The sequence below is a fragment of the Methylobacter svalbardensis genome (assembly GCF_037671525.1).
Classification (GTDB): Bacteria; Pseudomonadota; Gammaproteobacteria; order Methylococcales; family Methylomonadaceae; genus Methylobacter_A; species Methylobacter_A svalbardensis.
Window position 1 is genome coordinate 57672 of sequence record NZ_JAWPOH010000003.1, and the last position, 41943, is coordinate 99614.

Consider the following 41943-nt stretch of genomic DNA (forward strand, 5'->3'; position numbering starts at 1 on the left):
TTGTTCCGTAAATATCGCATCGTCCTGATTGATGGCAAACCCTTTGTTTGCCATGCCGGCATATCCGAACACTGGATGATCCATTACCTGAATGCAGGCATGGCCGAAAGCAGCGACAAACGCGCCGAAGAAGCGCGTTTTATGATCGACTTCGACAGCACCTTTGCCTGCAAACACGCCGATGCCTTCCGCACCATCAACGAACGGGTTGGACTGGACTATCTGGGTATTGATTGCGGCGAGACCGCTGACGGCAAATTGCTGATTTTCGAGATTGACAGCTGCATGATTGTTCATGCCATCGATCCGGTCGAGGTCTTTCCCTACAAACAACCGCAGATGAACAAAATATTCAGCGCCTTTCGCCGGATGCTGCTGGGCGCAATGCAACGCGGTGTACTTTAAATATGTCCATCTCATCGTTAAGTAGCTGCATTGCGCTTAGAAAAAGCAATAAACACATTACACCGGGAGTGCAAACTTTGCTTGCTATGCGGGACGGGGTTTGCAACCCCGTTCCTAACGTTTTTGCGATGTCTGAGCAAAACAGTTACCTATAACCATCTCAAAGTGTTTCGGACGGGGCAACATAACATGCCCCGTCCGGCTCAGGAACGATGACATACCCTTAAATATTGTGCAAAACCCACCCCAAACAACAGACGGCCTGCCATCCACCGAACAGCTCCTGATTGCAGGCGGCGATGCCCGCCTCGCAGTCGATCCACTCAGTGGGCAGAACAAATACGGCTGTCAGCCGTTTCCCGACCCCCAACTACTGGCACTCGGCTCCTCTACGGCCTCAGTCATTTCCACGGAAGGATTCTCCGTCGCAAACCGGCTGCGCCAGAAATTGCTGACAGCAGTCGGCACAGCGTCGCACTCAGCCGTCTATGCTCTAGAAATGCAGCGGATTCGCCTGGAGTGGCTGCAGTTATGCGAACTATCCGACCTCACCGGGCTAGAGCTTGTATTCGCCCCATCGGGTACCGACATCCATGCCATTACCGCCCGATATATGGGTAATGAAGTATCCACGCCGGCACTGATAATCATGGTCGAAGCCAATGAAACCGGAAGCGGAGTGGCCTCAGCCTTAAACGAAAATACCATCAGCGGAAATAATAACGTCGAAGTTGCACAAATACCCATTCGCCTGGACGATGGCACACCCAGACCGTCAGCCCAAATCGATGCCGAAGTGGAGGCTCTGGTCAATAAAGCAGTCACCTCAAATCGGCGAGTGTTGTTGATTCTTATCGATCAATCCGAAACCGGATTGATCGCACCGAGTCCGGCCTGCGTCATAGCGCTACACCGTCGCTATCCCGATAACATTGAGGTACTGGTCGATGCCTGCCAGTTCCGCATCGCGATACCGACGTTGCACGCCTATTTGGATCAGGGCTTTATGATAGCGCTGACCGGATCGAAATTCCTTACCGCCCCGTCTTTCTCAGCCGTATTACTGATGCTTTCAGAGGTAGCGGAGCGCCTCCAAAAACGCAAATTTCCATCCAGCTTATTGCCTTGCTCATCCAGAGCCCATTGGCCGACCGACTGGACTGAGGCCGAGCATCTGGATCATGCCGCCAATTTTGGACTGCTGCTGCGCTGTGAAGTTGCCCTGGAAGAATTGCGCAGATTTCGCGCCGTGCCGCAAACCGCCGCCATAGACTTTATCAAAGCCTTCACAGAAGCAATCCAGCAACGCCTGCTATCCGACCCGCACTTCGAACCCTTACCTGTGCCTCAACTCGACCGCCACCCGTTAATAGAGGCAAATAGCTGGGATCATCTCCAAACCATCTTCCCTTTTCTGCTTTATGCCCCCCAGTCTGCCGGACAGACACCGTTAAACCGCGAAGAAACGTTGAATGTCTATCAACGACTGCCGGCAGAGATGGGCCATCCCAACAGCGATATTGCCGCAATACGCTGCCAACTCGGCCAACCCGTCGCCTGCGGTTTGCGTAACGGCATAGCGGTAAGCGCCTTGCGTTTATGCCTCAGCTCGCGGCTGCTTATCGAAGCAACAGCGTGCGATGATAAGGGGAATACAATAATTAAAGATGCGCTGACGGCTTTAGACAAGACGGCGATGTTAATCCGATCAATCGGTTAAACCAAATAGGCTTCTAAACTTGTGTGGATAGCATAGATTACATCAGCCAGGAGTGGCTAAAGCCACTCCTACAATAGACTTAAACATGAAAATCAATGCTCCCAGCGCTCGTTGCGCTGGGAGCCGAGACTATTAGCTTTAAAGCCGACTCCCCGTTAGTCTTGTCAATCTCCTGACTTTTCTTAAGCACAGCAATCTCCACATCTTGCGCGACTGCCGCCTCTTTCATAGCAGTAGCAATCAATACTGGTACACCTGAACCACCCACTGAATTGATCATAAAAACCTCCAAATCTAGTGCTTATAGGCATCAGGCATTGCATCCCAGCCCATTTTAATTTCTACCATCAAGCCGGAAACCTCATCCAAAATACTTTCATCATTCTGGCTATTTGCGGCAAGCAGGCGACGAACCATATAGTCATAAAGATTATTCAAATTTCCCGCGATCTCGCCGCCCGCCTCGTAATTTAAAGATCCTTGCAGCCCACCGACAATATTAATGGCGACACCAATATTGTGGCCTTTCGTCGCAATTTCATTACGTGCCATGCTTGCTTTTGCCAGTGCAATCCGCTCCAAAGCGCCTTCCATCAGCATTTGTACAAGACGATGAGGCGAGGCACCCATCACAGAACTGTTAACACTCACTTGCTGATATTGTTTGATGGCTGATGTTGCGTTCATTTGTCTATCCTCATTTATCGTTACATTGCGTTCCACTGCATGGAACACCTGCTAATTGTAGCGACAGTTTTAACAAAAACTTTACCTTTTTTACAAAAATATAATCGAACAGCCGGACGGGGCATGTTGCCCTGTCCGAAACGATTCAACTGGCTATGGAAAACACTAAACGTTAGGAACGGGGTTGCAAACCCCGTCCTGCCTGGCAATATTAGCGCTCATGCAGTATAGGCCTTAACCGCCTTTTTCCCCTGCTCCATCTGGTGCAAAGCTTGCGCAAGATCAAGCCTTGCTAAACTTCCTAATGCCATAGTATCGCGATCTATCGCTATTATCGCTTGAATCCCGATTCCAACCGCCTCCGCATTTTCCTGCTGAACCGGCTCTGAAAAAAATAGCTCGATCAACTCACTCCGCTCCGCTTCCAGAACAAAGACTTCCTCCCAGGATTCTTCGCGGGCTTTTTCCAGCATCATCCGACTAAGTAATATTAACTGTTGAATATTTTGCGCCTTGTCTTTCATACTAAAAACTCAAAACAACTTATAAAACGGTTAACATCAGTGACATCGCCATGGCTAATTTTTTGCCACAGTAAAAAACTGCTGATTAAGATAAGATCCTGTGGCCTGCATCTTTCCCATTAAGCTATCCATTGCATTAAATTGCTTGCGATAACGGGCTTCTATTGCTGCAAGCTTAACATTGAGCTTATCCTGTTCCTTAGCAAGATTCCCGATTGCCTTATTAGTCCCAGCCACACGAGTCGATATTGAGCTAGTAGAAGACAGGGAATTGGTTAAAACAGTATCCAAATTCGCAGCCAATCCATTACTAGAGGTAAATAAAGTCGAAACCGCAGTAAAATCCAAAGTTATAGCGTTATTAAATTTGATGGCATCAAGCCCAAGTACGCCGTCCTTACTTCGGGTAATACCGATATCTGCTAACGTTGAAAAACCTGCCACACCACCTTGCATTGGATTTGATAAGGCCTGACTAATCTGATTTTGCACACTTCTCAACGTTGAGTCACCCAATAATGGACCCGCTATTTTGGTTTGAGGGTTATAACTGGTCAAAGCACTCATCGTGCTGGTCAACGCATTATAGGCGGTAATAAAGTCATTAATTTTTGACTGTGCAGGATTTTTATCCAACGCAACCATCAAGTTTCCTCCGACTGGATCAGCTTTAATCAGGGAAAGGGTCACGCCGGGAATAACATCGGAAATACTATTACTAGACCTTGTTGCCAGTTGCCCGGCGACAGAAATACTTGCATCCTGAGCCGCCTGAACAGATACCAGATTGGTTGTTGCAAACCGGGTTAAATCACCGCCATCAAGCGGATCAGTGTCTGTTGCGACAATGCCTATAGTATTTGCGGCGCCCAGCACATTTGAACTCAGCACTAATTGAGAACCCGAATCAACCTTGATGATAGTTGCTTGAATGCCGGGGTTACCCGTCGCTTGATTGATTGCATCACGAACACCCGCCAGCGTAGTAGTGCCGTCAGTGGCAATGTTAAAGCTGCTTGCGCCCAAATTTATGGCCAGCGTACCCGCTCCCACCAATGCCGTGTCACTACTGAAATCAACAGAGCGACTTATTGCTGACTGCGCCAATGAATTTACGGTAATAGACAGATTAGTGGGAGCGGCAGAAGGGGTTGCAGAAACAGTAAATGAAGTAGTATTGCTGGATGTGGCAGTGCGAGCCTGGAATACGGATGCATTGGTCAAACCCTGCACACTGGCCTGAAAATTGGCTAAAGCACTTTTAAGTTGACCCAAAGCCGATAAATTAGCTTGTAATTTAGTCCCTTTAGTTTTCAGCCGCGCAGTCGGCGCTTGTCCTTCCGAGGCAACCAGTTTGGTTACCAGGCTTTCTATATCAAGGCCCGAACCCACCCCTGTAGATGTAATTGCAGACATAGCTTGTCTCCTTTAATTAAACTATCAAGCATAGTGTCACTAAGCTTTTGAGCTGAAGATACTCACTGCCCCATCATTGATCAGTGTCGTCAGACTGTGAGCCAGCTTGATAGCGTCTTCAGTGGGCATTTGCCAAATAACCTTGTCAGTTTCAGAATCGATAACTTTAGTAATCATGGCGCCGCTTTCCTTATCAACACTAAACTGCAAACTTTTCTGTGTAGTTTGCACAAAGTCATTTAACTTGCTGACTGCCTGTTGAAGCTCGCCTTCCGAATACTCCGGTTTTTTTGCTTGAGCAACACTGGAAGCTCCTGTGGACTCTAATGAATCAACCGGTTTCTTATTGTTATCCAGCTTCGGCGTGATGACAGTCGACTGATATGGTAACGTATTAACATTTATATCCATTTTGGCCACCTCTTGGCAGAAAGACGAATACCCGGCAGTGCCGGGTATCATCTCTGCTGCTTATTTTATCTCAAAAGACTCAATACACCTTGCGCTGATTGATTGGCCTGAGCCAGCATCGCAGTACCCGCCTGCTGCAGGACTTGCGCCCGTGACAGATTAGCCGATTCTTTGGCAAAGTCGGCATCCAGAATCCGACTACGGGAAGCGGTCAGATTTTCGGTAGTCGTTTGCAAACTGGTTATTGTGGACTGGAACCGGTTTTGGTAGGCACCGAGATCAGCACGCGAGTTATTGACTGATTTCAGCGCTGAATCGATAGAGTCGAGTGCGGTTTTAGCACCAGCAACCGAGCTGAGATCGATGTTGGATACTGAAGTACCGGTAGCAGCAGCGGTTACTGTTGTTGCTGTCAGGCCGGCGTTGGTTGGCGTCGTACCGGCAATTGTGAAGCTGTTGCTGCTGGACAATGAAAAGGTTGTCCTGTTTGCCGCTGCACCTGTTGCTACAGCAAAACCGGTATCCGTAGCATCGAATCCGGCACCCGTGTAGGTATTGACATCAATGTTGCGGCCATCGGTCGCCGTCATCGTGATTTTATTGGTTGCAGAATCGTACGCCGCAGTCACGCCCGTGACTGCGGAAGAGGCTGTGATTTGGCCAGCCATGTAGGCACCGTCAGTCGCAGCAGTACCGGTCATAGAGCCACTTGCAAAATTGATCGTGGCGCCATTGATATCGACAGTGCCACCTACACCGACGACCGTTGCCACTACGGCGCCGGTAACGACATTGGAATTTGCTGTTGCGGTAACGCCAGAGGAAACTGCATTGATGGCGGCGGCGATCTGCTTTGCGCTGTTACTGGTATTGCCGTTAGTTCCGTTGACTGCTGCGCCTACGGAGAATGTGGAGGTACCAACCTGAAGCGTCAGATCGCCGGCACCGAGAGCTGACAGCGTAGCGGCCGATGTTTTGGACGCCAGAAATGACTCACCCAAATCGACTGTGCGCGAACTGGCGATCGAGTTGATCGTAATGCTGTCATTTGCCGTGTTATTGGCGCCGACCTGAAAGGCCTGGCTGGTGAAATTACCATCCAGCAGCTTGATGCCGTTGAACGAAGAATTGGCCGCCACACGATCGATTTCATCAACCAGTGATTTCGATTCAGCTTGTATTGTGGCGCGGTCACTGGCGCTGTTGCTGGCATTTGCTGATTGCACGGCCAGTTCACGGATACGCTGAAGATTGGTGGTAATTTGCCCCAGATCGCCTTCAGCCGTTTGCGCTAAAGAGATACCGTCATTGGCGTTGCGAGCCGCCTGATCATTACCGCGGATTTGTGAGGTAAAGCGTTCGCTAATGGCAAGTCCGGCCGCATCGTCCTTGGCGCTGTTGATACGCAAACCGGAAGACAGCCGCTGCATTGCAGAAGTCAGCGAACCCTGATTATTACTCAAGAAACGCTGAGCGCTCATGGATGACAAATTGGTATTAACGTTTAGTGACATGATAACTCTCCTAATTTGACCAGCTAGATATTTAACCGGGCTATGAAAGATTGGACTTCTTATCGTCATGATAAGCACTCCACCTATTTTCGTTATCGACCGATGTTTTTGAACCTTTAATATTATTTTGCGTAGCTTGGGTTGGCGCTGTTCCAACTTATAGCAAGATGGGACATGTTGCCCCGTCCGAAACGTTTCAACTGACTACGACGAATGGGGTTGCAAACCCCGTCCAGCTTGTGACTTTAAAGCTCCGGTGGCGCTTTAAGATTTTCGCCGATTAAACCTTCACACTGTTTGATACAATCCATCCCATCTGCCGGACGATTGAGCTTAAATAATACGTCGGCAAGCTCTGTTAGCCATGCCGCCGCCAGGGTTTTTTGACAGGGACTTGTTCTGTCAACAAGTTGATCAATCGCCTGCCTTAACAGGATTTCCTTAACCTCATGATCATCAATTGCACCGGCAAGTTGCGCCAAGCCGTATAAGGCCTGTGGATGCTCCGGTTTTTGTTGCAGCACTTGATGATACAGCGCTTCTGATTCAATTAGATTGCCTTGCCCTGCCAGCAACAAAGCCTGCTGAATTTGTGTCGCTACCGCTTCGAGCAGCATTTGATTTGCTTGGCTGGTCATTGTTTTATCTCCTATAAACTTAAGTTAGATTTTTGATGCAGGGCGAGGCCTACAACCCGTCTGTTACATTTATAACGCTGCTGAAAAAAGCTCCCCCAGCCGGACGGGGCATGTTGCCCCGTCCGAAACGTTTCAACTGACTACGGAAAACACCAAACGTTACGAACGGGGTTGCAAACCCCATCCCGCTTAATTCCGTAATTCGCAAGCATACTCAAGACTGGATGGATCAGTTGCAACTCACAATACAAAGTAATCGCCAAGAACAACGCTTGCAACATGTGTATAGGGATTAACAGGAGTTCTCAAGTAACTTTTCAACCAGCTGCACCCGTTGGGTAACGCCGCACACCAGAGCATAGGGTATGGTATCGGCCCATAGCGCAATTTCTTCAACAGGTAAGTCTTCGCCCCACAAGGTTACCGAATCACCTGGCTTGGCATCGGCTCCAGCCCCCAGATCAACAGTCAGCATGTCCATCGAAACTCTACCAATAAGAGGAATACGCTGTCCATTAACCAACACCGGCGTTCCGACCTTGGCATGACGCGGATAGCCGTCGCCATAACCTATCGCCACCACGCCCAGCGTCGTCGGTTTTTCACAGACCCAACCTCCGCCGTAACCGACCGAATCGCCCGCTTCGATTTGCTTGACTGCAATCACTCGTGACTTGAGTGTCATTACCGGCCTTAATCCCAGTTGCTGTCCTGTAGAATCGGGAAAGGGTGATATGCCGTACAGCATAATGCCGGGGCGCACCCAATCACTTAAGGAATGCGTCCAAGCCAATATGCCGGCCGAGTTTGCTAAACTACGTTCACCGGAGGATCCTGCAACTGTTTCATTGAAAAGATGGATTTGTTTTAGCGTTATATCATCATTGACATCATCGGCATTGGCAAAATGCGTCATCAGATTAATCGGCTGTTTTACTAACGCGCACTGACTTAAGCGCTGATAGACTGCACCGAATTCCCTTGCCTTGAACCCTAAGCGGTTCATGCCGGTATCGAGTTTGAGCCAGATGGCACAAGTTCCTGATCGTGTTTGGGCCTCTAATATGTCCAACTGGCAGAAGGAATGCACTACGGCGTCCAATTGATAATGCAGCAACTCGTCTAATTCTTCGATGCAGGTAAATCCGTCTAAAACGGCAATCCTGTGGCTGAATCCCGCCTTGCGCAATAAAACACCTTCTTCAACTCGGGCTACGGCAAAGGCATCGGCCTGCTGCAAGGCCTCGGCCATACGCAATAAACCATGTCCATAACCATTGGCCTTGATGACCGCCATGACTTTGGCGACCGACGCACAGCTGCGTACTTTGGATAGATTATGCCGTGCGGCATCCAGATTGAGTACGGCTACAACTGCCGGGGTCATTCGTCGTCCCCACGGCCATAATAGGTTCCTGCGAAATTTTCAAAACGGGTATATTGCCCCAAAAAGGTCAGCCTGACGGTTCCCAGCGGGCCGTTACGCTGTTTGCCGATAATGATCTCGGCGATACCTTTATCGGGGCTGTCTTCGTTATAGACTTCGTCCCGATACACGAACACGATCAAATCGGCATCCTGCTCGATAGCGCCGGACTCACGCAGATCTGACATCATCGGCCGTTTATTGGGGCGTTGCTCCAGATTACGGTTAAGCTGGGACAAGGCCACCACGGGGACATTCAATTCCTTGGCCAGCGCCTTTAAGCCTCTGGAAATATCCGAAATCTGCTGCACCCGGTTTTCACCGCTGGACGGCGATTGCATCAGCTGCAAATAATCCAATACAATCAAACCAAGCTGCCCGTGCTCACGCGCTAAACGCCTAGCTCTTGAACGCACTTCGGTCGGCGTTAATGCCGGAGTATCGTCGATGAATAACTTGGTTTCAGCAAGTATGTTAATGGCCGAGGTCAAGCGCGGCCACTCATCATCCTCCAGCTTGCCGGTTCTGATTTTATGCTGGTCAATACGACCTAATGAGGACATCATCCGCATCGCCAGCGAATCTCCCGGCATTTCCATACTGAATACCGCAACCGGCTTGTCGCCTTTAATCGCGATATTTTCGGCCATATTCATGGCTATAGTCGTTTTACCCATCGACGGCCGTCCCGCCACAATAATCAAATCGGCTGGTTGCAGGCCGGAGGTCAATTCATCAAAATCGGTAAAACCGGTAGCCGCTCCGGTGATGGAGCCCTCCTGTTCAAACAGTGTTTCAATTTTATCGACGGCGTGCGCCAACAGCGATTTAATGGTGGAAAATCCGCCCTGCCCCCGTTGCCTTTGTTCCGCGATCTTAAATACCTGACGCTCGGCATTTTCAAGCAGATCTGCAGTCTCGCGGCCTTCGGTATTAAACGCCGAATCTGAAATCTCGGTACCGACATGGATCAACTGCCGAAGTACCGATCTATCTCTAACGATATTGGCGTAAGTGACTATATTCGCGGCGCTGGGTGTATCTTTTGCCAGCATGCCTAAATAGGACAACCCACCGGAATTTTCCAATTCACCTATAGCTTCCAGTGATTCCGATATGGTTATCACATCAAAAGGAATCTGTTTTTCGGCTAATTGCTCAATGGTCTTAAAAATCAAACGGTGATCCCGGCGATAAAAATCGCCTTCTACCACCTTGTCCGACACCGAATCCCAAGTTTGATTATCCAACATTAATCCGCCCAAAACTGATTGTTCGGCCTGAATGGAGTTGGGCGGGACTTTTAAAGAATCCAGTGAATAATCACGATCAAACGAATAATTTTCAGACATGGTTCATAGCGATAAAGACATTAATCATAAAAAAGTTTAAAAAAAGTCCGCAAGTTATTTATCATAAAAAGTAATTCAATAATTGGATAATCAACATCTAAGTTTCAGCGTTAATTATAATCAACATAGAGCCAAATTATGATGTTAAACAATAAAATATTTGCCAACTGATTTAGGTACTGTTGAATAGCACATATAAGCTGATAATTAACTTTATTCGCGAAAGAAAGATGGACTTATTACCCTGGTTTACCTTGTGAATTAAATACGAATAGGCGAATTCAATACACAGTTCGGTTAAACCGGTATCGACAAGTGATTATGCATTCCAAATAATCATATTAATAGAATCCATAACAATCCGTCGAAAATCACGGTGATACTATTGATTTTCAGTATTTGCAATCATAGCGCTGATCTAAGGACTATGCCTGCGGAAAATAAAAAGCCAACGCTTTCTTTTGAAAAAACAGATAAAATATTGAACAGAATTTTTTTGGAGAGTACTCTAAGAAATACAGTATATTACTTTGACCGGTTAATTTACCAAATAATAGGTAAATTAAGGTAGGGAATTATTTGTGGATAGCTTACTTAAAAATGTGGGAACTTACTAGTTAAAATAAGTAACATATTATGTTATGTATCATTTTTAAAGTGATTAATTTCAGCCCCATAAAAATCTCTGGGATTTAGGTTAGGGGCTGAGAATTGATGAGCATGTATATTTCTGATTTAGTCTTCAATAATAGCAACAGGTCTATCGACTAACTCGACATAAGCCATAGGTGCATCATCGCCGGGTCTAAATCCGCATTTCATAATACGTAAATATCCACCTGCTCTATTTTTGTAACGTGGACCAAGCTCATTAAAAAGCTTAGTAACCACATCACGATCACGTAATCGTGAAAATGCAAGACGCCTTTTAGCAACACTATCTTCTTTAGATAGCGTAATTAATGGCTCAGCATAACTTCTTAATTCTTTTGCTTTTGGTAAAGTTGTTTTTATTAATTCATGTTTAAATAATGAACTAACCATATTACTAAATAGCGCCTTACGGTGACTGCTATTTATATTGAATTTTCTTCCGGATTTACGATGTCTCATTGTAAGAAGACCTAATGTTAGTGTGTTATTGCGTGGGTTTGATCTGCAAGGTTTTCAGGAGGCCAATTTTCCAACCGCATACCCAAAGATAAACCTTTTAAAGCAAGAATGTCTTTTATTTCTGTTAACGACTTTTTACCAAGATTTGGAGTTTTTAATAATTCAACTTCAGTACGTTGAATTAGGTCTCCAATATAAAAAATATTCTCAGCTTTTAAGCAGTTAGCAGAACGTACTGTTAACTCAAGATCATCTACAGGGCGCAGAAGAACAGGGTCAAATATTTCTTCGACTTCTACTTCTTCCTCTGCAAGCTGATCATTAACTTTTTCAAAATCAACGAAAACAGATAATTGATCATGGAGTATAGTGGCAGCAAGTTTTATAGTTTCTTCTGGATCAACAGTACCATTTGTTTCCAGCTCGATTATTAATTTGTCTAAATTAGTGCGCTGCTCTACACGCGTACTTTCAACCTGATAGGCTACTTTAACTATCGGACTGTATGATGCATCAAGCTGAAGCGCTCCGACAACGAGGCTGTGTTCGGAGTTTAATTTCCTAACACTTACAGGTTCATAACCTCTTCCACGACGCACCCTAATCTTCATATTTAAGACGCCAACTTGTGTCAAGTTAGCTATTACTAAATCAGGATTAATAATTTCCACGTCATGTGGGATAATAATATCGGCTGCGGTTACACAACCAGCACCATGCTTAGAAAGGGTAAGCTCAACTTCATCTTTAGAGTGAAGCACAACAGCTAACTTTTTAAGGTTAAGCAAAATATCGATCACATCTTCTTGAACACCATCTATAGTAGTGTACTCATGAAGAACGCCTTCAATTTCAACATCGGTAACTGCACAGCCAGGAATTGTAGACAACAACACGCGCCGCAAGGCATTACCAATAGAATGACCAAATCCTCTTTCAAGAGGCTCAATAACAATCTTAGAATGATTAGGTGTTTTGCTTATAACCTCAACTAAGCGAGGCTTAAGCAAGCCAGAAATAGAATTCTGCATTTATATCCCTCAAAACCGCGATTATTTAGAGTAAAGCTCAACTACCAACTGCTCATTTATATCACTACCTAAATCTACACGATCTGGAAGTGAACTAAATGTACCCGTCATCGCTTTAGAATTTACTTCAACCCAAGAAGGAAAGCCATACTGCTCAGTTACAACCAAAGCATCAACAATTCTTTGTTGTTTTTTCGCTTTCTCTCTAATAGTAAGGATATCGCCAGGAGAAACTTGGTAAGAAGGAACATTAATTAATACATTATTTACTTGGATAGATTTATGACTAACCAACTGACGAGCTTCAGCCCGAGTCGAAGCAAAACCCATACGATAGACAACGTTATCTAATCTTGATTCCAAAAGATTCAACAAGTTTTGACCAGTTGCACCCTTCTTCAAATCCGCCGACTTGTAATAATTTCTGAATTGTTTTTCTAAAATACCATAAATTCTACGTAAGCGCTGTTTAGCTCTCAACTGAATTGCGTAATCGGAACTTCTTGCGCGCTTAGTACCATGCTGACCAGGACGCTGATCCAATTTACACTTATTTTCCAAAGACTTTCCTCTGCTTTTTAAAAACAGATCAGTCCCTTCTCTTCGACTTAATTTACAGGTAGGCCCAAGATATCTTGCCATAACAAACTACTCCAGATTTTTATACGCGGCGTTTTTTCGGCGGACGACAACCATTATGTGGTATTGGCGTCACATCAACAATGTTATTAATTTTGAATCCCAAATTGTTCAGAGAACGCACTGCTGATTCGCGACCTGGACCTGGACCCTTAATCATAACATCTAGGTTTTTCATACCAAATTCTAAGGCTACTGATCCAGCTTTTTCAGCTGCAACCTGAGCAGCAAATGGTGTGCTTTTCCTGGATCCACGAAAGCCAGATCCTCCAGATGTAGCCCAAGAAAGGGCGTTTCCTTTTCTATCTGTGATAGTTATGATTGTGTTATTAAAAGAAGCATGGACATGAACTATGCCATCCACAACCTCTTTTTTTATACGTTTTCTAGAACGATTTTGACTCGCCATTTACTTCAACCTCTTAAAGGAATATCTTATTTTCTAATTGCCTTGCGCGGGCCTTTTCGAGTACGAGCATTTGTTCTCGTTCTCTGCCCTCTTAAAGGCAATCCTCTACGATGTCTTATTCCGCGATAGCAACCCAGATCCATCAAACGCTTGATATTCATAGAAACTTCACGACGCAGATCACCTTCCACTGTCATCTTCGAAACCACATTACGAATAGCTTCTAATTGCTCTTCAGTCAGCTCTTTTATTTTTGTCGAAGGCAACACACCTACTTCAACGCAAATTTCACTTGCAGTTTGACGACCAACACCATAAATAGCAGTTAAAGCAATTACCGCATGTTTATGATCTGGTATATTTATCCCGGCAATACGTGCCATCTAGATACTCCCCTTGGTAGCACTCTAAAGTAAAGCGTCAAATTATAGCATTGCATTAATTATGACGCAACAATTATTATCCTTGTCGTTGCTTATGTTTTCCGTCTTCACAGATAACCCTAACAACACCATTTCTTTTTACAACTTTACATTTTCTACAAATTTTCTTAACAGAGGCACGGACTTTCACTACTAACTCCTAGATTGCTCTTGTGCAATAATTTATTTTTTTAGATTGGCTTTTTTCATCAAGCCATCATACTGCTGCGACATGACATGCGTTTGCATCTGCGAGATGAAATCCATAACAACCACAACAATAATCAATAAAGATGTCCCACCAAAATAGAAAGGAACATTCCAGTAAACGATCAAAAACTCAGGCAATAAACAAACAAGTGTAATATAGAACGCACCAATTAATGTTAATCGAGTCATCACTTTATCAATGTATGAACTTGTCTGAAGCCCAGGCCTTATTCCAGGCAAAAATGCGCCAGATTTCTTTAAATTCTCAGCAGTTTCCTTTGAATTAAACACCAAGGCCGTATAAAAGAAGCAAAAGAAAATAATAGCTGTCGCATAAAAAATAACATAAACTGGTTGCCCAGGAGATAGCATGGTAGCCACGTCCTGTAACCAAGTAAAACCTTCGCTATTACCAAACCAACCGGCAATAGTCGCTGGAAATAAAATTATACTCGATGCAAAAATTGGTGGAATTACGCCAGCCATATTTAGCTTTAGAGGTAAAAAACTACTTTGCCCAGCATACATCTTTCGACCTTGCTGCCTTTTTGGATAATTAATAAGAATCCTTCTCTGTCCCCTCTCAACAAATACCACCAAAGCCGTCACAGAAATTGACAGCAAAAACAATAAAACAATGAAAGCTCCATTCATTTCACCGGTTCTTGCAAGCTCAAGAGTACCGCCTATTGCTTTGGGCAAACCCGAAACAATACCTGCAAATATGATGAGTGAGATACCATTTCCAATTCCGCGCTCGGTAACCTGCTCACCTAACCACATTAAGAAAACAGTACCAGTGACCAAGGTTACCGTAGTAATAACAATAAAGCTGATACCAGGACTCAATACAACTGAGAGACCACCAGCAGTTTGATTTTGCAAGGCTAATGAAATCCCAATTGCTTGGAATGTTGCTAAAACTACAGTACCAAATCGAGTGTATTGAGAAATTTTACGTCTGCCTGACTCGCCTTCTTTTTTTAGCTGTTCCATTGCCGGAATGACAACGGTCATTAATTGCATAATGATTGACGCAGAAATATAAGGCATTATTCCTAGTGCAAACAGGCTTAAACGCATCAAAGCACCGCCTGAGAACATGTTAAACATGTCCAGAATTGAACCACTTTGCTGCTCAAACATAACAGCAAGTGCTTTTGGATCTATCCCAGGCACAGGAATATGGGCGCCGACTCTGTATACAAAAAAGGCTCCCAAAACAAAAAGTAACCTAGCCTTTAGTTCTGAAAAACCGCCGACCTTGTCAGCTACCTGCGCTCTTGAAGTACTCACTTAAACCTCTACTTTGCCGCCAACAGCTTCTATAGAAACCTTAGCCCCACCAGTTACTTTTAAACCTTTGATAGTAACAGCCCGGGTTATTACACCAGACATAATCACTTTTGCTTTTTTTGTAAAAGAAGGAACAATATTAGCATCGATCAATGTCTTGAGATCAATTACGTCAGCTTTTAAGCTATCGATCTCATTTAATCTAACTTCAGCAGAATACTTACTCATTAAAGAAGTAAATCCAATTTTAGGCAATCTACGTTGCAAGGGCATTTGACCACCCTCAAAACCAACCTTATGAAAGCCGCCACTACGAGACTTTTGGCCTTTATGACCTCTTCCACAAGTTTTACCAAGCGTACAGCCAATACCCCGACCTACTCTTTTAGATTTTTTTCGAGCCCCTTCACTTGAACGGATGGTATTTAAAAACATTACACTTCCTCAAATTTTAGCATGTATGATACTTTATTTATCATACCTCGGTTTTCAGGTGTATTAAGTACGACAACCGTCTGATTGATTTTCCGCAATCCTAAACCCTTTAAACAAGCTTGATGGCGAGGTAAACGGCCAAATTTGCTTTTTATCATCGTAACACTTATTTTATTGTCAGCCATTACCACTACCCAATAATCTGTTCAACTGATAAGCCGCGTTTTGCAGCTATTTGATTAGCACTATGCATTCCTGTAAGGCCGTTAATAGTTGCTCTAACAACATTAATAGGGTTACTTGTTCCGATGCATTTAGCTAATACGTTATGGACTCCAACTACTTCAAATACAGCTCTCATTGCTCCACCAGCAATGATACCAGTACCTTCTGAAGCAGGCTGCATATAAACTTTAGCTGCACCAGTAGTATTCATAATAGCATACTGCAGGGTATCGCCTTTTAAGGAAACTTTACGCATATTTTTGCGCGCTTGCTCTAAAGACTTTTGTATTGCAATAGGTACTTCGCGAGCCTTGCTTACACCGTAACCAACTCGCCCTTCACCATCACCAACTACTGTCAGCGCTGTGAAACCGAAAACCCTACCGCCTTTTACAACTTTTGCAACACGTCTTACATTAACTAATTTTTCTTGCAAACCATCTGCACTAACCTGAGAAGGTGCTGTAGACATATTATTCCCCTAAAATTTCAAACCGGCTTCACGTGCCGCATCAGCCAATGCCTTAACGCGACCATGATATTTAAACCCTGAACGATCAAAAGCAACTTCAGAAACACCTGCGGAAATTGCTTTTTGCGCAATGAATTTTCCTACTTCAGCCGCAGCAGTTATATTTCCAGTATTTTTTAACGTAGATTTAATTTCGGCCTGAGTTGTTGAAGCACTTGCTAGAGTTGTCGTTCCATCAGCACTAATGATCTGAGCATAAATATGTTGCGCAGTTTTGTGAATTGACAAACGTGTTGCACTTAATTTCTTAATTTTACTGCGCAATTTTAATGCGCGCTTCATACGAGATTGTTTCTTATCCATTACGCTACCTTACTTCTTCTTAGCTTCTTTTCTTGCAACATGCTCATCAGCATATCTGACACCTTTGCCCTTATAAGGTTCCGGTGGGCGATAAGCTCTTATTTTTGCAGCAACTTCACCAACTAACTGCTTGTCACTACCTTTGACAACAATTTCTGTTTGCGTAGGTGTTTCAACAGAAACTCCAGCAGGAACTTCAAAATCAACTGGATGTGAAAAACCAAGAGCTAAATTAAGTATATTCCCTTTGGCTTGAGCCCTATAGCCCACACCGATCAAGGTCAGTTTTTTTTCAAAACCTGCTGATACACCAATAATCATGTTGCTTACGATTGCTCTAGCCGTTCCAGCTTGAGCAGTAGCTTTTTTATCATTCTTATCCCACTGGACTTGGATCACGTTATCCGTAATACCTAGACTAACAGCCGAATTAATAACATAAGATAATTGACCATTATTTCCTTTTACAGTCACATTATTACCCACTAGTTTTATATCCACACCACCTGGGACAATTACTGGAGCTTTAGCAATTCTTGACATAACCTGACCTACACCTTAACAAACAGTACAAATGACTTCACCGCCATGTCCAATTGAACGGGCAGCTCTATCGGTCATAACACCATTTGATGTTGATACAATAGCAATCCCTAGCCCGCCAAGAACTTTCGGCAACTCATCCTTAGATTTATAAATACGTAAACCAGGTTTACTAATTCTTTTTATATTTTCAATTACTGGAGCGCCTTTAAAGTACTTCAATTCGATAGTCATTTCTGTATGACTACCAATTGTTTCCATAGAAAATCCCGTAATAAAACCTTCTTCTTTTAATACCTTGGCAATAGAAACTTTTAATTTTGACGAAGGCTGCTTAACGATTTTTTTACCAGCAGATTGACCGTTTCTAATTCGGGTCAGCATATCTGCAACTGGGTCTGTCATACTCATTTTATAATCTCTCTAAACTTGATCTAAAAGATCTTACCAACTTGCCTTTACCAAGCCTGGCACATCGCCACGCATTGTTGCTTCTCTTAGTTTATTTCGACTAAGACCAAACTTACGGTAATAACCGTGCGGACGCCCGGTTAAGTTACAACGGTTACGAACTCTTGATGCACTAGAGTCTCTCGGTAGCTTCTGAAGTTGTAAATGAGCAGATTCTTTATCTTCAAATGAGGCATTCGGATCCCTGATAATTTCTTTCAAAGATTTACGCTTAACATCATATTTTTTTACTAAAATCTTACGCTTTTCTTCACGCGCAATCATTGATTTTTTTGCCATTTTAATGCGCCCTTTAGTTCTTAAATGGAAAATTAAACAGCTTCAACAAAGCCAAACCTTCTTCATTAGTTTGCGCTGTTGTTGTGATAGTTATATCCATACCACGCAAAGTGTCAATTTTGTCATAATCAATTTCAGGGAAAATGATTTGCTCTTTAACACCCATGGAATAATTACCACGCCCATCAAAGCTTTTAGGGCTCAATCCTCTAAAATCGCGAATCCGAGGAATAGAAATACTTATTAGACGATCTAAAAATTCATACATTCTATCGCTACGTAGCGTTACTTTGCAACCAATAGGCATATCATCACGGATTTTGAATCCCGCAATTGATTTTCTTGCCAACGTAACAACTGGTTTTTGACCTGAAATTTTTTCCATGTCGCTAACAGCCGATTGCAGGACCTTTTTATCGGCAACAGCACCACCAACACCCATATTCAGGGTAATTTTTGTGATCCGTGGAGCCTGCATCACAGAATTGTAAGCAAACTGCTCTACCAATGCTGGAAGGATTTTTTCTTTATATACAGTTTCTAGTCTAGTCATGATTTTTATCTACACCTTATACATCAACAACTTCATTTGTTGACTTAAAATATCTGACTTTTTTTCCATCTTCTAGAAACTTAAAGCCGACACGATCCGCTTTTTTGGTCTCAGGATTATACAATCCTATATTGGAAATATTAATCGGCATATCTTTGACAACAATTCCACCCGAAACTCCAGCATTTGGATTTGGTTTTTGGTTCTTTTTAACTTGGTTTATTCCTTCAACCAAAACCTTATTATCCTTTAAAACCTTACTCACCCTACCACTCTTACCTTTATCTTTACCGGTACGAACGATAACTTCATCGCCTTGTTTAATTCTTTGCATTTTAAACCTACCTTATAAAACTTCAGGAGCCAGTGAAATGATTTTCATAAATTTTTCACCTCTTAGCTCACGTGTTACAGGGCCAAAAATGCGCGTACCTAGTGGCTGTAAATTATTATTCAAAATGACTGCTGCATTACCATCAAAACGAATAAGTGAACCATCGGGTCTACGTACACCTTTACGGGTTCTTACAACTAATGCGTTATACACTTCGCCTTTTTTAACTCTTCCTCGTGGAATAGCATCTTTAATACTGACTTTGATGATGTCACCAATGCCAGCATAACGCCTATGTGACCCACCTAATACTTTGATACACATGACCCTTTTTGCGCCGCTGTTATCGGCGACGTCAAGGTTAGTTTGCATCTGAATCATGATTTATTCCTAATTATATGTTTATTAAATAGCTTAGTAATGCTATTTGTTGGCACTTTCCAAGACCTGAACCAACCTGAACGTTTTATTCTTAGACATAGGCCTACATGATGTAATGGATACTACGTCGCCTTCTTGGCATACATTCTGGTCATCATGAGCCATCATTTTAGTAGAACGCTTAATATATTTACCGTAAACAGGATGCTTAACAACCCGCTCGACTAATACTGTAATGGTTTTATCCATTTTATTACTAACAACCCGACCAGTGATCGTCCGCAACTTAGTTACATTTTCACTCATTTTATGCGCTCGCCATTTCGTTTAATATGGTATGAATACGTGCCACATCGCGCCTAACCTTTTTCACTTGATCCGGCTTTGACAACTGCCCAGTACCCTTTTGCATTTTAAGATTAAATTGTTCACGCGATAATTCGAGTAACATTGACCCTAATTCATCTTTTGATTTTTGGCGTAATTCACTTACTTTCATTACATTATTGTCCGAGCAGTAAAAAGTGTTTTTAAAGGTAACTTGGCCGCACCTAAAGCGAATGCTTCACGAGCTAATTCTTCAGAAACACCTTGTATTTCATACAACATGGTTCCTGGCTTAACCTGAGCAACCCAGTATTCTACACTACCTTTACCTTTTCCCATACGAACTTCTAATGGTTTTTTAGTAATTGGCTTATCTGGGAAGATTCTTATCCAGATTTTACCGCCACGCTTGACGTGCCGAGTAATTGTTCTACGAGCAGATTCAATCTGACGAGCTGTTAACCTACCACGCTCAACTGACTTAAGGCCAAAATCACCAAAACTCACGGATGAACCACGTACGGCAGTACCGTTATTTCTGCCTTTATGCTGTTTACGGAACTTTGTTCTTTTAGGTTGAAGCATTTTCTCTATCCCTTCAACTATTTCTTAGAATCTGAATTAATAGATGCTATATGCGCATCCATATCGAATACTTCGCCTTTAAATATCCACACCTTGATGCCGATAATTCCATAGGTAGTATGCGCTTCAGCAGTTGCATAATCAATGTCCGCTCTTAATGTATGAAGAGGAACTCGACCTTCTCTATACCATTCACTACGAGCAATTTCGGCGCCGTTTAATCGACCACCAACATTAATCTTTATACCCTCGGCACCTAAACGCATTGTATTAGTTACAGCACGCTTCATTGCACGTCGATACATGATTCTCTTTTCGAGCTGCTGAGCAACACCTTCAGCTACCAACTGAGCATCCAATTCAGGCTTTCTTATCTCTTCAACATTAAGCTGAACGGGAATACCCATTATCTTAGACACTGCTTGCCTCAACGCTTCTATGTCTTCGCCCTTTTTACCAATTACAATACCCGGCCTTGCAGTATGTATTGTAATATGCGCATTATTCGGAGGACGATTTATTTGAATACGACTTACAGAAGCATGAGCTAATTTCTTCTTAATGTAGTCCCTGACTGTTAGATCTTGGTGCAGGAATACTGAATAATCCTGACTATTCGCATACCATCGCGAATTCCAATCTTTTACAATACCTAGGCGTATACCTGTTGGATGTACCTTTTGACCCATTTTCTGCCCCTACTCGTATTCTGCGACTTTAACTGTAATATGGCAGGTTCTTTTAAGGATATGATTCGCACGTCCTTTAGCTCTTGCCTTGAATCTTTTCATGGTCGCCCCTTCATTTACATAAACGGTTGACACTTTTAATTCATCAATATCTGCACTTTCATTATGCTCCGCATTAGCGATAGCAGACTCAAGAATTTTTTTGATAATTGCCGCTGCTTTTTTTGAACTGAACTTCAAAATATTCAGTGCTTTTTCAACTGGCATACCACGAATCTGATCACCTACTAACCGCGCTTTTTGCGCAGATAGCGGGGCATTCTTTAATTTTGCTGAAATTTCCATAACACAACCTATCTAGATTTCTTATCAGCCACGTGGCCTTTATATGTACGAGTTGGCGAAAACTCACCTAATTTATGCCCGACCATATTCTCAGAAATCAGAACAGGTATGTGCAGTCGTCCATTATGGATTGCAATAGTCAAACCCAGCATATCTGGAATAATCATTGATCTTCTTGACCATGTTTTAATCGGTTTCCGATTATTTGTACTTACAGCATCTTCAACTTTTTTAAGCAGATGATGGTCAATAAAAGGACCTTTTTTAATTGAACGCGGCACGCTAATTCCTCTCTATTTGAGCTTACGACGTCTGATAATCATATTATCAGTTCGTTTGTTGTTTCTGGTTTTATAACCCTTAGTTGGCATACCCCAGGGAGATACAGGGTGTCTACCGCCAGATGTACGGCCTTCACCACCACCATGCGGATGATCCACCGGATTCATTACAACACCCCGAACAGTGGGTCGAACCCCACGCCATCTTGATGCTCCAGCCTTACCAAGAGATATCAAATTATGTTCTGAATTCGAAACCTCACCAATCACAGCACGACAATCAGCCATAATCTTACGCATTTCACCAGACCGCAATCTAAGGGTTGCATGAGCTCCGTCTTTCGCAACCAATTGCGCGGACGTACCGGCGCTACGAGCAATTTGCGCTCCCTTGCCTGGCTTCATTTCCACACAATGCACTGTAGTACCCATTGGAATATTTCTCAAAGGCATACAGTTACCTGGCTTAACAGCTGTAGTTTCCGAAGAGAGAATCTCCTGACCAACCACAAGCCCTTTAGGGGCGATAATGTATTTACGTTCACCATCCTTAAACAATATCAAAGCGATATTGGCAGTTCTGTTTGGATCGTACTCCAGACGCTCAACAACAGCAGGAATATCAATTTTATTTCTTTTAAAATCAATGATTCGGTAGTGCTGTTTATGACCACCACCCACATGACGTGTTGTTATACGCCCATTATTATTACGCCCGCCACTTTTGCTATTCTTACTCAACAAAGGCGCATAAGGTTTACCTTTATGCAAATCATCATTTTTGATCCGCACTACAAACCGTGAACCAGGTGACGTCGGTTTAGACTTTACAATAGCCATGCTTTCTACCGTTTCCTATTGATCTTTTAAAACTTAAATTATTAAGCAGCGGAGAAATCTATATCATGGCCAGACTTAAGTTTTACATAAGCCTTCTTCCAATCAGATCGTTGCCCCAATGAACCGCCGAATCTTTTCTGTTTGCCTTTAACGTTTAAAACCTGAACTGAATCAACTTCAACGCTAAACATTAGTTCCACTGCATTTTTAACTTGTTTTTTCGTTGCCTGTTTTTGCACTTTAAAAACAAATTGATTATTTTTTTCTGCAGCAATAGTGCTCTTCTCAGATACAATCGGAGCTTGTAGCACACCTGCTAAGTGGTATTTATTTAAACTCACGCCAAGCGCTCCTCTAGTTGCTTCAACGCACCAGGTGTAGCAATAACTTTATCAGCTGAAACCAATAACACTGGGCTTAAATTAATTGCTTCAATTACTTCTACATAAGGTATGTTTCGTGACGCTAAAGCTAAATTTGCATCCACACTCTCAACTACAATGAGAATACGCTTTGCTTCAATAGCCTTTATTCTTGCATTCAATTCCTTTGTTTTAGGACTGGACGGCAAAATATCATTACTAACAACTAAGCGATCCTGCCTAACTAACTCAGACAATATTGACCGAACACCAACACGAAACATTTTCTTGTTTAGTTTTTGCTCGTAATTTCTAGGCCTTGCAGCAAATGAAACACCACCTGTTCTCCAGATTGGACTACGAGTTGTACCCGATCTTGCGCGCCCCGTTCCTTTTTGTCTCCAAGGCTTTGCACCACCACCACTCACATCAGAGCGTGTTTTCTGAGCCTTAGTTCCGGCACGAGCCCCAGCTAAATGCCTAACAACCAATTGATGAACTAAAGTCTCATTAAATGACTGCCCAAATATAGCCTCAGCCACTTCTACACTTCCAGAAGAGTCTTGTTCGTTTAAAGCTGGTATTTGAATACTCATGGCTTAACCTTTATTTCGTATTTTCATAGCGGGAGTAATTACAACATCACCGCCTTTAGCACCAGGAACTGCACCTTTTACTAAAATTAAATTTCTTGCCATATCAATGGAATGAATAGTCAGATTCTGAACTGTAACTTTTTCAGCCCCCATGTGACCTTCCATTTTCTTACCTTTAAAGACACGACCAGGTGTTTGACACATACCGATGGAACCCAAAACCCTGTGTGAGCGCGAGTTACCATGAGTAGCATCTTGCATGCTAAAGTTGTGACGTTTAATACCACCAGCAAAACCTTTACCAATACTTTTCCCTTGAACGTCAACAACTTGACCCTCAGAAAAAATATCTAATGATAACTGAGTTCCAGTTGTTAAACCTTCACCTTCCCCATCATCCAGCCTGAACTCCCAAAGGCCGCGTCCAGCTGTCACATTTGCTGCTGCGTAATGACCAGCCATTGCTTTATTGACTCTAGATGACTTCTTATCGCCCGCCGCTACTTGAATAGAACGATACCCATCAACCTCAATACCTTTAACCTGAGTAACTCTGTTTGAGTCAATCTGGAGTACAGTAACTGGTACTGACGAACCATCTTCACAAAAAACTCTGGTCATACCACATTTACGACCTATAAGACCTATTGACATCTGCCAATTCCCCTGCTTCTTAATTCAATTTTATTTGAACATCAACACCAGCTGCAAGATCTAACTTCATCAATGCATCTACGGTTTTTTCTGTTGGTTCAACGATATCCAATAATCTTTTATATGTTCTTAATTCATATTGATCTCTTGCATCTTTATTAACATGCGGAGAAATTAGAATCGTAAAACGCTCTTTTTTAGTAGGCAATGGAATAGGCCCCTTAACTTGAGCACCCGTTCTTCTTGCTGTTTCTACTATCTCACCAGCCGATTGATCAATCAATTTATGATCAAATGATTTCAAACGGATTCTGATAGTTTGATTAGACATATATATTACTCTATTATTGATGCAACGACGCCCGCACCTACTGTACGACCACCTTCACGAATTGCAAAACGCAAACCATCCTCCATGGCAATCGGTGAAATCAGCTTTACTTTTACTGAAATGTTATCGCCCGGCATCACCATTTCAACGCCTTCCGGCAACTCAACGGCACCTGTCACGTCGGTTGTTCTGAAATAAAACTGCGGACGATAGCCGTTAAAGAAAGGCGTATGACGACCACCTTCATCTTTTGACAAGATATAAATTTCTGAATTGAAATATGAATGCGGCTTGATGGTACCTTTGTGCGCCAATACTTGCCCACGCTCAACGTCATCTCTTTTGGTGCCCCTCAAAAGAATCCCGACATTATCGCCTGCTTGACCTTGATCAAGTAATTTACGGAACATTTCTACGCCGGTACAGGTTGTCGTCACTGTGGGCTTAATGCCGACAATTTCAATTTCCTGTCCAACCTTAACAATACCGCGCTCAATACGACCCGTTACAACGGTACCGCGGCCTGAAATTGAAAATACATCTTCAATAGGCATCAGGAACGCACCATCTACCGCTCTTTCCGGCAATGGAATGTAGGTATCTAATGCCTCGACCAATCTAATTACCGAAGGAACACCAATTTCGCTGGTATCGCCCTGCAATGCAAGTAAGGCTGAGCCTACGATAATTGGCGTATCATCACCTGGAAATTCGTACATATCCAATAGCTCGCGAATTTCCATTTCGACCAATTCGATCAACTCCGCATCGTCAACCATATCCGCTTTATTCAAGAAAACCACAACGTAAGGCACGCCTACCTGTCTTGATAACAGAATGTGCTCTCTTGTTTGCGGCATCGGTCCATCAGCTGCCGAACAGACCAAAATAGCACCATCCATTTGTGCCGCACCAGTAATCATGTTTTTTACATAATCGGCATGGCCCGGGCAATCAACGTGTGCATAATGACGCACTGCTGACTCATATTCGACGTGTGATGTGGAAATAGTAATACCACGCGCACGCTCTTCAGGTGCATTATCAATCTGATCAAAGGCCTTAACTTCTCCACCCTGGAGCTCAGCCATTACTTTTGTTAAAGCAGCAGTTAAAGTGGTTTTACCATGATCGACATGTCCGATTGTGCCGACGTTTACGTGGGGCTTGCTACGTGAGAATTTTTCTTTGGCCATGAGTTAATACCTTTAATTATATTCAATTTTATGAAGATTTTTTAATAATCGCTTCCGCAATATTTGCAGGCGCTTCATTATATTTTTCAAACTGCATACTGTATGTTGCCCGCCCCTGTGTTGCCGATCGCAAATCAGTTGCATAACCAAACATTTCAGCCAACGGCACTTCGCAGCTAAGTGTTTTCCCTGATGGAGCATCCTCCATACCCTGAATTATCCCACGCCGCCTATTGATATCACCTACGACATCACCCATATATTCTTCAGGTGTGGCAATTTCAACTTTCATTATCGGCTCAAGCAAAACAGGATCTGCCTTCCTAGCACCTTCCCTGAAACACATGGACCCGGCAATTTTGAAAGCTATTTCGTTCGAATCCACATCGTGATACGAACCATCAAATAAAGACACCTTAACATCCAGTACAGGATAGCCAGCTAGAATACCACTCTTCAGCTGCTCTTGGATACCTTTATCTACAGCCGGTATAAATTCTTTTGGAACAACGCCGCCAACAATCTCATTAACAAACTCATAACCGGCACCAATTTCTTGCGGCTCAATGCGCAACCAAACATGGCCATACTGCCCACGCCCACCGGATTGCCGAATAAATTTACCTTCCTGCTCAACTGTCTTTCGAATTGTTTCTCGGTATGCGACCTGCGGAGCGCCAACATTCGCCTCAACATTAAACTCCCTCTTCATGCGATCCACAATAATCTCTAGGTGCAATTCACCCATTCCAGAGATAATTATTTGCCCCGACTCTTCATCGGTATGCACCCTAAAAGAAGGATCTTCTTGAGCTAACTTACCCAATGCAACTCCCATCTTTTCTTGATCTGCTTTTGTTTTCGGCTCCACCGCAACCGAAATTACCGGATCTGGAAACTCCATGCGCTCAAGAACTATGACACTATTAAGATCACAAAGCGTATCTCCCGTAGTTACATCCTTGAGTCCAATTGCAGCAGCTATATCCCCAGCAAAAACCTCTCTTACTTCTTCTCGGCTATTTGCGTGCATTTGCACTATGCGTCCAACCCGTTCCTTTTTCTTTTTTACTGGATTATAAATACTATCTCCAGAATTCAGAACGCCCGAATAAACCCGAAAAAAAGTCAAGGTACCCACAAAAGGATCCGTAGCAATTTTAAATGCCAAGGCCGAAAAAGGAGCGCAATCGCTAGCCGTACGCACCTCCACCTCGGAGCCATCTTCAAGATGACCTTTTACTGCACCAACATCAGTTGGAGCAGGTAGATATTCTATTACCGCATCCAGCATCGCCTGAACACCTTTGTTCTTAAAGGCTGAACCACAAAATGCAGGAACAATCTGATTAGCTATAGTCCGCGAGCGAATTCCAAGCTTAATCTCTTCGTCTGATAAACACCCTTCTTCAAGATATTTATTTAATAATTCTTCGTTAGCCTCTGCAGACGCCTCAACCATATACTCCCTCCATTTCTGGCAGAGGTCTAGCATACTTGCAGGAACATCCTTTTCCTTAAAGGTCATACCCATATTGGCTTCATCCCAATATATGGCTTTCATCTTAATAAGATCAACAACCCCTTCAAAACCATCTTCAACTCCAATCGGCAACTGCATTGGAACCGCTTTACTTCCCAATCTCGACTTAATTTGCTCAATGACACGCAAAAAATCTGCGCCACAGCGATCCATTTTATTCACAAAAACCAAGCGCGGAACACTGTACTTGTCCGCCTGACGCCAAACCGTTTCAGACTGAGGTTCAACCCCACCAACAGCACAAAATACCGCGCATGCACCGTCTAAAACTCGTAATGAGCGCTCGACTTCTATTGTGAAGTCTACATGTCCCGGCGTATCTATAATATTTATACGATGCAAAGGAAACTGATTTTCCATTCCGCTCCAAAAACAGGTAGTTGCAGCAGAGGTAATGGTAATACCCCTCTCCTGCTCCTGCTCCATCCAGTCCATGGTTGCTGCACCGTCATGCACCTCACCTATCTTGTGAGACACACCCGTATAATAGAGCACACGCTCTGTTGTTGTGGTTTTACCTGCATCAATGTGTGCCATGATACCGATATTCCGATAAAACCCAATTGGAGTTTTACGAGCCACAACTATACAGTCTTCAATGTAATTCGTTGATTACCAGCGATAATGAGAGAAAGCTTTATTTGCTTCCGCCATTCTATGAGTGTCTTCACGCTTTTTAGCAGCAGAACCTCTACTTTCAAAAGCATCCATTAACTCACCCGCCAACTTAGCAGGCATATTTCTTTCATTTCTTTTTCGTGAAGCATCAATCAACCAGCGCATCGCTAAAGCCATACGTCTTGAAGGACGAACCTCAACTGGAACTTGGTATGTTGCACCACCAACACGGCGAGATTTAACCTCTACCCTTGGCTGAACATTTTCTAAAGCCTTAGATAAAACTTCCAATGGCTCACTATGCCCTTTGCTTTCAATTACATCTAAGGCACCATAGACAATCCCTTCAGCAATAGATTTTTTACCACTTTCCATAATCATATTCATAAACTTGGTCAGCATAATACTGCCAAATCTTGGATCTGGAATAATTTCTCTTTTTGTAGCGACTCTTCTTCTAGACATTTATCTCACCAACCAACGTTTAGCCTTTAGGCCTTTTTGTTCCATATTTAGAGCGACCACATTTTCTGTTAGTCACGCCTGAAGCATCCAAGCTACCACGCACAACGTGATATCTCACACCAGGCAAATCCTTAACACGACCACCCCTTATCAGAACCACGGAATGCTCCTGAAGATTATGCCCCTCACCACCAATATAGCTACTTACTTCAGCTCCATTAGTTAACCTGACCCTAGCCACCTTACGTAGTGCAGAGTTTGGTTTCTTAGGCGTTGTCGTATAAACGCGAGTACATACCCCCCTACGCTGAGGACAAGCCTCTAATGCAGGAACATTGCTTTTTTCTATTTTTTTAGCACGAGGCTTACGAACCAATTGGTTGATCGTGGCCATAACTTTGTTTACTCCGATGTACAATTTAACTGTCAGATAATAAAATAACCGCCGCATTTAATAAATACAAACGGTTAATTACGATTCGACCCGACCTAAGCACGTTAGCTCATTTGAGCAGAGCATAATACTTGCTAATGCTTAGCAGGTCAAGTCCATATTTAAAAACGCTTTCCTAAATATTTAAAGCCTGCTTAAGGGCCTCTTCCACATCCCCGGCATCCACTGCCAGAGGCGCTTCACTTTCTGCTATATCATGCTGCGCAAATCTGTTTTTTCTGCCTTCATGAAAAGCCAAGCCAGTTCCTGCTGGAATTAAACGTCCAACAATAACATTCTCTTTTAATCCTTGTAAGCTATCACTTAATCCACGCACCGCTGCATCAGTCAATACTCGGGTTGTTTCCTGGAATGACGCCGCAGAAATAAATGACTCCGTCGCCAATGATGCCTTAGTAATCCCTAACAACACAGAATTATAACTTGCTGGAATCTTTCCTTCAGCCTCCATCTTGTCATTTTCTTCTCGCATTGCGGCACGCTCAACTTGGTCACCTTTCAGGAATCCCGTATCACCCGACGCAGTAATCTCAACTTTTCTGAGCATTTGACGAATGATAGCTTCAATGTGTTTATCGTTAATTTTAACACCCTGCAAACGATATACGTCCTGAATTTCCTTAACCAGATAGTTCGCTAACTCCTCAATTCCTCGCAATCTGAGAATATCGTGCGGAGTCAACTCACCTTCTGCAATTGTTTCACCCTTTTCAACATACTCACCCTCAAAGACTGTAATATGACGCCATTTAGGTATCAGTGTTTCAATCTGCTCGCCCGCAGGATCGGTAATTATGACCCGCTGCTTACCCTTGGTTTCCTTACCAAATGAAATGGTTCCACTAGTCTCCGCAAGAATTGCCGGGTCTTTTGTTTTTCGCGCTTCAAATAAATCAGCAACGCGCGGCAAACCCCCGGTAATATCTCTCGTTTTACTAGACTCCTGAGGAATCCTCGCTAAAACATCACCAACCTTAACTTCACCGCCGTCTTTGATCCCGGCAATCGCACCTGCCGGCAAGAAATATTGTGCAGGTATTTCAGTACCCGGCAAATAAATTGAATTCCCATCACCATCAAATAACTTCACCATTGGCCGTAATTCCTTACCCGCACTTCCCCGCTGCTTTGGATCAGTGACAACTAATGAACTCAGGCCGGTAACTTCATCAGATTGTTTTTGTACGGTGACACCGTCGACAAAATCAATCAGCTCGACCACACCATCAACCTCAGTAATAACCGGATGCGTATGAGGATCCCAGGTAACAATGATATCACCGGCATTGATTCGAGAGCCTTCCTGCACGGAAAGCACCGCCCCATAAGGAATTTTATAACGCTCTTTTTCCCGGCCATAATCATCAACCACGCCGACTTCACCCGATCTTGAGACCGCAACCAGGTTTCCCTCACGATTCGCGACCGATTTCAGGTTATTAAGACGTACAGTTCCCGCAGATTTAACCTGAACATTGCTGATTGCAGCAGATCTGGATGCCGCTCCACCGATATGGAAAGTCCGCATAGTCAACTGCGTACCTGGCTCACCGATTGATTGCGCAGCAATGACACCTACCGCCTCACCAATATTCACCAAGTGACCGCGACCCAAATCACGCCCATAACAGGCAGCACAAACACCATGCCTGTTTTCACACGTAATAATTGAACGAACCAAAACCTGATCAATACTATGCTCATCAAGAACAGCCACCCAGTACTCATCTAATAATGTGCCGCCGGGTACCACCATAATATCTCCGGCTGGATCCATTATGTCATTAACAGCAACTCGGCCTAATACTCGTTCCGATAAAGGCTCAACTACATCACCACCCTCAATAATTGGGGTCATGATCAACCCGTTAGTCGTACCGCAATCATCCCCGTTAATCACCAAGTCCTGCGCAACATCGACTAATCTACGCGTCAGGTACCCGGAGTTCGCAGTTTTCAACGCTGTATCTGCCAGACCTTTACGAGCACCATGAGTAGAGATAAAATACTGCAATACGTCCAAGCCTTCTCTGAAATTAGCGGTAATCGGCGTTTCAATAATAGAACCATCAGGCTTAGCCATCAAGCCACGCATCCCAGCTAACTGACGAATCTGGGCAGCAGAACCCCTTGCCCCTGACTCAGCCATCATAAAGATAGAATTAAATGATTTTTGTTTTACTGTCTTACCTTCAGCATTAACAACCGACTCTTCACCCAGCCCATCCATCATGACCTTGGCTATCTGGTCGTTAGCATGCGACCAAATATCAACAACCTTGTTATATCGTTCACCGTCAGTTACTAAGCCGGAAGCATATTGACTTTGAATCTCGTTAACTTCAGCATCAGAAGCTTTAATAATATCGACTTTTTTAGCCGGTATTACCATATCTTCGATACCAAATGAAATCCCTGAGATCGTTGCATACCTGAAACCCAAATACATCAACTGATCGGCAAGTATTACCGTGTCTTTGTTACCTAAGTAACGATAACTGTAGTTAATTAACCGCGATATATTCTTTTTGGTCATATCACAGTTAACCATCTCGTAAGGCATGCGATCTGGAACGACTTCCCAGATTAACGCACGACCCACGGTAGTTTCTACGCGATGAGTTTTATCTTCAGTTTCGCCATTTTCATTCACCACTTTTTCCGTGATGCGTACTTGAATTTTAGATTGCAGTTCAACTGTTTTAGTTAGCAGTGCCTTATGAATTTCACCGACACTGACGAATATACTGCCATCACCTTTTGCATTAATTTTTTCACGGCTAATATAATAAAGCCCCAGAACCACGTCTTGAGACGGGTTAATGACAGGCTCACCATTTGCAGGAGACAAGATGTTATTCGTCGCCATCATTAACGTTCTGGCTTCAATTTGAGCTTCAATTGATAACGGAATGTGTACAGCCATCTGATCGCCGTCAAAGTCAGCGTTAAATGCACTACAGACCAACGGATGCAACTGGATCGCTTTGCCTTCAATCAGCGTAGGCTCAAATGCCTGAATACCCAGTCTATGCAAGGTAGGCGCACGGTTTAACAAAATAGGATGTTCACGGATAACTTCTTCAAGAATATCCCAGACTTCAGCCCCTTCCCTTTCAACCATTTTTTTCGCAGCTTTAATGGTTGTGGCTAGACCGCGAAATTGTAGCTTACTAAATATAAACGGCTTGAACAGCTCCAATGCCATTTTTTTCGGGAGTCCGCATTGATGCAGCCTTAACGTAGGCCCTACAACAATGACCGAACGGCCTGAATAATCAACACGCTTGCCCAAGAGGTTTTGTCTAAAACGGCCTTGCTTACCTTTAATCATATCCGCTAATGATTTAAGCGGCCTTCTGTTGGTTCCGGTAATCGCACGACCACGTCGACCGTTATCGAGCAACGCATCAACAGATTCCTGCAACATGCGCTTTTCGTTACGAACGATTATGTCCGGCGCATTCAAGTCCAGCAAGCGGTTTAAACGGTTGTTTCTGTTGATAACGCGACGATAAAGGTCATTCAAATCAGAGGTTGCGAATCGACCGCCGTCCAGAGGCACCAGCGGGCGCAGCTCAGGCGGCAATACCGGCAACACCTTCAAAATCATCCATTCCGGGCGATTTTTTGAATTCAATAACGCATCCATAACTTTCAGGCGTTTTGAGTACTTCTTGATCTTGGTTTCTGAATTGGTCGAATTAATTTCTTCACGCAGAATTTCAACTTGCTCTTTTAAATCAATTGACTTAAGCAAATCATAGATCGCTTCTGCACCCATTTTTGCGACAAAATCATCTCCATGCAATTCAACTGCATCCAGATAATCATCATCGGTAAGCAACTGACCTTTATCTAAAGCTGTCATGCCTGGATCTAAAACGACGAATGATTCGAAATACAACACGCGCTCAATTTCACGCAGTGTCATATCCAATAGCAACGCTATTCTGGAGGGTAGCGATTTTAGAAACCAAATATGCGCAACAGGACTGGCTAAATCAATATGCCCCATTCTTTCACGGCGAACCTTGGATAACGTAACCTCAACGCCACATTTTTCACAAATAACGCCGCGATGCTTCAGTCTTTTATATTTACCGCAAAGGCACTCATAATCACTGACCGGGCCAAAAATCTTGGCGCAGAATAAACCATCGCGCTCAGGCTTAAAGGTCCGATAATTAATCGTTTCTGGTTTTTTTACTTCGCCATATGACCAGGAACGAATCATATCCGGTGATGCTAAACCAATGCTAATTCCGTCAAAATCATCGGCACGACCTTGGCGTTTTAAGAAATTCATTAAATCTTTCAAGAGCTTGTCCTCTTTAAATGCTTTCTGGCGTATACCAGAACAGGCTATAGGTTGGGTTACGACCGCATGGATGCAGGAGGTAGAGCAATGCAGGAGCAATTGCCGAAACGCTTCATTTCTGCATCGTAACCCAGCGGGTACGGCATTGGTTTGTGGGGTTACGCTACTCTACCAACAGTAGGCGCTTTAGGCGACCCGACATACACACCTAATCCCGCTGCAATTCTATATTGACAGCCAATGAGCGGATTTCTTTAATTAAAACATTAAATGATTCCGGCATGCCGGCTTCCATTTTATGATCGCCATCGACAATGTTTTTATACATACGCGTTCTACCGGTCACGTCATCAGATTTAACTGTCAACATTTCCTGCAAGGTATAGGCAGCACCATAAGCTTCAAGCGCCCAGACCTCCATTTCTCCAAAACGCTGTCCGCCGAATTGCGCTTTACCGCCTAATGGCTGCTGCGTAACCAAACTATAAGGTCCCGTTGACCGCGCATGCATCTTGTCATCAACCAAATGGTTCAGCTTCAGCATATACATATAACCCACTGTAACTTCGCGTTCAAACGGTTCGCCGGTTAAACCGTCATAAAGCGTAACCTGCCCATGTTCAGGCAAATCCGCCAACTTCAGCATGGTGCGAATTTCGTCTTCACTTGCGCCGTCAAAAACAGGAGTGGCCATAGGCACACCGCCGACAAGATTAGTCGCCATTTCCAGGATTTCTTGATCGGTAAATGAAGCCAAATCTTCTTTACGCCCGCTACTGTTATAAATCTTATCCAAATAATCCCGGATCGCAGTAACCTTGGCCTTTTCTTGATCATACTGAGCTTCCAGCATTTTACCGATCTTGATACCCAATCCTTTCGCTGCCCAGCCTAAATGTGTTTCAAGCACCTGTCCGACGTTCATCCGCGAAGGTACACCTAATGGATTTAAGACGATATCAACCGGGTTTCCATCAGCCGTATAAGGCATGTCTTCAATCGGTCTGATCATGGAAATAACACCTTTGTTTCCATGACGTCCGGCCATTTTATCACCCGGCTGAATGCGCCTTTTAACTGCCAGATAAACCTTGACCATTTTCAGAACACCTGGCGCCAAATCATCACCCATAGTGATTTTTTTACGCTTGACTTCAAATTTCTCATCAAAATCTTTTCTTTGCTGCTCTACTTGGGCGACAACCGTTTCCAACTGAAGATTAATGTCTTCGTCCTTCATGCGGATTTTCAGCCACTCTGAATGCTTCAAGCCATTAAGATATGATTGGGTTATTTCGGTTCCCGCTTTTAACTGTCCGGGGCCCGCTTGAGCAACCTTGCCAACCAAAAGTCTGGCAACACGCGCAAAAATATCTTCTTCAAGAATTTTCAGCTGATCATCAAGGTCTTTTCGGTAACGCTTGATTTCTTCCTGCTCAATATCCAGAGCTCGTTTGTCCTTCTTTACGCCGTCACGGGTAAATACCTGAACATCAATAACTGTACCTTCGATACTTCCAGGTACACGTAACGAGGTATCCTTAACATCGGCTGCTTTCTCGCCGAAAATCGCGCGTAATAATTTCTCTTCAGGTGTTAATTGAGTCTCACCCTTTGGCGTCACCTTACCCACCAGAATGTCACCGCCTTTAACTTCAGCGCCGACATAAACTATCCCCGACTCATCAAGCTTGGACAACGCTTCTTCGCTGACGTTAGGAATATCCGCCGTAATTTCTTCCGGGCTATGTTTGGTATCACGTGCTACACAAGTTTTCTCTTCGATATGGATCGTAGTGAATCGGTCTTCTTTAACGACACGCTCTGAAACCAGAATCGAATCCTCAAAGTTGTAGCCATTCCAAGGCATAAACGCAACCAACATGTTTTGCCCTAACGCTAACTCACCCATATCCGTAGACGGCCCATCTGCCATAATGTCGCCGGCATTAACAATATCGCCTGGCCTTACCAGTGGTTTCTGGTTGATACAGGTGTTCTGATTTGAGCGGGTATATTTAATCAGGTTGTAAATATCAACCCCCGGCATACCTGTTTCGGTTTCCGTATCGTTTACACGCACCACGATTCTTGCCGCATCAACCGCCTCAATCTTACCGCCACGGGCGGCAACCACGGTTACACCTGAATCTTTAGCAACTGTTCTTTCCATGCCTGTGCCCACCAATGGCTTTTCAGCTCTTAGCGTAGGAACAGCCTGACGTTGCATGTTTGACCCCATCAACGCCCGGTTAGCATCATCATGCTCCAGGAAGGGGATAATGGACGCCGCTACCGATACAATCTGCTTGGATGACACATCCATATACTGAACGGTGTCAGACATGGCCAAGGTAAATTCATCTTTATGACGGCATGACACCAGACCTTCAACCAGTTTCCCGCTTGCATCTACGGCAACACTGGCCTGAGCAATGACAAACTCGCCCTCTTCAATAGCTGACAAATAATCGACATGATCGGTTACCTTGCCATCGACTACTTTTCTATAAGGTGTTTCCAAAAAACCATAATTATTGGTACGCGCATAAACCGACAATGAATTGATCAAGCCGATGTTGGGGCCTTCAGGTGTCTCAATAGGACACACACGACCATAATGCGTTGCATGTACGTCACGAACCTCAAATCCAGCGCGTTCCCTTGCCAAACCGCCTGGCCCTAAAGCCGATACGCGTCGTTTGTGGGTCACCTGAGATAATGGATTATTTTGATCCATAAACTGTGACAGCTGACTGGAACCGAAAAACTCTTTTACCGCTGCAGAAACCGGTTTTGCATTGATAATTTCCTGCGGCATCAGTCCTTCTGAATCTGCAAGCGTTAATCGTTCTTTAACCGCTCGTTCAACCCGAACCAAACCTACACGGAATTGGTTCTCGATCATTTCTCCAACCGAGCGTACGCGTCTGTTGCCTAAATGGTCGATATCGTCAACATTACCGTTGCCGTTACGAATATCTATTAATTCTTTAAGTACATCAATGATGTCATCTTTAGTTAAGGTACCCGGCCCTGTTATCTCTTGACGCCCCAAACGACGATTAAACTTCATCCGTCCAACCGTAGACAAATCATATCTTTCATCGGTAAAGAACAAATTCTGAAACAGGTTTTCTGCCGAATCTTTAGTCGGTGGCTCACCAGGACGCATCATTCGGTATATTTCAACCAATGCTTCAAGACTATTGGAAGTTGCATCCAGTCTCATGGCATTAGACATGTACGGACCCTTATCCAAGTCATTAACAAACAGGGTATTAAGCTCTTTAATCCCGCTTTCCATGCACTGATCGATTATCGGTAAAGTAATCCCGTCATTAACATTAGCGATCAACTCGCCTGTAGATTGGTCAATTAGGTTGTGCCCCAATATTTTGCCAACCAAGTATTCCTTGGGCACATCTACTTCGGTCAAACCGGACTTGTTCATTTCACGGATATGCTTAGCCGTAATCCGACGTCCCTCTTCAACCAGCACCTGACCCTCCGCAGTCTTAATATCAAAGGCTGCAATTTCGCCACGCATGCGCTCAGGAACGATATGGAAAATACATTTTTGTGCATCAAGGGTAAATTTGTTCATTTCGAAGAAAATCTTGATCATTTCTTCGTTATCGTATCCTAAACCTCTCAGCAAGATAGTGGCAGGTATTTTTCTGCGACGGTCAATTCGAACAAAAACACAATCTTTATGATCAAATTCAAAATCCAACCACGAACCACGATAAGGAATAACCCGCGCATTAAATAACAGCTTTCCTGACGAATGGGTCTTGCCTTTATCATGATCAAAGAAAACGCCAGGCGAACGATGTAACTGAGAGACAATTACCCGCTCTGTCCCATTAATGACAAAGGTTCCATTGTCCGTCATCAACGGCAACTCACCCATGTAAACTTCCTGCTCACGGATATCCTTGACTACTTTTGCATTCGCAGAGGCTTCTTTGTCATAGATAACCAGGCGAACCAACACCCTTAAGGGTGCAGCGTAGGTTGCGCCTCTTTGTTGACACTCTCTTACATCAAAAACAGGCTCCCCCAATCTATATTTCACATACTCCAGCACTGCATATCCGGAATGACTTTCAATGGGAAAAACACTGGAGAATGCAGCATGCAAGCCCCTGTCTTCACGCTTTTCAGCCGTAACACCTGATTGCAAAAAGCCCGCATATGAATTAATTTGCGTTGCCAGAAGATAGGGAACATCAAGCACCTCAGTACCTTTCCCAAAGTTATTTCGAATACGCTTTTTTTCTGTAAAAGAGTAGGACATATCGCTTCCAAACCTTTTCGTCATAGATAATTTTCTACCGTGCAATTAGTGCAAACAGTAAAAGGCCGGTGACAAGGTTGCCACCAGCCATACTTGGCAGATGCGTTATATTCCAACGTCTCTGCAATCGAGTCAAAATTTATTTAATTTCGACAGTAGCGCCTGCATCAACAAGCAGCTTTTGCGCTTCTTCTGCTTCAGCTTTAGAAACGCCTTCTTTCACTGTTGTTGGAACGCCTTCGACAGCATCTTTAGCTTCTTTCAAGCCCAATCCAGTAAGACCGCGCACTGCTTTAATAACTGAAACTTTGTTTTCGCCGAAAGACGTCATAATAACGTTAAATTCAGTTTGCTCTTCAGCCGCAGCAGCAGATGCTACAGGTGCAGCCGCAACTGCTGCCGCTGCTGATACCCCGAATTTTTCTTCCATCGCTGAAATCAAATCAACGATTTCCATAACGCTCATCTTTGAGACCGCTTCCAAGATATCTTCTTGCGAAATTGCCATTGTGTATTCCTCTAAAATAATAAGTTTTAAACTGGTTGTAGCACTAGAAACATTGCGTTGCAACGCTATCTACTATGCTGCTTCTTTCTGATCTCTAATTGCAGCCAAAGTACGCACAAATTTCTCTGTAGGCGCTCTCATTACTGACATTAACAGAGCAATACCTTGATCGCGAGTAGGCAGACTGGCCAGTCGAGCAAGCTCAGACCCATCAAACGACTGCCCGCCAATAGCGACTATCTTGGTAATTAACTTGTCGTGAGTCTTAGCAAAATTACTGATTAAACGCGCCGCAGATCCTGGATCTTCCATAGAAAATGCAATCAATAACGGACCTATAAGCCCGCTCTGCATGCATTCAAACTCTGTCCCTGCTACCGCTCGTTTTGCCAACGTATTTTTTACCACACGCAGATAAACACCTGTCTCTCTCGCAGTTTTGCGCAGCTCGGTCAATTCCGAAACTGTCAATCCACGATATTCTGCTGCAACAGCAGAATGAGCTTTAGCGGCGAATACAGCGACTTCTTCTACGACAGCTTTTTTGCTATCTAAATTTAGTGCCACAGCTTACCTCCGGAATTTATCCCCAGAATTAATAAAAAGCATTCAGTCGAATACCCCTTACGGTCCCTTTCCCCAGTTTTTTAGGTTCCAGCTTCCGTCTACGCAGGACATATTAAGTTTTACAACTCCTGCGGTCTTTGACGGTTACCGAACGGGTCGGCAACCCAAAGTCTTTTACTCGGTAATTGCTCCTGCATTACTCTACCCCCTGCGTCCATGCAGTCGAACGTTAAATTGAAATACTGCTCTGGTCTATACACAAACCAGGACCCATCGTCGAAGATAAGGTTATCTTTTTAATGTATATGCCTTTTGCAGCAGTCGGCTTTAGTTTTTTTAAATCTGCAATCAATGCTTCCAAATTACCCTGAATAGCTGCTTCATCGAATGCAACTTTACCCAGTGTACAATGAATAATCCCTGACTTATCAGTTCGATACCGAACCTGCCCTGATTTGGCATTCCTTACTGCCGTGGCAACATCAGCGGTCACAGTTCCAACCTTAGGGTTAGGCATTAAACCTCTAGGCCCCAAAATTTGCCCCAACTGACCAACAACCCTCATAGCATCTGGAGAGGCAATGACCACATCAAAATTCATTTCACCTTTTTTTACTAGATCGCCCAAGTCATCCATACCGACTATATCAGCGCCAGCTTCTCTTGCCGCATCTGCATTGGGTCCTTGTGTAAAAACGGCAACTCTGACTGTTTTTCCGGTACCGTTTGGAAGTACTGTTGCGCCACGGACATTTTGATCTGACTTGCGAGGATCAACGCCCATATTAACGCTAACATCAATAGCTTCATTAAATTTTGCAGTACCCAATTCTTTCAATAACTTAACTGCTTCGGTGATTGAATATTGCTTGGTTTTATCAACTTTCCCTTTGATAATTTTCGCTTTTTTTGACAACTTAGCCATTATAATCCCTCCACATTCAGACCCATGCTGTACGCACTGCCTGCAATCGTTTTTACTGCCGCTTCCAAATCTGCCGCATTCAAATCTTCCATTTTTGTTTTAGCAATTTCTTCCAGCTGTGCACGAGTTACCGTACCCACTTTCTTGGTATTGGGATTGCTGCTTCCGCTTTTAATACCCGTCGCTTTCTTCAAAAGAATTGAAGCTGGCGGGGTTTTTGTAATAAAAGTAAAACTACGATCACTATAAACAGTGATAACCACAGGCAAAGGCAAACCCTTTTCTGTATCCTGTGTTTTAGCGTTAAAAGCCTTGCAAAACTCCATGATATTAACACCGCGCTGACCCAATGCTGGACCGACCGGTGGACTTGGATTTGCTTCGCCCGCTTTAACCTGCAATTTTATATACGCAGTTATTTTTTTAGCCATTATTTACTCCAAATATGGGTGCAAACGCCTTTCAGCTCCCCTAGACACAAAAAATCACTGCCTTATTCAGACAGTGATTTTGTAAACACTAAGTACCTAAACTTAATTAACTTTTTTCTACCTGCCCAAACCCAAGCTCAACAGATGTTGACCGCCCAAAAATGAGCACTGAAATTTTTATTTTACTTTTCTCGTAATTAACTTCTTCAACAACACCATTGAAATCTTTGAATGGACCGTCAATAACCCTAATCACTTCACCAGCCTCAAACATAGTCTTGGGACGAGGCTTATTCACCCCATCTTCTACTCTATTGAGAATTGCCAGCGCTTCTTTTTCTGATATTGGCGCCGGACGATCTGAAGTCCCGCCAATAAATCCCAATACTTTCGGCACATCCTTGACCAAATGCCATGTTTCGTCAGTTAAATCCATCTGAACCAAAACATATCCTGGGAAAAACTTTCGCTCACTTTTTCTCTGTTGCCCCATCCGCATTTCCACAACTTCTTCGGTAGGCACCAGAATCTTTCCGAAATATTGCTCCAGACCTTCTCGCTTTATCCTTTCCTCTAACGCTTGCTTAACTTTATTCTCAAAATTTGAGTAGGCGTGAACAACATACCAGCGTAGAGCCATTCCTTTATCCTCCTTGACCAGTTAAAAACCGCACACCCCAAAACAGGAACATATCCAGCAGCCACAGAATCAAGCCAACAATAAAAACCATTGCAAATACCAGCAATGTAGTGCGGACAGTCTCCTCACGCGTCGGCCAAATAACCTTTCTGACTTCCTGCTTGGCCTCCAAAACGAAACCCCAAACATTTCGCCCCAGTCCCGTAGTGAGTATCAGACCCACCACAACAAGAGCCACCACAACCAACCCAAGAACCCGATATAAAAGTGATATCTCTGAGAAATAATAGAATGCAGCCACACCAGCGACTACAAAGACGACGGAAAATACTTGCTTAACAACATCAAAAACCGATGTCGATGCTTCTACCTGAGTATTCATGTGTTTTTTACTATGAAAATAGATTTGATATGCTTTAATCTGAATGGCAGGCCAGGAGGGTCTCGAACCCCCAACCCGCGGTTTTGGAGACCGCTATTCTACCAATTGAACTACTGACCTATTCAGACAAGCCTTACGTAAACTGCTATATTATACTAAATAATATTATTATTCAAGTATTGATGCAACGACGCCTGCACCTACTGTACGACCACCTTCACGAATTGCAAAACGCAAACCATCCTCCATGGCAATTGGTGAAATCAGCTTTACTTTTACTGAAATGTTATCGCCCGGCATCACCATTTCAACGCCTTCCGGCAACTCTACCGCACCTGTTACGTCGGTTGTTCTGAAATAAAACTGCGGACGATAGCCGTTAAAGAAAGGCGTATGACGACCACCTTCATCTTTTGACAAGATATAAATTTCTGAATTGAAATATGAATGCGGCTTGATGGTACCTTTGTGCGCCAATACTTGCCCACGCTCAACGTCATCTCTTTTGGTGCCCCTCAAAAGAATCCCGACATTATCGCCTGCTTGACCTTGATCAAGTAATTTACGGAACATTTCTACGCCGGTACAGGTTGTCGTCACTGTGGGCTTAATGCCGACAATTTCAATTTCCTGTCCAACCTTAACAATACCGCGCTCAATACGACCCGTTACAACGGTACCGCGGCCTGAAATTGAAAATACATCTTCAATAGGCATCAGGAACGCACCATCTACCGCTCTTTCCGGCAATGGAATGTAGGTATCTAATGCCTCGACCAATCTAATTACCGAAGGAACACCAATTTCGCTGGTATCGCCCTGCAATGCAAGTAAGGCTGAGCCTACGATAATTGGCGTATCATCACCTGGAAATTCGTACATATCCAATAGCTCGCGAATTTCCATTTCGACCAATTCGATCAACTCCGCATCGTCAACCATATCCGCTTTATTCAAGAAAACCACAACGTAAGGCACGCCTACCTGTCTTGATAACAGAATGTGCTCTCTTGTTTGCGGCATCGGTCCATCAGCTGCCGAACAGACCAAAATAGCACCATCCATTTGTGCCGCACCAGTAATCATGTTTTTTACATAATCGGCATGGCCCGGGCAATCAACGTGTGCATAATGACGCACTGCTGACTCATATTCGACGTGTGATGTGGAAATAGTAATACCACGCGCACGCTCTTCAGGTGCATTATCAATCTGATCAAAGGCCTTAACTTCTCCACCCTGGAGCTCAGCCATTACTTTTGTTAAAGCAGCAGTTAAAGTGGTTTTACCATGATCGACATGTCCGATTGT

The 41943-nt window shown here is 43.7% G+C and carries 52 protein-coding genes and 1 tRNA gene (1 of these 53 cut by a window edge); 2 read left to right on the forward strand and 51 right to left on the reverse strand.

Features of this window, described 5'->3' with window-relative positions; genetic code table 11:
- Both RW114_RS01930 and RW114_RS01935 read left to right on the forward strand, forming a co-directional pair.
- Positions 1-405, forward strand: the final stretch of a protein-coding gene (locus RW114_RS01930; RefSeq protein WP_340121035.1) for an ATP-grasp domain-containing protein. The gene continues 810 nt to the left of window position 1, outside the view; only the last 405 of its 1215 coding nucleotides appear in the window; the start codon falls outside the window, past its left edge; its stop codon occupies positions 403-405.
- 232 nt (positions 406-637) lie between these two features.
- Entirely contained in the window at positions 638-2125 is a 1488-nt protein-coding gene (locus RW114_RS01935) for a hypothetical protein (protein ID WP_340121036.1), read from the forward strand.
- Positions 2126-2204: 79 nt separating this feature from the next.
- On the opposite strand, the gene RW114_RS01940 is transcribed toward RW114_RS01935, so the two are convergent.
- From RW114_RS01940 to tuf (RW114_RS02190), 51 genes are all read right to left on the reverse strand, one after another.
- Complete coding sequence (locus RW114_RS01940; protein WP_340121037.1) at positions 2205-2405, reverse strand: YjfB family protein; 201 nt, start codon at positions 2403-2405, stop codon at positions 2205-2207.
- A 14-nt stretch (positions 2406-2419) separates the two neighbouring features.
- A complete protein-coding gene (fliS, locus tag RW114_RS01945; RefSeq protein WP_340121038.1) occupies positions 2420-2812 on the reverse strand; it encodes a flagellar export chaperone FliS in 393 nt (130 codons plus the stop codon).
- Positions 2813-3030: 218 nt separating this feature from the next.
- Positions 3031-3336 (reverse strand): flagellar protein FliT, encoded by a 306-nt coding sequence (locus RW114_RS01950; protein ID WP_340121039.1) that lies wholly within the window; start codon positions 3334-3336, stop codon positions 3031-3033.
- Between the two features lie 54 nt (positions 3337-3390).
- A complete protein-coding gene (fliD, locus tag RW114_RS01955) occupies positions 3391-4752 on the reverse strand; it encodes a flagellar filament capping protein FliD (protein WP_340121040.1) in 1362 nt (453 codons plus the stop codon).
- A gap of 39 nt (positions 4753-4791) precedes the next feature.
- Positions 4792-5163, reverse strand: a complete 372-nt coding sequence (locus RW114_RS01960) for a flagellar protein FlaG (RefSeq protein ID WP_340121041.1) — start codon at positions 5161-5163, stop codon at positions 4792-4794.
- Between the two features lie 65 nt (positions 5164-5228).
- A complete protein-coding gene (locus tag RW114_RS01965; RefSeq protein WP_340121042.1) occupies positions 5229-6677 on the reverse strand; it encodes a flagellin N-terminal helical domain-containing protein in 1449 nt (482 codons plus the stop codon).
- 245 nt (positions 6678-6922) lie between these two features.
- Positions 6923-7315, reverse strand: a complete 393-nt coding sequence (locus RW114_RS01970) for a hypothetical protein (RefSeq protein WP_340121043.1) — start codon at positions 7313-7315, stop codon at positions 6923-6925.
- Positions 7316-7607: 292 nt separating this feature from the next.
- The gene (gene alr / locus RW114_RS01975) at positions 7608-8702 is read right to left on the reverse strand and encodes an alanine racemase (RefSeq protein ID WP_340121044.1); all 1095 of its coding nucleotides are present in this window, start codon (positions 8700-8702) and stop codon (positions 7608-7610) included.
- Positions 8699-10093, reverse strand: coding sequence for a replicative DNA helicase (dnaB, locus tag RW114_RS01980; protein ID WP_340121045.1), 1395 nt, complete (start codon positions 10091-10093; stop codon positions 8699-8701). The genes alr and dnaB overlap by 4 nt, the downstream gene beginning before the upstream one ends.
- A gap of 735 nt (positions 10094-10828) precedes the next feature.
- Positions 10829-11206, reverse strand: a complete 378-nt coding sequence (rplQ, locus tag RW114_RS01985) for a 50S ribosomal protein L17 (protein WP_340121046.1) — start codon at positions 11204-11206, stop codon at positions 10829-10831.
- Positions 11207-11223: 17 nt separating this feature from the next.
- On the reverse strand, positions 11224-12237 hold the full coding sequence (locus RW114_RS01990; RefSeq protein ID WP_340121047.1) for a DNA-directed RNA polymerase subunit alpha: 1014 nt from the start codon (positions 12235-12237) through the stop codon (positions 11224-11226).
- A 21-nt stretch (positions 12238-12258) separates the two neighbouring features.
- The gene (gene rpsD / locus RW114_RS01995) at positions 12259-12879 is read right to left on the reverse strand and encodes a 30S ribosomal protein S4 (protein WP_340121048.1); all 621 of its coding nucleotides are present in this window, start codon (positions 12877-12879) and stop codon (positions 12259-12261) included.
- 19 nt (positions 12880-12898) lie between these two features.
- On the reverse strand, positions 12899-13285 hold the full coding sequence (gene rpsK / locus RW114_RS02000) for a 30S ribosomal protein S11 (protein WP_273454154.1): 387 nt from the start codon (positions 13283-13285) through the stop codon (positions 12899-12901).
- A 26-nt stretch (positions 13286-13311) separates the two neighbouring features.
- Positions 13312-13668: a 30S ribosomal protein S13 gene (gene rpsM / locus RW114_RS02005; protein ID WP_340121049.1), complete on the reverse strand. Its 357-nt coding sequence runs from the start codon at positions 13666-13668 to the stop codon at positions 13312-13314.
- A gap of 76 nt (positions 13669-13744) precedes the next feature.
- On the reverse strand, positions 13745-13858 hold the full coding sequence (rpmJ, locus tag RW114_RS02010) for a 50S ribosomal protein L36 (RefSeq protein ID WP_081466878.1): 114 nt from the start codon (positions 13856-13858) through the stop codon (positions 13745-13747).
- Positions 13859-13890: 32 nt separating this feature from the next.
- Positions 13891-15213 carry a preprotein translocase subunit SecY gene (gene secY, locus RW114_RS02015; RefSeq protein WP_340121050.1) on the reverse strand — a complete coding sequence of 441 codons (1323 nt, stop codon included), beginning with the start codon at positions 15211-15213 and terminating at the stop codon, positions 13891-13893.
- Positions 15214-15648: a 50S ribosomal protein L15 gene (gene rplO / locus RW114_RS02020; RefSeq protein ID WP_340121051.1), complete on the reverse strand. Its 435-nt coding sequence runs from the start codon at positions 15646-15648 to the stop codon at positions 15214-15216.
- On the reverse strand, positions 15648-15833 hold the full coding sequence (rpmD, locus tag RW114_RS02025) for a 50S ribosomal protein L30 (protein ID WP_340121052.1): 186 nt from the start codon (positions 15831-15833) through the stop codon (positions 15648-15650). The genes rplO and rpmD overlap by 1 nt, the downstream gene beginning before the upstream one ends.
- Before the next feature lie 5 nt (positions 15834-15838).
- Entirely contained in the window at positions 15839-16345 is a 507-nt protein-coding gene (rpsE, locus tag RW114_RS02030) for a 30S ribosomal protein S5 (protein WP_273454145.1), read from the reverse strand.
- A gap of 9 nt (positions 16346-16354) precedes the next feature.
- Positions 16355-16708, reverse strand: coding sequence for a 50S ribosomal protein L18 (gene rplR / locus RW114_RS02035; protein WP_340121053.1), 354 nt, complete (start codon positions 16706-16708; stop codon positions 16355-16357).
- A 9-nt stretch (positions 16709-16717) separates the two neighbouring features.
- A complete protein-coding gene (gene rplF, locus RW114_RS02040; RefSeq protein WP_340121054.1) occupies positions 16718-17251 on the reverse strand; it encodes a 50S ribosomal protein L6 in 534 nt (177 codons plus the stop codon).
- A 15-nt stretch (positions 17252-17266) separates the two neighbouring features.
- Positions 17267-17662 carry a 30S ribosomal protein S8 gene (gene rpsH / locus RW114_RS02045; protein ID WP_340121055.1) on the reverse strand — a complete coding sequence of 132 codons (396 nt, stop codon included), beginning with the start codon at positions 17660-17662 and terminating at the stop codon, positions 17267-17269.
- 33 nt (positions 17663-17695) lie between these two features.
- Positions 17696-18001 carry a 30S ribosomal protein S14 gene (gene rpsN, locus RW114_RS02050; protein ID WP_340121056.1) on the reverse strand — a complete coding sequence of 102 codons (306 nt, stop codon included), beginning with the start codon at positions 17999-18001 and terminating at the stop codon, positions 17696-17698.
- Positions 18002-18014: 13 nt separating this feature from the next.
- On the reverse strand, positions 18015-18554 hold the full coding sequence (rplE, locus tag RW114_RS02055; RefSeq protein WP_340121057.1) for a 50S ribosomal protein L5: 540 nt from the start codon (positions 18552-18554) through the stop codon (positions 18015-18017).
- Between the two features lie 16 nt (positions 18555-18570).
- Complete coding sequence (gene rplX / locus RW114_RS02060) at positions 18571-18888, reverse strand: 50S ribosomal protein L24 (RefSeq protein ID WP_340121058.1); 318 nt, start codon at positions 18886-18888, stop codon at positions 18571-18573.
- A gap of 12 nt (positions 18889-18900) precedes the next feature.
- Positions 18901-19269: a 50S ribosomal protein L14 gene (rplN, locus tag RW114_RS02065; protein ID WP_273454135.1), complete on the reverse strand. Its 369-nt coding sequence runs from the start codon at positions 19267-19269 to the stop codon at positions 18901-18903.
- A gap of 42 nt (positions 19270-19311) precedes the next feature.
- A complete protein-coding gene (rpsQ, locus tag RW114_RS02070; protein WP_340121059.1) occupies positions 19312-19575 on the reverse strand; it encodes a 30S ribosomal protein S17 in 264 nt (87 codons plus the stop codon).
- A 1-nt stretch (position 19576) separates the two neighbouring features.
- The gene (gene rpmC, locus RW114_RS02075; protein ID WP_006890481.1) at positions 19577-19768 is read right to left on the reverse strand and encodes a 50S ribosomal protein L29; all 192 of its coding nucleotides are present in this window, start codon (positions 19766-19768) and stop codon (positions 19577-19579) included.
- Positions 19768-20181, reverse strand: coding sequence for a 50S ribosomal protein L16 (gene rplP / locus RW114_RS02080; RefSeq protein ID WP_006890482.1), 414 nt, complete (start codon positions 20179-20181; stop codon positions 19768-19770). Before rplP ends, rpmC begins: the two co-directional genes overlap by 1 nt.
- Positions 20182-20198: 17 nt before the next feature.
- Positions 20199-20870 (reverse strand): 30S ribosomal protein S3, encoded by a 672-nt coding sequence (rpsC, locus tag RW114_RS02085; RefSeq protein ID WP_340121060.1) that lies wholly within the window; start codon positions 20868-20870, stop codon positions 20199-20201.
- A 9-nt stretch (positions 20871-20879) separates the two neighbouring features.
- Entirely contained in the window at positions 20880-21215 is a 336-nt protein-coding gene (gene rplV / locus RW114_RS02090) for a 50S ribosomal protein L22 (RefSeq protein ID WP_340121061.1), read from the reverse strand.
- 8 nt (positions 21216-21223) lie between these two features.
- Positions 21224-21496 carry a 30S ribosomal protein S19 gene (gene rpsS / locus RW114_RS02095; protein ID WP_006890485.1) on the reverse strand — a complete coding sequence of 91 codons (273 nt, stop codon included), beginning with the start codon at positions 21494-21496 and terminating at the stop codon, positions 21224-21226.
- Positions 21497-21508: 12 nt separating this feature from the next.
- Positions 21509-22336 (reverse strand): 50S ribosomal protein L2, encoded by an 828-nt coding sequence (rplB, locus tag RW114_RS02100; RefSeq protein WP_273454120.1) that lies wholly within the window; start codon positions 22334-22336, stop codon positions 21509-21511.
- A gap of 41 nt (positions 22337-22377) precedes the next feature.
- Entirely contained in the window at positions 22378-22677 is a 300-nt protein-coding gene (rplW, locus tag RW114_RS02105) for a 50S ribosomal protein L23 (RefSeq protein ID WP_340121062.1), read from the reverse strand.
- On the reverse strand, positions 22674-23294 hold the full coding sequence (gene rplD / locus RW114_RS02110) for a 50S ribosomal protein L4 (RefSeq protein ID WP_340121063.1): 621 nt from the start codon (positions 23292-23294) through the stop codon (positions 22674-22676). Before rplD ends, rplW begins: the two co-directional genes overlap by 4 nt.
- 3 nt (positions 23295-23297) lie before the next feature.
- Complete coding sequence (gene rplC, locus RW114_RS02115) at positions 23298-23948, reverse strand: 50S ribosomal protein L3 (protein ID WP_340121064.1); 651 nt, start codon at positions 23946-23948, stop codon at positions 23298-23300.
- A 19-nt stretch (positions 23949-23967) separates the two neighbouring features.
- Positions 23968-24279 (reverse strand): 30S ribosomal protein S10, encoded by a 312-nt coding sequence (rpsJ, locus tag RW114_RS02120; protein WP_006890490.1) that lies wholly within the window; start codon positions 24277-24279, stop codon positions 23968-23970.
- 5 nt (positions 24280-24284) lie between these two features.
- Positions 24285-25475 carry an elongation factor Tu gene (tuf, locus tag RW114_RS02125; protein ID WP_340121065.1) on the reverse strand — a complete coding sequence of 397 codons (1191 nt, stop codon included), beginning with the start codon at positions 25473-25475 and terminating at the stop codon, positions 24285-24287.
- Between the two features lie 28 nt (positions 25476-25503).
- A complete protein-coding gene (gene fusA, locus RW114_RS02130; RefSeq protein ID WP_340121066.1) occupies positions 25504-27600 on the reverse strand; it encodes an elongation factor G in 2097 nt (698 codons plus the stop codon).
- A 30-nt stretch (positions 27601-27630) separates the two neighbouring features.
- Complete coding sequence (gene rpsG / locus RW114_RS02135; RefSeq protein ID WP_006890493.1) at positions 27631-28101, reverse strand: 30S ribosomal protein S7; 471 nt, start codon at positions 28099-28101, stop codon at positions 27631-27633.
- A gap of 19 nt (positions 28102-28120) precedes the next feature.
- A complete protein-coding gene (rpsL, locus tag RW114_RS02140; protein ID WP_006890494.1) occupies positions 28121-28495 on the reverse strand; it encodes a 30S ribosomal protein S12 in 375 nt (124 codons plus the stop codon).
- 175 nt (positions 28496-28670) lie between these two features.
- Positions 28671-32864 (reverse strand): DNA-directed RNA polymerase subunit beta', encoded by a 4194-nt coding sequence (gene rpoC, locus RW114_RS02145; protein WP_479687017.1) that lies wholly within the window; start codon positions 32862-32864, stop codon positions 28671-28673.
- Positions 32865-33084: 220 nt separating this feature from the next.
- A complete protein-coding gene (gene rpoB, locus RW114_RS02150; RefSeq protein WP_340121135.1) occupies positions 33085-37179 on the reverse strand; it encodes a DNA-directed RNA polymerase subunit beta in 4095 nt (1364 codons plus the stop codon).
- A 139-nt stretch (positions 37180-37318) separates the two neighbouring features.
- Complete coding sequence (gene rplL / locus RW114_RS02155) at positions 37319-37687, reverse strand: 50S ribosomal protein L7/L12 (protein ID WP_340121068.1); 369 nt, start codon at positions 37685-37687, stop codon at positions 37319-37321.
- Between the two features lie 72 nt (positions 37688-37759).
- Positions 37760-38254, reverse strand: coding sequence for a 50S ribosomal protein L10 (gene rplJ / locus RW114_RS02160; RefSeq protein ID WP_340121069.1), 495 nt, complete (start codon positions 38252-38254; stop codon positions 37760-37762).
- Between the two features lie 229 nt (positions 38255-38483).
- Positions 38484-39179, reverse strand: a complete 696-nt coding sequence (gene rplA / locus RW114_RS02165) for a 50S ribosomal protein L1 (RefSeq protein ID WP_340121070.1) — start codon at positions 39177-39179, stop codon at positions 38484-38486.
- Entirely contained in the window at positions 39179-39610 is a 432-nt protein-coding gene (rplK, locus tag RW114_RS02170; protein ID WP_340121071.1) for a 50S ribosomal protein L11, read from the reverse strand. The genes rplA and rplK overlap by 1 nt, the downstream gene beginning before the upstream one ends.
- A gap of 106 nt (positions 39611-39716) precedes the next feature.
- The gene (nusG, locus tag RW114_RS02175) at positions 39717-40250 is read right to left on the reverse strand and encodes a transcription termination/antitermination protein NusG (RefSeq protein ID WP_340121072.1); all 534 of its coding nucleotides are present in this window, start codon (positions 40248-40250) and stop codon (positions 39717-39719) included.
- A 4-nt stretch (positions 40251-40254) separates the two neighbouring features.
- Positions 40255-40632, reverse strand: a complete 378-nt coding sequence (gene secE / locus RW114_RS02180; protein WP_340121073.1) for a preprotein translocase subunit SecE — start codon at positions 40630-40632, stop codon at positions 40255-40257.
- A 44-nt stretch (positions 40633-40676) separates the two neighbouring features.
- Positions 40677-40752 (reverse strand) — tRNA-Trp (locus tag RW114_RS02185).
- Between the two features lie 48 nt (positions 40753-40800).
- A partial coding sequence (tuf, locus tag RW114_RS02190) for an elongation factor Tu (protein ID WP_340121074.1) occupies positions 40801-41943 on the reverse strand: 1143 nt, incomplete at its 5' end.

What these genes read in the sequence shown, in the direction of transcription:
- rplC (WP_340121064.1), bottom strand. Translation starts at nt 23,948, where the DNA reads ATGTCAATAGGTCTTATAGGTCGTAAATGTGGTATGACCAGAGTTTTT.
- rplB (WP_273454120.1), bottom strand. Translation starts at nt 22,336, where the DNA reads ATGGCTATTGTAAAGTCTAAACCGACGTCACCTGGTTCACGGTTTGTA.
- rplF (WP_340121054.1), bottom strand. Translation starts at nt 17,251, where the DNA reads ATGTCAAGAATTGCTAAAGCTCCAGTAATTGTCCCAGGTGGTGTGGAT.
- rplO (WP_340121051.1), bottom strand. Translation starts at nt 15,648, where the DNA reads ATGTTTTTAAATACCATCCGTTCAAGTGAAGGGGCTCGAAAAAAATCT.
- rpsJ (WP_006890490.1), bottom strand. Translation starts at nt 24,279, where the DNA reads ATGTCTAATCAAACTATCAGAATCCGTTTGAAATCATTTGATCATAAA.
- RW114_RS01990 (WP_340121047.1), bottom strand. Translation starts at nt 12,237, where the DNA reads ATGCAGAATTCTATTTCTGGCTTGCTTAAGCCTCGCTTAGTTGAGGTT.
- rplL (WP_340121068.1), bottom strand. Translation starts at nt 37,687, where the DNA reads ATGGCAATTTCGCAAGAAGATATCTTGGAAGCGGTCTCAAAGATGAGC.
- rpsK (WP_273454154.1), bottom strand. Translation starts at nt 13,285, where the DNA reads ATGGCGAGTCAAAATCGTTCTAGAAAACGTATAAAAAAAGAGGTTGTG.
- rpsE (WP_273454145.1), bottom strand. Translation starts at nt 16,345, where the DNA reads ATGTCTACAGCACCTTCTCAGGTTAGTGCAGATGGTTTGCAAGAAAAA.
- alr (WP_340121044.1), bottom strand. Translation starts at nt 8,702, where the DNA reads ATGACCCCGGCAGTTGTAGCCGTACTCAATCTGGATGCCGCACGGCAT.
- fliS (WP_340121038.1), bottom strand. Translation starts at nt 2,812, where the DNA reads ATGAACGCAACATCAGCCATCAAACAATATCAGCAAGTGAGTGTTAAC.
- rpmD (WP_340121052.1), bottom strand. Translation starts at nt 15,833, where the DNA reads ATGGCTGACAATAAAATAAGTGTTACGATGATAAAAAGCAAATTTGGC.
- rpsQ (WP_340121059.1), bottom strand. Translation starts at nt 19,575, where the DNA reads ATGAGTGAAAATGTAACTAAGTTGCGGACGATCACTGGTCGGGTTGTT.
- rpmC (WP_006890481.1), bottom strand. Translation starts at nt 19,768, where the DNA reads ATGAAAGTAAGTGAATTACGCCAAAAATCAAAAGATGAATTAGGGTCA.
- rpsH (WP_340121055.1), bottom strand. Translation starts at nt 17,662, where the DNA reads ATGAGTATGACAGACCCAGTTGCAGATATGCTGACCCGAATTAGAAAC.
- rplD (WP_340121063.1), bottom strand. Translation starts at nt 23,294, where the DNA reads ATGAGTATTCAAATACCAGCTTTAAACGAACAAGACTCTTCTGGAAGT.
- RW114_RS01960 (WP_340121041.1), bottom strand. Translation starts at nt 5,163, where the DNA reads ATGGATATAAATGTTAATACGTTACCATATCAGTCGACTGTCATCACG.
- RW114_RS01950 (WP_340121039.1), bottom strand. Translation starts at nt 3,336, where the DNA reads ATGAAAGACAAGGCGCAAAATATTCAACAGTTAATATTACTTAGTCGG.
- rplN (WP_273454135.1), bottom strand. Translation starts at nt 19,269, where the DNA reads ATGATTCAGATGCAAACTAACCTTGACGTCGCCGATAACAGCGGCGCA.
- rpsL (WP_006890494.1), bottom strand. Translation starts at nt 28,495, where the DNA reads ATGGCCACGATCAACCAATTGGTTCGTAAGCCTCGTGCTAAAAAAATA.
- dnaB (WP_340121045.1), bottom strand. Translation starts at nt 10,093, where the DNA reads ATGTCTGAAAATTATTCGTTTGATCGTGATTATTCACTGGATTCTTTA.
- rplE (WP_340121057.1), bottom strand. Translation starts at nt 18,554, where the DNA reads ATGACTAGACTAGAAACTGTATATAAAGAAAAAATCCTTCCAGCATTG.
- RW114_RS01940 (WP_340121037.1), bottom strand. Translation starts at nt 2,405, where the DNA reads ATGATCAATTCAGTGGGTGGTTCAGGTGTACCAGTATTGATTGCTACT.
- rpoB (WP_340121135.1), bottom strand. Translation starts at nt 37,179, where the DNA reads ATGTCCTACTCTTTTACAGAAAAAAAGCGTATTCGAAATAACTTTGGG.
- rpsC (WP_340121060.1), bottom strand. Translation starts at nt 20,870, where the DNA reads ATGGGTCAAAAGGTACATCCAACAGGTATACGCCTAGGTATTGTAAAA.
- rpsN (WP_340121056.1), bottom strand. Translation starts at nt 18,001, where the DNA reads ATGGCAAAAAAATCAATGATTGCGCGTGAAGAAAAGCGTAAGATTTTA.
- rplA (WP_340121070.1), bottom strand. Translation starts at nt 39,179, where the DNA reads ATGGCTAAGTTGTCAAAAAAAGCGAAAATTATCAAAGGGAAAGTTGAT.
- secE (WP_340121073.1), bottom strand. Translation starts at nt 40,632, where the DNA reads ATGAATACTCAGGTAGAAGCATCGACATCGGTTTTTGATGTTGTTAAG.
- fliD (WP_340121040.1), bottom strand. Translation starts at nt 4,752, where the DNA reads ATGTCTGCAATTACATCTACAGGGGTGGGTTCGGGCCTTGATATAGAA.
- tuf (WP_340121065.1), bottom strand. Translation starts at nt 25,475, where the DNA reads ATGGCCAAAGAAAAATTCTCACGTAGCAAGCCCCACGTAAACGTCGGC.
- rplK (WP_340121071.1), bottom strand. Translation starts at nt 39,610, where the DNA reads ATGGCTAAAAAAATAACTGCGTATATAAAATTGCAGGTTAAAGCGGGC.
- rplQ (WP_340121046.1), bottom strand. Translation starts at nt 11,206, where the DNA reads ATGAGACATCGTAAATCCGGAAGAAAATTCAATATAAATAGCAGTCAC.
- rplR (WP_340121053.1), bottom strand. Translation starts at nt 16,708, where the DNA reads ATGGATAAGAAACAATCTCGTATGAAGCGCGCATTAAAATTGCGCAGT.
- rpsD (WP_340121048.1), bottom strand. Translation starts at nt 12,879, where the DNA reads ATGGCAAGATATCTTGGGCCTACCTGTAAATTAAGTCGAAGAGAAGGG.
- RW114_RS01965 (WP_340121042.1), bottom strand. Translation starts at nt 6,677, where the DNA reads ATGTCACTAAACGTTAATACCAATTTGTCATCCATGAGCGCTCAGCGT.
- nusG (WP_340121072.1), bottom strand. Translation starts at nt 40,250, where the DNA reads ATGGCTCTACGCTGGTATGTTGTTCACGCCTACTCAAATTTTGAGAAT.
- rplV (WP_340121061.1), bottom strand. Translation starts at nt 21,215, where the DNA reads ATGGAAATTTCAGCAAAATTAAAGAATGCCCCGCTATCTGCGCAAAAA.
- rpsG (WP_006890493.1), bottom strand. Translation starts at nt 28,101, where the DNA reads ATGTCTAGAAGAAGAGTCGCTACAAAAAGAGAAATTATTCCAGATCCA.
- rplX (WP_340121058.1), bottom strand. Translation starts at nt 18,888, where the DNA reads ATGCAAAGAATTAAACAAGGCGATGAAGTTATCGTTCGTACCGGTAAA.
- rpsM (WP_340121049.1), bottom strand. Translation starts at nt 13,668, where the DNA reads ATGGCACGTATTGCCGGGATAAATATACCAGATCATAAACATGCGGTA.
- rpoC (WP_479687017.1), bottom strand. Translation starts at nt 32,864, where the DNA reads ATGAATTTCTTAAAACGCCAAGGTCGTGCCGATGATTTTGACGGAATT.
- rplP (WP_006890482.1), bottom strand. Translation starts at nt 20,181, where the DNA reads ATGCTTCAACCTAAAAGAACAAAGTTCCGTAAACAGCATAAAGGCAGA.
- RW114_RS01970 (WP_340121043.1), bottom strand. Translation starts at nt 7,315, where the DNA reads ATGACCAGCCAAGCAAATCAAATGCTGCTCGAAGCGGTAGCGACACAA.